The following is a 57,671-nucleotide window of genomic DNA, read 5'->3' as shown; positions in this document are numbered from 1 at the left end:
CAGGCGCTAAGTTTTGCAATCCTTGTAAAATTGTCACGCCATCCGTCATATTTTGTGGCGCCGTATAATCGCCGAGTTGATTGTATAATGCATCCGCATTTGGCCCAATGACCGCGATATGTTTCGCGTCACGGAGCGGCAATACGTTCTTTCGATTTTCCAGCAAACAGATTGCCTCACGCGCCGCTTGTAAATTCCAGATACGCCATGACGCCGAACGTTCGGCTACTTTTTCAGTCACATATGGCTTTTCAAATAAACCAAGTTCAAATTTCAATCGCAAAACTCTGCTAACCGCCCGGTCCACGAGCGCTTCACCCACCTCGCCAGCCGTCACGGCCGCCGCCAAGTCAGGATACACAGAATCCCACAAGCTCAAATCAACACCTGCTGTGAGACCAAGAGCTGCTGCCTTTTTCGTGTCTGGCATCAAGTTCAGCAATCGATCCAGCGCACAACCATCAGCCATCACAATACCCTCAAATCCAAGCTCATCCCGCAAAATTCCCGTCAACAAATCCGCATTCGCGTGACACGGCACACCATCAATCTCATTGTAAGCCGCCATCACACCGAGCGCATCCGTCGCAGCAACCATCGGCGGTAGGAAAATCTCGCGTAATTCCCGCATCCCAATCGACACAGGTCCCGAATTATGTCCACCAACAGGCTCACCTTGCGCCGCAAAATGTTTCAGAATCACTGCAATCTCGCCACTCTCCTGAAATCCCGTCGTAATCGACTTCGTAAATTCTGCCGCTAAGTACGGATCCTCACTGAAACACTCCTCAGCACGTCCCCATCTTGGATCCCGCATAATATCAAGCGCCGAGGCTAGCGCCAAATGCACACCCTTGTCACGAATCTCCGTCGCAATCGCAGTCGCAATTTCCCGTTGTAACTCCCGATTAAACGAAGCTCCCCGTGCCAAGTTCACCGGATACGACTCACTGTCCAGCGCCTGATGCCCATGTGGCACCTCCTCCGAAATGAGCATTGGGATTCCCAATCTTGTATTCTCCATCACGTACCGCTGCAACAAGTTCGCCACACGCGCTGAATTTTCCCGACTAATCCCATTTTCGTGATTCATCCCCGACCACGGGTCTGCCCGAAACAACCCGTAAAGCGCACCAATCCCGCCAAACGTCGTGACCTCATCCTTAAAAACAGCCGTCACATCAAAATCCTCACCGTCACGCACAAACGTATCCCAGCCATATAAGCGCTGATTCAACTGGCCGCACTTCTCCACCAACGTCATCCGTCCCAACAAATCAGCCACACGCTCCGTCACATCACACGTCGCATCCAAATAGTTCGCCATCATGTCACCCCTCTCCTAGCAACGCCAAGCCTTGCGCCAGAACCTTTTCGCCATCCATCCGGCCGTAATCCACAATCGCAATCACGCCCACCGGAATCGCCTGACCAACCGATTCGCTCACCTTGCTCTGCATATAACTGACTTGCGGCCCTAACAGAATCGCCTCAGCATTGCGCCAATTTTTCTCGAAATCCGTCTCCGAAATCGCCCAAATTTCGATATCCAAGCCCTTTTCCGCGGCTACTTTTTGCATTTTACGAACGAGTACACTTGTAGACATACCAGCGTTACACATTAACATTAGCCGTCTCATCGCTGTCCCTCCTTACGCTTTAATTCGGTCATTTACCTTCAAAAACGGTAGATATAGCAACACACAAATTCCCACTAAAAACACTTGGAAAACTGCTGCGCGCCAATCCCCACCCGTTGCCAAAAATCCAGAAGCGACAACCGGCGTCGTCCACGGTACCATCACGACAACCTCCGAAATCATATGAATCTTCGTCGCAATATACGCCAAAAGTAAACATAATGGGGTTGAAATAATGAAAGGTATCATCAAACTTAAATTATACACAATCGGCAGTCCAAAAACGACAGGTTCATTAATATTGAAAAGCCCCGGCGCAGAAGACAAAACCGCAATTTCCCGATAATCTTTCCGCTTACTCCAAATAAATATCGCAATAAGTAGCGCAATCGTATTTCCACCGCCACCCATAACACCAAAAATATCACGGAATGTCGTATTAATAATATGTGGAATCGCCGCATTGTTAGCGTAAGCTGTCATATTATCTTGCATGTTCGCGAGCAATACCGGGTCCATAATCGGTCCCAAAATCCCACTTCCCGCAATACCAATCGAATACAGCATCTGCGAAATCGTCATCAACGCCAAGAATCCAGGAACACTTGTCACCAAGAACGTCAACGGTTTTTGAATAATCGTTCCAATTAATGCATAAATATTTAGCGAGAACAACTGCGTCAACAAGAACGACACAAAGGCAAACACAAGCACCGTCAACATCGTCGGAATCAACACATTAAACGATTTAATAACCGCTGGCGGCACACTGTCACCAGAAATCTTGATTTTCAAGCGCTCGCTCTGTGAGAAACGAATAAACAATTCCGTAGACAAAAGCGCTGTCACAATCCCCACGAACATCCCAGCCGAACCAGTCAGCGCCGTTGGAATAACGCCACCAATCTCCACAGCCTTCTGCCCCCCAACCGGAATCACATCATTCGTAAGCGGAATAAAAATAACAATCAAAGCAATCGTTTGTAAAGCCGGCGCAAAAGGATTCTCAAATTGACGATTCTGCGCTAGAAAATACGAAACCGAAGCCCCGATCAAAATCGTAATAATCCCCAACGTCCCATTCACAATACTATTTCCCAGCTGCTGCCAATTAGCAAGCGTCTCCGAACTAATAACATTCGACATAAAGCCATCCGGTTTAATAATAACGTTATTAATCAACACCATAAAACCAGCTAACATGATAAATGGCAAAATCGTCGCAAACGCATCACGCATCGATTTCAAATGAATTTGATTCCCTAACTTCTGCGAAAGCCAACCCAGTTTTTCAACAAATTTCTTCATGTTGTAACCCTCCTCTTTATTATACCTCAAGTGTAGCGCTTTCTTTTTAAGAAATAAAGCTAGACTTTTTCCGCAAGAAGTCTTACCTAAAGGAAATCCACGAAAAGAAAGAAGGCCACCGCTATAAGCTGAGCCTCCTTAAAATTCGTATTAATCCCTCAAAATCGCGAACTTCTTTCAGTTGGCTCATTGTTTTAGGATCCTCTACAATATCGCTAATCAATTCATACGTTGTAGCAAGTTGCGATTGTTCCTTGTTTTTCACCGCTAACATAAACACGACTTGCGCCTTTTCCTCCTCATTCCAAAGCACTGGCGACTCACAAACACAAACCGCAATCGCTGTTCGCGCAACATCTGCTTGAATCGGATGCGGCGTTGCCAAGCCATTCCCCAAATACGTCGGCACCACTTGTTCCCGCTCAAAAATCGACGGCAAATAATCCTCGCCAACATATCCTTTTTGCATCAATAACGACGCCAATTCTTGCAAAATCTCATTTTTCGTCTGACCGACCCGTGAAACTAAAAATAAGTCCTTCGAAAACACGTTTTCCAGCTCTAATATTACTTTTCCATCCTCTGATTCTATCATCCCTTCAATAGCCCTCACATCCGCACGCGTCAAAAACGGCGATACTTGAACATACGGATGATTTTTCTGATGCAAGGGCACTGTCGCAATGACGAAATCGCAAGCTAGCGGCTCATTCTCATACGCATAAAAAGACTGCACACCAACAATGTCCAACTGCTCAGCAAAGGCGCGTCTCACCTTCGACTCCAAAAGTTGCGACGTTCCTAATCCCGACGCACACACAATAAGTACCCGTTTTTTCGCTCCAGCTTCCGCCTTATCCATCGCGTAAAGCAAATGAATCGCCAAATAACCAGCCTCCGCCTCATTCACTTCCGCGCCAAGTTCTTCCGACAAAACATCTTTCGCCGTAAGCCCCAGCTCAAAAGCTAGCGGATAATTTTGTTTCAAATTCGGCAAATACGGATTTTGAATGTTCATATGAAATTTGATCCGGTTAATCGCAGGTTTTAAATGCAAAACAAGATTGGAAACTAGCTCTTTGTCTTGCATTAACGCGTAACCGTAACGTTTTTGAATTCGTTCTAGCATTTTGCTGACCAACATATATTCACGATCATCATCCTCATCCGTTGTGATATGTTTCGCACTCAAATGTAGTAGCAAATACGATAACTCCGTCTCCGGAAACGTAACCCCTTCCTGCTCCTCAATCCCGCGAATCATCGTCTGCGCCGCCCGCAATTCCTGCATATTAAATTCAACGTTCAGCAACTCATCGGCTGCCACATAACAATCATCACGAATCCGGCAAACCGCAATGGCAATATGAATAATCAAATTCTTCAGCGCAATATCTGTCATATGAATCGCATATGTCGACACACTATCCACCACCACTTGCTGAATCCGCTCCAAATCCACATCATCAAAAAACGCCTGCTCCGTCTCACTAATTAACAAACTTGGCGACTTCCCTAATAAAAAATGTGAAAAACAAAATCGAATATTTAACTCCGTTCCCGAAATTTTAACCCCATATCCCGCTTTTTTATCCAAAGTAAGCTGAAATTCGCCCAGCTTTTTCTTCACTTCTGGAATGATAAGATTGATCGTCGATTTGCTGACATAAAGCTCATCCGCGATATCTTCCAATTTCACAAACCTGTTTTCCAGTAACAAATAGCGAATAATATAATCGACCCGATCCTCCGCAAGCATCGGCGTAATATGAAGGTTCGAGCGCTCACGAACATCAGCGAGCAACAAGTTCCGCAAAGCCATCTCATCCCGAACCACAAGCTTATAACCAACACCACGCACAGACGTAATCTCATTATTCGAGGCACTCAAAATCGGATGAAGCGCTTTAATATCATTTCGAATCGTCCTCGGATCCACCTGCAACTGATCGCCAAGCTCTTTTCCGCTAACAAAATCCATTTTTACATACAAAATCTGAATTAAATCCCGCCACCTAGGCATAGGAATCACTGCCTCACCCATCTTGAATACCTCCTTTCATCACTCGCTAATTTCCAAACCAAAATAATAACTCACTTCATAATCCCCGTTCTGATACCGTTCCTCCAGCACATACATATACTTTCCAGACTTTTGCGGCACCGTAAATTCCCAACGCCCATCGTCTCGCTCTGTTAAAGCTACTTGCTCAAACTCCCCCGAATCAAGAACCAGCAACAAATGGTCTGCTTCATTTCTTTTTCCGCATCAGAAAATAAGCTACATCCCGAGAGAACCATCAAGCTTAGAATCGCAATCACTATTTTCCTCATTTCCCAACGCCCTGCTTCCAGCTACCAAACACCAACACCTGGTACTCTTTCCGAAACATAATAACCAAAAACAGCCCAATGTTCGCAACTAAAGCAATTATCGTGAATAAGGGGATAAAAATGATTGCAGTGACTGAAATCCAAATTCCCCAAATCATCATTGCAATAATGAAAATAATCGAGAACTTGTTGTTTTTCAAAATCAGTGTCGCCGCAACTATCCTAATAATACTAAACAGCAAAAATATTTCCGTCGTAAACACAAACGAATCCATTATCCAATTTACCGTCCATGAACTGGCGAATTTCGATACTTGTTCATGAAAAGTAAAATCGACATAATTGCCCGCTAAATGGTCGATGTATCCGCTTAAATATTTCTTTGCGATTTTGCTCACAATAAAGAAAATAAGATAAATCACGATTTCAACGATCGAATAAATAATGAGTAGCCAACTGCTGATTTTTATGATAGGGTCCCTTGTTTTCATGTTTTTACTCCTTCATTTCATCTTGTACATCATTCCGATAGAAGCTGGAGCCGATTCCTCAAAACCGAATTGCTTGTAAAGTTGATCTGCTGGGGTATCTGCGAGTAAGGTGACGCACGCTGTTTTGTCAATTGCTGTATCAATATGATTCTGAATATGCGTCATGATAACTTTGCCCAGACCTTGCCCTTGCTGAGTTGGATGCACCGCGACATCAGAAACGATAAACATAATACCATCGCCGACAATTCGTCCCATTCCGATTAGTCCGTTCGTGTCATTGTGCCGCAATCCGATGAAATAGTCACTTTTTTGCAATGCTTTTGCCGATATTTCTACATCTCGAAAACTAAGTCCACAGTCCACTCGAAGTTGCACAAATTCGGATGCCGTCGGTAATTCATTCGTTATGCGATACATAATCGTCCCCCCATCTTTTACTCTGCTTCATATGTCGCTTCTATTGCCACAGTAAGGTAGTATTCTGAATTCCATATTACTTTGATTTTCATAGATTGTATCTCCATAAAACTTGCTATTAACTTTCATTATAGCATAGAATATACAGAAAAAAGCGCCAATCTATCATAATTAATGCTTCTCAAATTCATGCCGATGCACAGAGAAAAACTGCTCAAATAACTTAATATTGTCGAGTTCCGTCCATTTACAAGTCCGCAATCCATCCAAATCTAAATTATAGACCGTCCCCGCAAGCGACCCGAGTAAAAATGGAGAATGTGTTGCGATAACGAATTGACATCCTAATAACCGCGCGGCTTGATTAATCATTTCAGCTAACTTCAGCTGGTTCTCAGGAGACAATGAACTCTCTGGCTCATCCAATAAATACAGACCATCTGGCAAAATATAATCCTCATAAATCTGCATCGCCGTCTCACCATTGGAATACTTCTCTTGCGCAAATTGCCGTTTCTCAATTTGCTTTTTCATAAGATACGAACCGTTGTGATTCGCAATCGCTTCTTTCGTCATTCCTAACTTACCGCGTTCATATAAATAACCTTCGTGAAGTACCGCTTCCTGCTGAATTTTCTTAATTTCATATAGCACATCTTCACTTTTGAGATATCGGCTGTTGTCTGGAATTACAATATCGCCAGTACCATTCTCCGCGCTTTCATAGCTTATCTTGCTTTCTGCAACATACTTCATATAATAATCAACAATGCCCCACGCCTTGTTCGTTTCGGCGCCTTTCATCTCCAATTTCGTCGCTAGTAGATTGAGCAATGTCGATTTCCCCGAGCCATTGTTTCCATACAAAATCGTTACTGCATCAAGGATTAGCACCTCGCCAGACTTTCCTTTTAACACATTATACGGATAAATGTTCGGATTCCTAACTTCGTGATTAGACAACTCAAAACATCGAACATATTGCATGCTTATCACTCCTGCCTTCGAACAAAATAAAAACACATATCCAGCATAACATACGAACATGTGTTTTCATATTATTTTAATCACTTTTTATTTTATACTTCCTAATTGTTCAAAAACCTGTGCCAATTTCTCCATCGGAACTTCCGCAATCGCATCTCCAATTGATAATTCAAACGCACATCTGCCATCCGACTTCACCTGCAGATGCCCTGAACATCCGACACCAGTCTCCGTATGAATTTTCGCTAATATAGGTTCAATAACTTCTGCTGACTGATCGAAATAAACGTGAAACATGTTGGAAACAGGCACTTCCGGCAAAGTACTCACACCACTGCAAGCATTGAACCGTCCCGCCAACTCCTTCGCCGCCTCATAATACTGCCCCATTTTGCCGATTCGCTTATCAAAATAATAATCCGCCGATAAAATATAAGGATACAAGCTAATCAAGTCCCCGCCATAACGACGTTTCCAAACCTTCGCTTCCTGCACAAAATCCTCATCCCCTGCCAAAATCGCGCCAGCAATCCCGCCTAGACCTTTATAAAAAGAAACATACACACTATCGAAAAGCGCGCTGATTTCTTTGGTTGATTTTTGATAGTAAGGGGTTATTTCCCACAAACGCGCACCGTCTAAGTGTAATTGAATACCATTTTCACGGCAATATTGCGAAATTTCCTCCAGCTCTTCGAAACTTGGTAATTGTCCGCCAATTTCGCGCTGAGGTAGTTCTAGTAAAACGCAAGATACAGATGCATCTAACGCTTGAATATCTGCCAAAGTGATGATTTTATCTGCATCGCATAGCAAAATTGGCTCGATGTGTTGCAATTCTCTTAAGCCATCTTGTTCATGAATTTCCAAATGAGACAACGGATGATAGCCGATTTTCGGATTTTGCTTCCTATCTGCCCAGATTCGTAACGCGATTTGTTGCGCCATCGTGCCACTTGGGAAAAACACCGCGCCTTCTTTGCCTAATATTTTCGCTATTTTAGTTTGGAAATCCTCAATGATTGCACCAGTGCCATAAATATCGCTTTCCAAGTTTGCATCGACATTTTCAAAAGCTTCTTTTAGAACAGCAATGTTTCGCGGACTATGATTTCCTAGTTTATATGCTGTATTTTGGTATGATTTTTTTAAGTCTTGCATGCATTCATCACTCCTAGCCAATTTCTTACTTCTTAGTTTAACACAGGTTCATGTTAAAAAAACTAAATTTAGCATCATTTCAAACTTAGTAGTCTTCGCTACACATTATTACTCAGCAATAGTAATGCTTGTATCACCTGATATTTATGTTATTTTTAACTATTTCTCCACTTTCCTACCTTTGATTTGGCTTGTAGCAAATCCTACTATCGGTAAATAATTCAAGAAGAAGCTAATACGCTGACAAAAGCCGATTTTGTTTAGAATTGGTAATTCATTAATTGCTGGGATTCGAGCTAAGCCGTATACTCCTGCTGATAGAAGACTGATGATGAATAATAGTAAGTAGATGTTACTTTGCCTTGCTTTTCCTTGTTTACGGTAGAGTATGACTAGAAAGAGTGGGAATATTAGAAATCCTGCGTATCCTAGGCCTGATCCAATATTGTGAACCCATGTGGAAATAGTCCAGTTTGATTGCTCCGTATCAATGCTGAATAGCCCTGTAAATATGCAGTCTCCCACGCCATATAAACCGATAGCCAAAGCGAGCAGACTAGCCAGTATTCGAGATGTTGCTCGAAATGTTTCGTATATCGCTGGTAACGCCAAGACAAATAACACACCAGAAATCACAGACCACACTAAGAAAGCTCCACGAACAGGACTCGCCACATCGCCAAAAACACTCATTACCATAGTCATTTGATTCATTTCTGGGTAAAATAAGCCGAGAATGTACGGTGTTAGAAAATCACTTAGAACCCCTAATAGTAGAAAATAGAAACCATATTTTTTTAAAAAAAGCATTTTTAGTCCTCCAAATTTGAATTTTTGCGTAGTGAGATTTAGTTTTATTCATTGACTTTTATTGTACATGATTCTAAATAAAATTAGCTAGTATGAGTCAGTGAAATAGCGACTCATACTAGCTAAATTGATATTATTTATTTTCTACTGTTACTTTGCCGTCTTTATCTGTAGTAACGACTTTACCATTTCCATCATCAACAGTTACGCTACCATCTGGATTTACTACCCGTTTTGCGCCGTCAGACGATTCTGCCTTACCGTCGTTATCCACGCTATTTCCTTTTCCGTCATCAACAGTTACAGTACCATCTTTCTTAGCTTTAGCCTCTGCGCCGTCTGATGTTTCAGCTGAAACACCATTCTCATCAACAGTTACTTTATTACCATTTCCATCATCAACTGTTGTGCTTTCTTTTTTTGTACCAGATGTATTTTCTTTTTTTGTTTCAGTTTTTTTTAGATGAATTCGAATCATCTGTATTGTCTACATTGTTTTGCGTAGATGAACAACCTGCCAAACTCCCTATACTCAGCACGACACTTAAAAATACAATCATCCATTTTCCTTTTTTCATTTTGCGCCCTCTCCTCCGCTTTGATTATGATTTTGCTAAAAATAGTACACTGAATTCTTACATTGTTAGTAATAAATATTAATTATTTTAGCAAATTTATATAGATATCATGGCATATATCCTAATATTTGTCAAATTATGTGGTTATTACTTTTTTTTTTCATTTTTTGTTATATCGTTAGAAATCAGATTATATATAATAATAATTTCGTAGGCGTATCTTTTGTATGCGTTGGAAGTCGTTCGTAGACACGAATCCCTTCACGCGACCAAAGCGCGGAGATACAAGAACACCTGTCAGCTTGGTGCAATCGTTACCACCATTGCCACAGGTTTCTTTTTATCCCATTCACGCAATTGGCTATATCGATGCAAACCATTCAAAAAAGAGACAACACAATACGATGGCTGCCTCTTTTTATATGTTGATCATATGTTTACTATTTCTTTAGGTCATCGATATTTTTGGTTTCGATGAATTTGGATATCGTTTTCCGATTCAACGAAAGCTGGTATTTGTTTATCACCCACATCACGACTAACCCTAGATTCGCGAGTAAAATCAACCAAAATCCAATTCCTGATTTCAAATAATACTCATTCGCACCATAGTTCACGCTAAATTCCAGCACACTTTTCATCTGACTTCGTACAATAAAAAGCATGACTAATTCTCCTACTGGTACCGCCAATTGCAAAAATGCATGATACTTTTTCATCGGTTCCCAGTAGCTAGCCACTAACAATAAGATAGGTAGCAAAAACAGAGCTAATCCTAAGGTAACACCATCTGTATTCGCATTTCCAAAGACGACCTCTATCCCCGAAAAACTAGTATGTGATGAACTCGCTCCCAATTCTTTACTTAATTGATCTCGTAATATATCCCCTGAAATAAACATCGTGAAAAATAAAGCAAGAATAGAAACACTTGCCCCTACTGTTGTTCCATATTTTTGAATCCGCTGTATCCATTGTTCTGTCATCTGTTATACACCCTTCCTTTTATAAATAACTGCCTATCTCTCTTGTATACTTTGTTGCCTTTTTCTATAATGACGCCATTCCCAGATAAGGTTGCCCGCGGATAGCATGAGATACAACCATCCCGACAAACCTAGTCGAAAAGAAATAGATACCCATTCTTCATCTAGTGACCCGCTGTAATGCCGCATAAAGAGAAGTAGACATATAAGCGTACCTATATTCCCAATCAAATAGCCGATTCGAACACGCTCGACTTGCTTGATTCTCCCCTGATACAGCGGTAACGCGAGGAGCAATAGCGGAAATAGCAGCAACAAAAAGCCTATCCCATCTGCAGTGGTATACCCCTTCACACCTTCTACTTTCACGAAACCGTCGATATCTGCCTGTACTTTATAAAAATTGCCTACGAATAAGCTTAGTAGTAGCAACGCATAACTTACCATTCGTATATTTTTCTCTGTCATGTTCTTATTTCCTCCCATCATCCATCAAACTACCCCTTCTAAATTCCCTCGCCTCCTCTAATTCTTGATGCTCTTTAATCATTTTCTGTACCCAACGTGAACTGTAACCGTATTCTCGCGACAGGACATGCACATTCTTTCCATTGTATTCTTGACTGATTTTCATGCTGACTTTGTCTTTGGCGTATAAGCGGACTGGAAAATTGATTTGTTGTCCACGCAAAAGTGGGTACAGTTTCAACATGCTTTCAATTCCTACAGCCTCCACCATCTCCTTATAGACCTCCGCCAAACAGTCCTGGTGAATGCGTTGTTGTGGATACATCGTTCGTTTCACCCCTCCCTTTTGTCACCTACTTCCTTAGCTTACCAATTTTCGAATACCATTCCAAAGGCGTATTACACGAAATTTGCGTGTACTTTGACATCCTATGAAAAATCATCGCTTTTAGAGGTCTAATAATCGGACGGGAACAGCATCATGCCATAGTCTGCTTCTTCGATAATCCAGATGGTGCGATGCATCGGTTTGGTCGTCGTCAATGTGACATGAACGGTTTTCTTATACTTTGGCACCTCTTGGCGATGATGAATCGTTTGCCTTTGTGTTGTTGGCTCGATACTTAGTTCAAATACGTAGAGATAGTCGATTGGTTTTTGACTTTGTTTCAGAATCGTGAAAAGTTGCCAGAGGACGTCTTGAATTTCAAATGGAATTTCCGCATCAATAGCTCTGGTTCTATATTTCGGTGGCATTCTGTGACTCTCCCTTCGCTTTCCATGGCATAATAGCCTCGACTTTGCCATTTATTTGCCAAATCACGAGGTCATTTTCATGCGTTTCTGGATGTTGACTGATACTAGCGGTATACTCCTTATCCTCTTGTAAATATTGCATCGTTAGAAAGCTGATTTCGTGTGCGGTCATTTGTAGCTCTTGGAAGCTTTTCGCTATCTCAGGTGCCGTTTCTTCCAGAGCTAGCGTGACGGTTTCATAACCAATCTCTTCTATAGAAATAGTTAGCTGATAGCGTTGTTTCATTTGTTGTTGAAACCAACATAGATTTTCTTGCATGTTTTCACCTCTTTTTATGTTCCTTTTGGATTGGATGACACCTTTAGTTTTCTTCCAAGTCTGTGAAGCGATATAGTTTTTGATGTTGAAATAGCAAGGAATAGAGCGGACTATCCGTGTCTCCATCTGAAATGACGACCATTTTCCATGCTTCATACTGACACGTTCGGACAAAGAGTAGGTCTGGTAGCTTTTTCTGAGGAAGGTGTTGGCTATAGCTTTTGTCCAACCCTTGGCGATGTAGCAACTGCAGACGTTCTTGTATCGCTTCTTCTGAAATAATGCCTACACCCTCCAACCACAGTGTTTCTTGAAAACGTTCCTTATTGAAAATACACATGTTTTTCTCCTTTCTGCATAAAAATAGAGCCAATGCCCGTGTGAGACATTGACTCTTGAATATAATATTTATTTATAATACAGTTTGTTTCAGATAAGAGGCCACTATCCACAGTCACAGCAAAGTTCAAGACAATTTTCTTTCACAGTATTCCTTAATGTACACATAGATATCTTGGTCATTGTTTTGATACCCACCCCTGTGTCCATTTTCTATCTCCTTTTTGCTGAGTTTCAAAGCCTCAGATATGTCCCCATTTTGTATATAAGCTAGCATTTTTATTAACTCTTTATCTGGATAGTTTTCTTTTCCCAGTATTTCACTATTAAATTTGACAACGCTATACTCTATTGAGTCTAAATATTCTTTATAGCGCTCCACAATATACTTCACTATCTGTTGAGAAACATTATTAGTATCCTCCGCTTTTGCTAATACGAACGTCTCCTTCTCAATCCTGATAGATGGAGCCGTAAAAGCACCATTGGCTCTTATACTATCTTTAGAATGAATATTATCACTCATATCAAAAATTGTCCAAAATAAATTATCATACTCATAAGGTTTAATATCCATCCAAATAGTTACAGAAAGGCCATCTTTCGTTTCCTTAGTAAAAAATAGAGTACTGAGAAAAAAACCTGCTTCCACCTTATAAACATAGGACGCAATAGATTTAAATCCTTGTTTTTTTGCTATTTTTTTTAATTTCTGTTTCCTAAATTTTTTTTTACTAATTTTAATTCTGCCTTTTCCATTCTTTTGTATCACCTCTCTATACTAATTCTAGTTTGATTTCAATATTAAGTACCTTTACTTGTTCGGAAACCGTATTAAGGAAGCTCATACACTTATCAGTAACACCATGTTTAAAATGAATTTCTATGATATATTTATCAAATAAGTGCTCTTCGTACTCCGCTTTGTATTGTTCTGACTCGATAAATCCAATGTATGCATTTATTTTATCCTGTAAAGTAATTAAATGCCCATACTCATCTTCCCACTCCAGATGATCTGTAATAAGAAATAGTAAAGCATTTTCCTCCAAGCTTTTTCCCATACCATCAATCTTATCCTTTTCACTTACCGACATGGACTTTCAACTCACTTTCATTTCGGTGGTCTAACAATATCCACCTTTGTTCCAGCTGGTATCTCAAAACCACCAGTGAATATCCCTTTACCTTTACCAACTACAACCCCTCCACTATCTTGCAACTGACCAAATCCAACTTTCTGATTTGGTGTAAGCGGGGCAGTATCCGAAGACTTGAATTCGCTAATAGCTATACTTCCATCTTGTTTATCTAAACCTATTGCATCTACCCTTACCTTCGTGCCCTCTGTTGTTTTAATTGTAATCTGTTCAACCGCCTCTGTTGTTTTTGCTGCAAACTTCGGAAACTCTTGTTCTTCAAATAACTTACCTTGTGCAGCATTTTTTCTAATTTGTGGAATTTCATCGGCTGAACCAGCTACCTCACTAATAGTGGGTACTTTTCTACTAGTCAAACCTTTCATAGTAAATCCACCCGCCGCTGTCGCTGCAACAATACTACTAACTCTAGTAACATTTCGCCCAATATCTTCTCCAAATAAATCAGTCGCTATTGGTGCTACGAAATGTTCCGTTGCGAAGAACGCCCCACTACCAACGGCAACCGATGTGGCTTCTTTCCCAAGTGTCACGACAGTCGCCCTTACAACCGATGTTCCGCCTGCTTTAGCCGCCGCTATCGCTGGTCCCATTGGAATACAAGCGCCTGCCACCGTGGTTGCTACCATACCAAAGGCATCATAAGCGCCTTGATTCCCCATAAAGACAGTGTCTCTTAATGGATTAAATGCGGCTGTTGTGGCATCTCCATGTAGTCCAAAATAAATATCTTGAGAGGACTCTACTAGATTAGACGCGCCATATGCGATGGAAGCTGAGCCCGCTATTGCTGCGGTAACCACAAGCGGTGTTGCGGCTCCTGCAGTCAACACAATCGCAGCTCCTCCAATGATAACTGCCCCAACAGCGAATACAGCATTCCAAATACCATCTTCTGCTCTTTTATCAGCGGCTTCTTGTTCCAGCACTTCCCACCGCTTACCTTCATTCGTGATCGCTTGGTCTAGCGCTGTTTGATTCGCTGCCAAACTTTCTTGGGATGCTACCACTGCACCATTCAAAGCGACCGAATCTTTGTATTGTAAAAGATCCCTTGGTTGATAATGCGTCACAACAGCGCTATCTTTTGCTTGTGCTTCTGCTATGAGTCCTTTTAACGACGTCAGCATCGCATCAAAAACTGTAAAATCCTTGGTCGCGTGATCGTTCTCATATTGCCCAACCAATTGCTTTAGTTCGGATACTTGTTTAGTGGTATGTTGGTAATCATCTTGCACAGCATAGGCAGAAATATTGCTCACATTTATTATATCATAAACGCTTTGAATGACTTCTTCCAATTTCCCATGCTCGATATCAAAATTATTGGTAGACTGGCGAAAAAAGGTGAGCGTACTTTCCAATATATTCTCGTCTAGTTTCGCATGATTATCCGCATCTATCGTATTATAATAGCCATCTTTGTACAGTAGGAACTTACTCTGAATTTCTTGCACAAGCTGGCTAATACTTTGTATGATAAAGCCGTGTACTTCCCCTACATACGCCTTCATACTATCTGCCGCCTGCCCTTTTAAAGACGGAATGCCTACGATATTCGTAAAACTCTGCGATATTTCTTGTAATTGCCCACCATACGTTTGACAATTCCCATTCACATACGCGCCAACAGAGGTTACATCATCATATTTGACTAAGTAACTCATAGTCCAGCACCTGTCAGCAAGCTATTATCCAAATCAACCATGGATTGCCCCGTATCTTGTATGGTCTTAATATCTTTTTGTAATAGTGTTTTATATGTTTCTAACACTTTCTGAAAATCTTGCATTCTTTGGATATAGCCATCGAGCACCACGGAATGCGATGTTATGTCAGGTGGACTACTTTTTCCATCCAAAAAGTGATTAATCTGTCCTTTCGTGGAAGCAACCGTAGAAAAAAACACAACGGCATTAATTTGTACCATATTGGAGAACATCGTATCTAACTCCTCTCTTGTTCGTTTAGTTGTGTAGCAATTTATCTATTTCATTTCCAAGGCTATTGAGTTTGCTTCCTAGCCAGCCCATTAACCCATCATTCTCGCTTGCCTGATTTTCTAATCGAGTAATCTCATCACAGAGATGGTCATACAACTGGTCGATTTGTTGATAGTAATTTTTATAATCACTATGAAAGCCATTGCTTACAAACTGATTATACGTGGTATACTTCTTGCCTCGCCATGTATCCTCCTGTTCTCTTTCCCGATTGACTGCCTTTTGCAATTCGTCTACCGATTGTTGAATCTCATCCACTTTTTTCTTGGCGACTTTCAATCGCTCTATTTTGGCTTGGATGTTGGATTGATCACTTTGAACTTGGCATAGTTCCGCTTGTTTTCGATTCCTATCTGCTTGTAAACTAGATACATCTGCGCTCATTGTGTCACGCTCCTAATCTATGTGGTCTTTTGGTTTTGTTTATTTAATGCATAGACATCCCCTTTTGGTAGATTTGCTTGTTCTACCCACATGTTTAAATTATCTAGCATGAGTTCATTATCTTCATCTTCAAAACCATTGTGAACTACTTTGGCAATATCTTCTTTATTGAAATACAGCAGACTATCTCCCATCATCCCTTCTGGGTATAAACAGGCACCATAATCAAAATAGACTGTTTCTTGTTGAATAACAGTTGCCAAGCCGCGCGCAATAATCATGACTTTCTTTGTATTTCCTTTTACAATACAGATACTCCCTAATGGCAAAAACGCTATTTTTTCGGTTGTCATTTTTACATCTCCTAGTATTCTATTTTAATACGATTAAGTACAGCGAAAAACCATGTAGCAAACTACATGGCTCCGTTTGGCTACTATTTAAATGGAACGTATACCTTAATTTAAGCCAAAGTTACGTGATAGGTTCGCATCGTTTTCTTCCACTGCAGTGGCTGTTTTGCTTAATTGTTGTTCGATTTGATGCATCAAGTTAGAGAAATCTGTTACTTTCGGCTTCAGTTGCTGGAACTGATCATCAAACTTACGGAAAGCTTCCCCTTCCCACTCTCCACGTAGTTGTTCTTGTAGCTGTTCTAACTCTCTTAAAATTTGTTCAATATCTTGTCCTTTGCGACCATACGTTTTCGAGCGATCTCGTAATTCTGCTGGACTCATTCTAATTTGACCTGACATGTATTTCATCTCCTCTGCTTCTAATATGTAACATACATATTGTACCACACCTAATATTTCACTGTAAACGTTTTACTGGTAGTAATTGCATCCTTTTCAAATTTTCGTCCTAACAGCCTCTCATAATCCGAAACACAAAAAACAAGGCGTACCAGTCACTCCCGATACAGCCTCACTTAACCCCGAAAAAACGAATCTAAATACCTACTCCCACAAACCGCCCCACAAAGCCATTCCCATCAAAAAAATAGCATCATTTGTGATACGGTTCTCCTCGATTAATCCGAAATGCTCGATAAATTTGCTCCACTAAAACTAGCCGCATTAATTGGTGTGGTAATGTCAGCTTTCCAAAAGATAGTTTCTCGTTACTTCGCTTCAAAACAGCTTCACTAAGCCCTAGCGATCCTCCAATAACAAAAGCAACTTTACTTTTTCCATATGTCGCTAAACGATCTAAACCTTCCGCAAACTGCTCACTGCTTTTCTGTTGGCCATCTATCGCTAAAGCAATCATATGCACATCATCCGCTACTTTCGCCAAAATCCGTTCTCCTTCTTTTTGCTTCACTTGAACCATTTCAGCTTCACTCAAAATTTCAGGAGCCTTTTCATCTGGCACTTCAACTATTGTTATCTTCGCATATGCACTTAATCGTTTCGTATATTCCGCTATTCCCTGAATAAGATATTTTTCTTTGAGCTTCCCAACCGTTATAATTTGGATATTCACAATTTATTCACTCCTTACTAACAAGTTATCCACAAACTTATACACATATCCACAATTATTTTCTATATTTTGTGTCTGAACATTCGTTCCCTACCATATATATCGCTCGGCTTTTACAATATCCACACGTTATACACATGTTAGTTACATTCTCTAGTTTTTCAAATTCAGGAAAAGTTTCTTCTCCATAGATCCAATCATCTAATGCCTCTTCCACGTGCTCCTCACAACTATATGTAACACTTCTCAAAAAAATCCCTCATTTCATACTAACTGTAGTATACGCTAATAATAATTAAATTCAAGATATTTTTTATGCACAGATTTTTATTTAGTTATCCACACTTTATCCCCTAAACATAGGTAGTTATCCACAGGGATATCTTTTATTTTGTGGCAGAATATATGTTCTACACCATATAATGATACTTCTCAATTTAATTATCCACATGTTATTCACAATGGAATAAAGTTCATATTTGCAGAATTACCCCGGTAAACCTTTACTAGAGGCCATTTGTTAATTTTCTTTTTAAACTTTGTTATAAGTTTATCCACAGATTATATTTTTTGTGGATAAGTCATGCAAACAAATAGTATGCTCTAATCTTACTTAAATGATTCGGACATAACCTGCCTTCTCGATTACCATATATTGCTTACAGAATTGGCTGGGTGACATATTAAAACATGTTGACTCTTACGGATGATGTGACGTTTCAAGTTTTTAAGCTAAAAAAGCCGAGTAATGAAAGAATTCTTTCCTTCACTACTCGGCTTCTCATTATTTATTCCGCGTCGTCAGCGCCATGTATAGCTTCTGGTTCTGCGGCTTCTGTTGTTTCTGGTTCATCGGCTACGCGTGGTGCTGCTACGGTTGCGATAACTTCTTCTGCATCGGTAATCACTTCGTAATCACCGTTTTTCGGGATATCCGATATAGCGATTGTGTCGCCAATATCAAGATCTGTAATATCTAAATCAATGGTTTCTGGTAATTTGTCTGGCGTTGCTGTTACTGTAACTTCGTATAGTACTTGTTGTAAGACACCGCCAAGTTTCACGCCTTTGGATTCGCCGACTAAGTTCACGCTAACGTTGGCTTCTACTTCTTCGGACATGTTTACCGCAAGCAAATCAATATGTTCGATGTCGCCTTTTAACGGGTCAATTTGGTAATCATGTAGTAGTACATTTAGTTTTGCTCCGTCGATCGATACAGAAAATACCGAATTTCGGCCATTATCACGAACTGCTTTAATAAATGTTAAAGAGTCTACGGATATGGAGACATTGTCTGCCTTGTAACCGTAAATAACACCTGGAATTCTACCTGCATCACGGATAGACGTTATGTTCGAATGCGGTTTTGTTTCTCTTTTTTGGACCTCTAATGTTGTTGCCATAAAAAAATCACTCCACTCATTCAATTTATGTTCTACGACTCTATCATATACCCTTTGGCCAAAAAAATGAAACAAAAAGGGTTTACAATTCATGGATAAAGGTAAAGATAGGAGAAGTCTTCTTCTATGAAAAATCACCAGATGACGCTTTCAGACGTCCAAAATCTGTATCATAGCGTTTTCATAAATTTAATATAACACTTTTTTATTTTTAAGTCGTTCAAGGTTTCACAAATGAAAGTATCGTGTTATACTGTACTAGTAGATTGTATTTTTTGAAGGAGGAGTTATAAATGAAAGATCATCAAAAAATCATTTTAGTTGGGGACGGAGCGGTTGGTTCTAGTTACGCCTTTGCTTGTGTGAATTTAAACATTGGGCAAGAATTTGGGATTATTGATATAGATAAGGATAGAACGATTGGGGATGCGATTGATTTAAGTCATGCGGTACCATTCTCAGCGCCTAAAAAGATTTATTCCGCGAACTATAGCGATTGTCATGACGCGGACCTTGTTGTTGTAACAGCGGGTACTGCGCAAAAGCCTGGTGAAACGAGATTGGATCTTGTCAGCCGTAATATACGTATTATGAAAGCCATCGTGGATGAAGTTATGGCAAGTGGTTTTGACGGCATTTTCTTGATTGCGTCGAATCCGGTTGATATTTTGACATATGCGACTTGGAAATTCTCTGGTTTGCCTAAGGAACGTGTTATTGGTTCTGGTACAAGCCTTGATACTGCACGTTTCCGTATGTCGATTGCCGATTATTTGAAAGTGGATGCGCGTAATGTCCATGGTTACATTCTTGGGGAACATGGTGATACGGAATTCCCTGCTTGGAGCCATACAACTGTCGGTGGTTTGCCAATTACAGAATGGATCGAAGAAAACGAACAAGGCGCGATGGACACGATTTTCGTAAGTGTTCGTGATGCCGCTTATGAAATTATTAATAAAAAAGGCGCTACGTTCTATGGGATTGCCGCTGCACTGGCACGTATTACGAGAGCGATTCTTAATAATGAAAATGCTATTTTACCGTTATCGGTATACATGGACGGTCACTACGGTCTAAATGACGTATATATCGGTGCACCAGCCGTTGTAAACCGTAAAGGCGTTCGCCACGTCGTTGAAATGAAACTAAACGACCTTGAAAAACAACAAATGGCCGCGTCTGCTTCTACTTTAAAAAAAGTATTAGACGATGCGATGAAGGAAGTTCAATAATTCGATTTTGATGAAGCGCCGAGCTTGGATTCGGCGCTTTCTTTGTGTTTTAGGGCAGATTATGATATTTTATGGATAACGACGAAATTTTTGGAGGTAATAGAATGATTTCTACGACAACGCCGAGTATTAATGGCAAAGAGATTGTGGAGTATAAGCAAATCGTGTTTGGTGAAGTAATTACCGGGGTTAACTTTGTGAAGGACATTGGTGCGGGATTGCGGAACTTCTTTGGCGGACGCTCGGAAGGCTATGAGCAGGAGCTGATTAGCGCTCGTGAGGAAGCGATTCGAGAAATGGAAGCTCGCGCAGAACAGATTGGCGCTAACGCGGTTGTTGGCGTGGACATTGATTATGAAGTGCTCGGCGCAGACAACGGCATGTTGATGGTTACTGCTTCTGGAACTGCTGTTGTTATTTCCTAATATACAAAAATGAAGATTGTCTACGCCCCAATGTGAGGTGTAAACAATCTTCTTTTTTTATTTGTCTTTTAAGTGATGGCCTTCGATGTCAAGGGATGGCAGGATTTTGTCGAGCCATTTTGGCATGTACCATGAGCCTTTGCCGAATAGTTTCGTTAAGGCTGGAATGATGGTTAGGCGGACGACGAATGCGTCGAATAGCACGCCGAAACCGAGTGCGATGCCGATGGATTTAATCATGGCGTCTGGTGCGAAAACAAAGCTGATGAAGACGGAGAACATGATTAGGGCGGCAGCGACAATGACTGGGCCACTTTCTCTTAGGCCGGTTTTGATGGAATGCGTGTTGTCTTTGGTTAGTGTGTATTCTTCGTGAACGCGTGACATCAGGAACACTTCATAATCCATGGCGAGTCCGAACAGGATGCCGATCGTGATGACTGGCAGGAAGGCTAGAACTGGGCCGGTGGTGCTAATGCCAAATAGTTCTTTGAAAACTCCTTCTTGCGTGATAAGCGTCGTAAATCCGAGTGTTGCTGTTAGCGATAGTACGAAACCTAGTACGGCGATCAATGGAATGAGTAGCGAACGGAATACGACGGTTAGCAAAATGAATGCTAGTACGACGATAACTCCGGCAAAAACAGGAATGGCATCATTTAGTTTTTGTGACATGTCGATGTTGATGGCGCTTTGTCCTGTGACTTCCATATTGATATTGTATTTGCTGTCTGTTGTTTTGGCGTAGCTTCTTAGGTCGTGAACGAGTTGCGATGTCTTGCTATCTGTTGGACCTGTTTTTGGAATGACGGAAATGAGTGCGTAGTCGCCTGCTTTGTTTGGCATTGGTGGTGTGACGATAGCTACGTTTTTCATTTCAGAAATATGTTTGGTGACATCGGTTAGTTTCGCTGCATCCTGTTTGTCTTTGACGTTTGCCAAAATGACTAGTGGACCGTTGAAGCCTTCACCGAATTTGTCGGATAGAATATCATATGCTTTTTTTTCGGTGAAATCGTTTGGTTTGGCGCCGTTATCTGGAATTCCTAGTTCCATTGATGCGAACGGAATACTTAGACCGCCTAGAATAAGAACGGAAAGTAGGAACGCGATGAATGGCTTGCCAACAACGAATTTCGTCCAAATGTTGTCGTTTGGTTTACCAGCTTTTGTTTTTTGTGGTTTGATTTTTTTGTGTAGTAGGCCAATGAATGCTGGGATTAAGACGAGTGCGGAAAGGACCGCGAATAGGACGCTGACCGCGGAGGCTAGTCCCATGATAGTTAGGAATTCAATGCCGACTAATGATAGACCGCAAACAGCGATAATGACTGTAATCCCTGCAAAAATGACCGCGCTACCTGCTGTTCCTGTTGCTAGACCGATTGCTTTTAGATGGTCCTGCTCAGTGCGGATAATTTGGCGGTATTTAAATAGGATAAATAAGGCGTAATCGATTGCTACGGCTAGACCAATCATGACTGCTAAGGTCAATGTCACGTTTGGCATGTCGACGTAGCTTGAGACAATGGCAATGATGCCGATACTTGTTCCTAGGCTTAGTAATGCGGTGATGATTGGTAGTCCTGCTGCGATTACGGAACCGAAAGCAATGATTAGGATGACAAGTGCTACAACGATACCGATTGCTTCTGATGAGCCGCCGATTTCCATTGGAGAAATCATGACGTTCCCTGTCAACTCGGTTTGAAGATGTTTGTTGTCCATGTCTTTTAGCGCAGTTTTGACTTTATTAATCGATTTTTCGTTTACTGACATTGCGCTAACGTTGTAGTTGATGTCTGCGAAAGCCGTTGTCATGTCTGGGCTGATTGTTTTTGCTTCGTATGGATTGGCAATGCTTTCGATTTTCGTGTCTTTTTCCTTTATTTCTGCTAAAACTTTAGTGATAGACGCTTGGGCTTCTGGTGTTACAATCCCTTTATCTTGATCGCTTTTGAAAACAACGCGGATGCTCCCCTTCTGGCTATCCTGATTGAATTCTTGTTCGATTTTATCGGATGTATCTAATGATTTTAAGCCACTCATTTTGATGTCATCGGAAAAATTGATCCCTTTTATGGCTAGTACAGCCACAATAATTCCTAGTACGACGAACCATGAAATGATGGTTTTCCATTTGTGTTTAGCAAATGTTTGTCCTAATTTGTAAAGTAAATTTGCCACTTAATTTGTTTCCTCCTTCGTTTCACGGTATAATTATAAGCATACAGTGTATATTACAGGATTTTGGAGCAAAATGTAAGAATCATAATGCTAACTTTGTATAGTTAGACTACAGAAAAGAGGAAATGTCGATGAACGATAATGACTTAAGAGTGTTAAAAACGAAGAAAGCGTTATCACAAACCTTGTCTCAGATGTTGGAAAAGCAAGAGCTCTCGACGATTACGGTAAATAGTATTTGCGAGAATGCAATGGTTCATCGGACAACTTTTTATAAGCATTTTTATGATAAGTATGATTTGTTAGTGTATGTGTTGCGCGAACAGTTTCAAGGGTATTTTTCATTGGATATTAAGGAGCGAATTAACCACCCGTTTCAGTCAGCATTTTCGATTGTTTTTATTGATTTGCAGACGATATTGGATAAACAGGAGAAGGATGAAGCATTTTCGAAGACAATTGCGGATTATTTTTTAGCGGAGTTTCAGCGAGATATTGAGAGTAACATTGATAAATTAACGCTTTCGGAAGATTTTCCACCAGATTTATTGACATATATTTATGCAGCGAATATCGGCGCGATTTTGCATTGGGCACGAAATACCGATGAACCTTATGATTGGGCGCATTTGGACAAGCTATTTACAGCTGTTTTGCCCGTGAAAATTAATATTTAATCGGATATTTATAACAAATCGAAAAAAGTTAGATACGCGTGAGGGGCATCTAACTTTTTTTCGATTCATATTAAGGTAATTCATTTCCTGCTGCTAAATAAATTTCATACCATTCTTGTCTCGTTAATGTGATATCGGATGCTGCGCTGATATCTTGCAAACGTTGTGGGTTCATCGTACCAACGATTGTCTGAATCTTCGCTGGATGGCGTAAAATCCATGCTGTTGCAATGGCAGTGTTTTTAACACCTTTATCCGCGGCAATACGATCGATGACTTTGTTTAGTTCTGGGAATTTCGGATTATCTAGGAAAACACCCTCGAAAAAGCCGAATTGGAACGGTGACCAAGCTTGGATAGTGATGTCTTTTAGACGGCAATAATCTAGGATGCTACCATCGCGGTCTACGGAGCGGTCAATCGTCATGTTCACGTTAAGCCCCGCATCAATCATCCCTGTGTTAGTAATGCTTAACTGCAATTGATTCGCAACTAACTTCTGTTCTACATATTTGCTTAATAGTTCGATTTGCATCGGATTTTGGTTACTCACACCGAATTCACGCACTTTACCACTTTTCTTAAGCGACGTAAAGGCTTCTGCAACCTCTTCTGGCTCCACTAATGTATCAGGACGGTGAAGCAGTAAAATATCGATATAGTCGGTGTTTAGACGTTTTAAGATGCCATCTACCGATTCTAAAATATGCTCTTTTGAAAAATCAAACATACCTGGACGAATACCACATTTAGATTGTAAAATCATTTTTTCGCGAACCGCTGGGTTCATTCCAACCGCTTTTGCAAAAACCTCTTCTGATTTCCCGCCGCCATAAATGTCTGCATGATCGAAGAAATTAATTCCTGCATCCATCGCTGTTTGGATTACTTTTTGGGCATCGTCGTTTGACAAATCTGCCATGCGCATGCAACCTAGCGCGATTTCAGGTACTTCTAAGCCACTGTTACCAAGATTAATTTTGTTCAATGGAAAACACCTCTTTATCTTATTTGGGTGACGCTTACTTTCTTATTTTCACACGCGCTCACGCTTAAGTCAATTAATAACTCAAGAGCCACTCCCAGCCGCTGTTGCTGCACTTGCTGCCGCTGCTGCACTCGCCGCTGCCGCACGCTCAATCGCAATAAGTACATGAATCGACACCATCAAACTCTCTACTTGTTCTTTCGTCATATTTCTAGCTTGATCTTCCGTATACAAACTCAAAGCCATCGCCGTCGAAAACTCACGATTCCAGCGCAAACCAGCATCTTCTCGCATTGCTTCAATCAAATCAAAGAAAGATGCATCCAGTGTCATACTATCACGCACATACGCCAAAATGCCAAGTGTCGCGTAATGAATCGGCCGTACTTTCACACTCGCGCGGTCCAATTCCTCTGCTAATACAGTCACTTTTTTCACATGTTCCGCATCTCTATCCATGTAAATCATTGTTGATGTCGCAGCCAAAAATTGGAGGCTATCGCTCCGCCGGAACCCAGCACGATTAAATTCAGTAAAATAATACTCATTAATCTCCGTAAGCTTCTCTGGTGATAGCGGCGTATCTAATTGTGCCAGCAAAACAGCTGACGTCACATCCTCTGCACCAGTTAAAAACGGGTGCTGCTTGCGTAGACAAACATAAATTGCCTTCGCCCGCTCTGCTACACGTCGCGGATTGTCCACTCTTAGCAACAAATACGCACCAAAATACGTAAAGTTTGTTCGCTTAAATCCACTATCTATCAGTAATTCATAGTGATCAATCAAACGTTTCACTGTCGCTGCATCATTTTGCCCATTAACTTGCAAAAGTCCAGCTAGCGAAGCTCGGGTATTGCCATCTAGCGTATTGAAAAAACCGAGTTGCTTTTTAAACAAAGTTACCGTTTCTTTAAAAGCACCCGCATCAATTTCAATATTTTCACTTGTAAATAACTGCGCGATAAGAAACCGAATTCGCTTATCAACCGCCATGACACCCGATGTTTTCACAAGTTGATAATTCGACAACAAACCGCTTACAATTTTACCACTTTCAAAAGACATTTCTGACATTTTTCCACGCTCCTTAACAAGTTTAAACGCCTACTAATCAATATCGTTTTCGAATTACTTCTTCTCAATCAATAGCCATTTTATGATGCACCAAAATCAAATCTACCGTTTCATTCATTGATTCACATGCTATTATCTCTATTTCGCTACAATTATCATCGAATTCTTCTTCCAAATTAAATAATCTTTTTCGAGCATCTGCAAAACCTCACTTTGTATGTTAATTTCAGACCAAGTATAACATAAAAAACCGCAAACAACATACTGTCCGCGGTTCCATTCTCTCTTATTTATTCAGCAAACTATGCTTTCGTCCGTACGCAAAATACAAAATCAAACCGATTACAAACCAAATGCCACATGCTACCCATGTTTCTACGGATAATCGTGTAATCAAGAATATGCACATCGCAAAAGATATAATTGGCAGTACTGGATAAAATGGTGTTTTAAACCCATGATTCGTAATCGTTTTATTGCGCCGTAAAAAGATAATTCCGATTGATACCATCATGAATGCGAATAAAGTACCCATGTTCACCAATTCTGCCAGTTTGTTTAGCGGTACAACGCCCGCGAAAAACATAATAACAATCGAATAGGCCCACGTGCTTTTAATCGGAACATTCGTTTTTTCATCGATTTTTGCCATGCTTCTTGGCAACAAACCATCACGACCCATTGCATAAATCAGACGAGTTCCACCGTACAGCATAACAAGGATAACTGTAATCATACCAACGACTGCACCAAGCGAAACGATTCCTGCAATCCAATCTTGATGAATAATTTGTAATGCAAAAGCTACCGGATCAGCCACGTTCAAGTCCTGATAAGAGACTATTCCTGTTAGTACAATCGAAACGGCGATATACAAAATCGTGCATACAAGCAGTGAACCAATAATCCCAATCGGCATATTTTTCTGTGGATTTTTTACCTCTTCAGCGGCTGATGACACTGCATCAAAACCTAAATAAGCGAAGAAAACTAACGCAGCACCATTCAATACACCGCTAAACCCGAATGGCATAAAAGGCTGCCAGTTGTCTGGTTTCACATAGAACGCACCGACAAGAATGAATAACAAGATAACACTAATTTTCAAAATAACCATAAAGGCGTTTACTCGTGTCGATTCGCGAATGCCTCGTGTCAACAAGTAGGCGATAATCGCGACAATCGCAATCGCCGGAATGTTAACGTATGTGCCTGCCTCTGGATTAAACGCACCTGAAATTGCCGTCGGAATATGAATATTAAAACCTGACAGTAACGATTGGAAGTAGGAAGACCAACCACTAGCCACAGATGCCACAGCAAGACCATATTCGAGTAACAGCGCCCAACCTAATAGCCAAGCAATCAATTCCCCAAAAATAACGTAGCCGTAAGTATATGCACTCCCAGCCACAGGTACGGATGAAGAAAATTCCGAATAGCAAAGTGCTGCAAAAGCGCAAACTATGGCTGCAATAACAAACGAAATAACAATCGCTGGACCAGAATGAAGTGCCGCAATAGTTCCTGGTAAAATAAAAATTCCCGTTCCAACGATAGCCCCAACACCTAGGAAAATCAAATCCATCGCGCCAAGCGTTTTCTTTAAATGAATACTTTCACTCTTATTATGAATAAGCGATTCTAATGGTTTCTTTCTCAAAAGTGATTTTAAAAACATAATTTTAATTTAGCTCCTTAATATGTGAAATGTTAATTTTAATTCTATATACATCATACCTTTAAAGCGAATTCGCGTCAATGTGTTAAAATAAAATAATAAAAAAAAGCCAAACCTTTTATTTTCAAAGATTTGGCCTAAATTACCCCTAAAATGACCCAAATTCAGCTGCTCCACCCTGCTTCAAATAACCAGTTACTAAACCATCTCGCAGACGTCTTTCGATTTCCCTCAGCAACAAAATATAGTCAAATAATACCTCGTCTGGAATCATCAATTCACCTGACTTAATTTGCTTAAATAAATATTCTAAAATAGCGGTACATAGCGTTTGCGGAAGTTCAACAAGCTCAGAAAATGGTGTTTGAATATCAAATCGGTCTTCGCCAATCGCTTCATAAATCGTATAATCAATCTGTCCATTTTGAATTTGCTCGTGAGCTTTTAGAAAAAGGGCCAACGTTTCTTGTTCCTTCGCCTCTAAAAATCCAGGCACACGCTTGCGACGCTGATATTCCGACGTCTTCACATAATAAGTATCTCTCCAATAGGCGATAATTGATGTTCCATGCTCCTCTACAAAACGTAAAACTGCTGTAACCATATTTCTCTCTCCTCCTGTATGGTGCCATTTTCTCTATAGCTTTACCTTCCCCATCCCGTTGTTCAAACCTCTTGCGTAAGGTCCACGATGCAAGGCTTCCCGTCCGCATCCAATAGAGGTGTTAGACCACCCGCGTATCCAGCAATATGGAATAAATATTGAACGCCTGTTTCTTGGTCCACCCAAATTTCAGTAACATTCAGTTTTCCTTGTGTATAGGTTTTCTTAAATCGCTCTTCATCCATCATTTGTCCCCCCCTCATATCGGATTATCTTAAATAGACTAGTCCCCATCTACTCTATTTAACATCCCTTTTTATGTAATCCTTACCATCATTATACAATAAAAAAAGATGTTACACATTAAATTTCAAAAATTAATTTGCCATCAAAAAGGCCCCCATCTCTGGGGGCCCTAACTTTAGATGTTATTTTTCTTCCGCAACAAATGGTAATAGTGCCATTTGGCGTGAGCGTTTAATAGCAATCGTTAATTTACGTTGGTATTTAGCGCTAGTTCCAGTTACACGACGAGGAAGAATTTTTCCACGTTCGGAAACGAATTTCTTCAATAATTCTACATCTTTATAATCGATATGCGTGATACCGTTCGCAGTAAAGTAACATACCTTTTTACGACGGCGTCCGCCTCTACGTCCTCCAGCCATTAGGTTTCCCTCCTATTCAAATTAAAAATCCAATCACGTTACTTGTCTCATTTTACTTATTAGAACGGTAAATCGTCATCTGAAATGTCGATTGGCTTACCATCACTAGCAAATGGATCAGTGTTACGCGCTTGGTAACTCTGAGATTGAGGTTGTTGTTGCGTTTGTTGTCCGTAGCTATTATCGCTTTGTTGGTTGAAGCCGCCGCCATTGTTATATGACGATTGCTGTCCACCACCGTTACTGTTATTGCTGTAGCCACCGCCACCATTTGCTCCGCCGTTTGCACTACGAGGCTCTAGGAATTGGACGCTTTCAGCAAGGATTTCTGTTACATAGACACGTTTGCCATCTTGACCTTCATAATTACGTGTTTGAACTTTACCGTCAACGCCTGCTAAGCTACCTTTTTTAAGGAAGTTCGCAACGTTTTCGGCTGGTTTTCTCCAAACAACACAATTGATGAAATCTGCTTCACGTTCGCCAGCTTGGTTAGTAAAGTTACGGTTTACAGCAAGTGTAAATGTCGCAACAGCAACACCAGCAGGCGTATAACGCAATTCAGGATCTTTTGTCAGACGACCAACTAATACAACACGGTTCATCATTGTAGAACCAACCTCCTCTCGTTTTTTGTAAAAAATCCGGTCATTTCCCGGGAAATATTAAGCTTCTTCTTTGATAACGATGTGACGAATGATATCATCCGAAATTTTTGCTAAACGGTCAAATTCGTTGATAGAATCCGCAGTTGTCGCAGAAATACGAGTGATTTGGTACAAACCGTCTTTATGGTCTTCGATTTCATAAGCCAAACGACGTTTACCCCAATCCTTCGATTCGATGATTTCCGCACCATTGTCAGTTAAAATGCCGTCGAAGCGCTCAACTACAGCTTTCTTCGCCTCATCTTCAATGTTTGGACGGATAATATACATAATTTCATATGTTCTTGCCATCTCTTTACACCTCCTTGTGGTCTTAGCGGCTCTGATAAAACGCTAAAATAACGCCTTATCCCCAGCATTTTCATAGCATTTCGCGTACTTCCAAACTGGAAACGAGCAAGGAATAATTTTTAATTACTCACGATTAAATATTATATCATAGCTAATTAGCGTTCGCAACTATCTACTATAAATAAGTGCAGACTATTTCAGTCTTATTTTCTTAGTATTTTTTCCATCGCTTTACCTTTTGCTAGTTCATCGATTAATTTGTCTAAGTAGCGAATCTGTTGCATTAATTTGTCTTCGATTTCTTCGACACGATAGCCGCAAATCATACCTGTAATCAATGATGTATTAGGATTCATCGCTGGTGCTTGTGCAAAAAATGTAGCAAAATCGGTTGCCTGATCTAAAACTTGCTGTAAGGATACTTCATCATAACCTGTGAGCCAAAATATAATTTCATCTACTTCAGCTTTGGTTCGACCTTTCTTCTCAACTTTTTGTATGTACAACGGATATACATTGGCAAATGGCATCGTATAAATTTTGGGCTGTTTCATTCTGATTTCCTCCCTTTTAATTCGCATGATTGTTCTATTTTATTATGTATTTGGCGACGATGCAAAAAGCTTCAACAGATTTAATATCCATTGAGGCTTATCAAGTCGCGCCTAGTTCTTTTTTTTTCTTGCTAAATATGGCCTTAAATGAGCGCTTCATAACGTCAAAGAAACTAACCGAACTTACCATGTTGGCTGGATCGACATAGACCCTTATTGCACGCAGGACGTCTTTTGGTCTTTTTGAAGCAAATGTATAGGTGCCGTTGCGCTTTGTTTTAATGGCATAGCGAGGAATCCACTTGCCTTTTAGCATAACGGAAACGATGACTTGATCTACTTCTTCCCAAGGGATTTGGATGAACTTACGGACATCGCGCGAATTGAAAAACTCAAACCCTTTATCACCAATCAAAATTTTGCCGTAATCTGTGAGTCCTGTATACGCGGTGGCATCTATTGTTAAGTCTACCTTTGTATTAATTGATTGAACCAACTGTACTCGCTCCATTTCTTTCGCTTGTTTTGCTTATTATACCATATCTAAAACAAAAAGAGGCCAGTGTTTCATTGCACCAGCCTCTTTTTAAATCAGCTTATTTTACAGAAGTCCGATTAGGTGACCAACGATACCCACTACGAACAGTCCTAGAATGATAATGATTGGGCTGATTTTCTTCTTAAGCAACCACATACATAGGAATGTGAGTGCAACTGCTGCAAGACCTGGGATTAAGTTATCCAAGTTGTTTTGCAGAGTTGTTACTTTAATTTCGGATAATGCTAAGCCTGCTTGTTGTTGCTCTAATGCTGTTTTGATTCCTTGAGCGCCTTGTGGAAGGTGATTCCAATCAATATACGCGCCGTCATCTAGTTTAACTTTCGAGATTATAGGGGCAAACTGAATATTTACCCACCTCTGAACCAAGGCGGCGAGCACGAACATCCCGAGTATCGAGGCACCTTTTGTAATATCTTGTAGTAAGCCACCAGAAAGGTCATCAGTGATTTTAGAACCAGCTTTGTAGCCAAATTCTTGTGTATACCACATGAAGCCCCAACGAATAACGTTCCAAGCAACGAAGAATAAAATTGGTCCAAGAATATTTCCGCTTAAGGCAATAGAAGCACCTAGCGCTCCTAGCATTGGACGGATTGTAAACCAGAATACTGGGTCACCAACACCGGCTAGTGGACCCATCATACCAACTTTAACCCCTTGGATTGCCACATCATCCACTTCTGCGCCGTTTGCACGTTCTTCTTCTAGTGCAAGTGTTACACCAAGAATCGGTGACGCAATGTATGGGTGTGTATTAAAGAATTCTAAGTGACGTTTTAACGCAGATGAACGTTCTTCTTTTGATTTATATAATTTTTTAATTGCGGGAATCATGGAGAAAGCCCAGCCACCATTTTGCATACGTTCATAGTTCCAAGAACCTTGAATGAACGTAGAGCGCCATGCTACGCGTAAGCGATCTCCTTTTGTCAATTCGATTTTTTCTGCCATTCTCTTCTCCTCCTTTTTTATTAATAGTCGTTTAATATATCGCCCAGTGGATCGCGCGAGTTTCCGCCGCCACCGCCGCCATTTGAATTACCGCCACCCATTTTAGAAAGGTTAAGGTAAATAAGAGCTAGTGCAACACCTAGAGCACCAATTGCGATAAGTGTTAGTTGAGAAATTGCGGCTACAACGAAACCGATAACGAAGAACGGCCATACTTCTTTCGTTGCCATCATGTTAATAACAAGTGCATAACCTACTGCTACTACCATTCCTCCACCAATAGCCATGCCATCCGTTAACCATGCCGGCATTGCTTCTAGGAACGATTGAACGCTGTCTGCTGGAATGAATAAAAGTGCTGCTGCTGGAATTGCAATACGAATACCTTGCATACAGATTGCTCCGATATGAAGCCATTCGACGGTTCGTATATTCCCTTTTTCTGCGGCTCTGTCCATCAAGTGAACAATTGGAACTGCCAATGTACGAACGATCATAGTTAAGAAAAGTCCTGCTACTGCAAGTGGAATTGCAATTGCGATTGCGGAAGGAATACCAGAGACTCCTTGCCCACCTAAAACTAATATAATTGCTGAAGCTACTGAGGCAAGCGCGGCATCTGGTGCTACGGCTGCTCCGATATTTGCCCATCCAAGCGCGATCATTTGAAGTGTTCCGCCAAGGATGATACATGCTGTTAAGTTACCTGTTACTAATCCAATCAATGTACATGCTACAAGCGGTTGGTGAAACTGGAATTCATCTAGGATTCCTTCAATACCCGCTAGAAATGCGACAAGTACGACTAAAACTATTGATATGACAGACATAATAAACCTCCTATTTTACTTTTTTATTTTGCCTTTAGTTCTGCTTTTGCTTTTTTAAGTATGTCTTCCATGTTTGCGCTTGAGTCATTCGGAACTTTACGTACGTCAAATTTAACGCCTTTTTCTTTTAGTTTTTCGAAGGCTTCGACATCGTCTTGTCCCATTGAAAGTACTTTACTTACAACGACTTTACCGACTGAGTGAGCCATAGAACCAACGTTTACTTGTTCGATTTCTACGCCGCCTTCAATAGCGCGTAAAACATCTTGAGGATTTTCGAATAATAAAAGTGCTTTTGTGTTGCCAAAACGCGGGTCTTTGGAAATCTCAATCATTTTGCTAACTGGAATAACGTTTGCTTTAACCCCTGGTGGTGCTGCTTGCTCGATTAATTTCTTACGTAAATCATCTTTGGAAACCGCATCTGACACAACAATGATTCTTGTTGGATGCGTTGATTTTGTCCATGCTGTAGCTACTTGACCATGTAGCAATCGAGAATCGACGCGCGCTAGTACAAATTCGATTTTACCGTCACCAACTGCCGTAAGTTCTTCTGGGCCTTGTTCAGTGACTGCTTCTTCTGATTGTAACTCTTCTGGTTTGACGCGAACGCCTTCTTTAGCGGGTACTTGGATAGCTGCTGCAATTTCATGCGCAGATTCCATTGTGAAACGAGATGAGAAAGCTTCAATCAACATCGGCAAGTTCAAGCCAGCTACGATTGCCCACTTGTCTTTATGTTGTTCGTAAAGACCATTTGCCTGATTGAAAGGTGTTCCTCCCCAAAGATCGACTAAGAATAGTACTTCATCTTGGTTATCGAAGGATGCGATTGCTGCTTCCATCTTAGCTTTCAGATCTTCTGGGCCTTCGCTTGGCATCAAAGTGATTGCTTTAACGTTCTCTTGTTCTCCGAAAATCATCGTTCCGGATTGCAAAATGCCTTCAGCAAATTCACCGTGAGTTGCGAGGATAATTCCTACCATCTTTTTCCCTCCTAATATGATTCATTTATTTTTGCTGCCCGTTTTATGATATTGCAAGTTTTGTGCCAAGTTTAGTGTATTGCCGGATAGTTGATTGTGGGACAATGGTTTAGAGATGGTTATTGATGATGCGTCATTTAGTGTATTATGGATTGATACAGATAGCATAGAGTGTATATTTAGTGTATTGTTGGACAAATAAAACAGTCGTAATTATCTAACAAATTAAACGAAGACACTGCTTGGCTGCTTGTTTCGTCCTTTTTCACAGGATATTTTATCTATTCAATTTCCATTATTTTAGTGGTATTATTAAGATGTTATCATAAAATAATGAAAGCGGGAGGGAAATGTAGTATTTTAGATGTTTTTATATTAGTCGGGTAAATGGGTTAGTTTTTGTTGTCTATTGCATAGTCGCTTGATTTTGCAATAGAAGTAGCTACTGGCAGTGGTTTAATAAATGGTAGTGCTTATCCAGACTTCTTTGAAACGGATTTGACGCTATTCCGATAACCTTTTTTGTATTAGTTTTGTGTTTTTGATGATTTATATAAAGATTGGAAAATTAAATAATACTACTACTGAAATGCTCCCTACTTTAAAAGTTAAAAATGATGCTAGTCAAATCAACATTTTGTTATACTTTATAGGAACTAATTATAAAATTGTAAGGACGTGACATTTTAATGAAAAGAATACTCATTAGGTCAGGCATGCGCCCTACAGATATTTATACAGCAGAAGATATTTATTTAAAAGATAGAACGGGCTTTAACAACGGGAATTTAGCTTATCAATACAGTATTTATCGTACATTATGGAATGAAAATGTGGAAATAGATGCCGATGGATTATCATCAAATCCAAATTTAGCTGAGAGCATCAATGAGAATTATGATTTATACGTTGTTCCGTTAGCTGATGCTTTTCGGGACGATTTCCGCCAAACATTGCGTAACTATACAGAATTAATTCGTCGTTTGAAAATTCCAGTTATCGTTACTGGAGTCGGTTTGCGCGCTAATTATGAGCCACAGTTAGAGGAAGGTTTTTCATTTGATGAGGACGTGATTAATTTCGTAAAAGCGGTGCTCGAGAAATCTTCACAAATTGGTGTACGTGGCCAAATCACGGCTGATTATTTGAAGAAACTAGGTTTTAAGGAAGGTGTGGACTATCGTGTTATTGGTTGCCCTTCTCTCTATACTTTTGGTAGAGAGCTGAAAATACGGGATCTAAAATTGACGGAACAATCTTCTATCGCAATCAATGCCTCCCCAGTCTCTTCCGACATTGCGATACAGTTCTTGAATAATATGATTGAGACACATAAAGATTATCATTTCATTCCGCAGCATTTAGATGAATTTTATTTGATGTTTGCTGGTGGGCCTAGTATTACCAGTGATGCAAATGACTACCCCACTTCTACTGAGCATAAATTCTATCAAGAAGGTCGAGTTAAATATTTTACTAACATGCCCAGTTGGTATGCTTTTGCTAAAGAAATCGACTTTAGCATTGGTTCTCGTCTACATGGCAATATTATTCCAACCATCGTCGGAACACCAAATATTTCTTTTGTACAAGACGCTCGTATGCGAGAGTTAGCGGCTTATCATGGCCTCACACATATAACTATTGATGAACTAAAAAATACAAGAAGTATAGAGGAGGTTCTTAACAAAGTTGATTTGAAGTCTGCCGAAAAAGTGCAGGCTCGTAACTTTGATAGTTACCTTGACTTTCTCGATATAAATGGGCTAGAACATATTTATAAAGCGAATCGAAACAGAAAAACAGCACCATTAGATACTCTAGTTCAAACAATAGACTTCCCACAAAGCCCCAAACCCATCAACGACACTAGATTCAAAAAAAAATGCTGGCACGTATACAAGTTTCTACTAATTTATTAGAAGAACGTCAAGATTTCAAACTCAGGTACCATGTCAATCGCGTTAACTCACAGCTTGTAAACTTGAAAACATTGTACACTAACGAACGAGTAGAATTTAAGAAACAAATGGATTCACATCGAGAAATAAACAAAAAAAATAGAAACTGAGCTAACCAAAACTGAGAAGCGCTTACAACTTAGCATAGATGAAAATCGCAAAGTAAACACCCGAGTTAAGTATTACAAAGGAACCTTAAATAGAAAATCTGTAAAAGCAACACTAAAAATCGCTGATGCCTTAGCAAGTCTAAAAAACAAAGTTATAAAAGGATAAATTATACCAATAAAACACTAAAATAAAACTACATTTTCAAACCGAAAAAGCTATCAACCTCTCTCCTGATTACTAGTAGTGAGAAGAGAGATTGATAGCTTATCAATATTGCTCAGAAGTTTATAAAACGATAAGCTCCCGCATAAAAAGATACGAATTATATTCCAATTTTATTTTGATGTCTATGATCTGTCCTTGTGTTTTTGCACTAGGAAAACCCCAATACCAGTTTTCACCAGCTTGGTATGTGTTATCTCCAATGACAGGTTGTGTAAAATCGATTTGGGCGAGACTCGGCTGTTTAGCGGTTGCATATATGTGTCCATCCACTTCATATTGAATCGATGCAGGGATACGAATAGATGCGTTTCTATCTTGTAGAAAGGACATGCCTATTGCTTGGATGCTTTGAGGCTTCCCTAAGTCTAAACGAAGATGAGCAAATCCTTGAGCATCTGTATAAATTTGTTGTTGGATGGTGTAGTCGTCCCGTTTCTCTGTCCATGGAACATACGCGCGATGTTGCGTTAATCGTGTAGCAACAACGCGATCTCCCTCGTATGAGAAGCCTTCCGATTGATCTGCGAAAGTGAGTGTTTCTACTGGAAGGCCAGTCGATAGCGCGCGCATATTAATACTTGGGGTGTTTATTTTGTAGTCAGAAACACCGTCTGCAATGGTTGGCGGTAAAGTTAAGGCGCACGTATACGGAGTGCTCCGATTGCCAAATGCATCAAACGCCATGATCTCATACTGAATGCTTGCACCAGGTATAACTTGATTATCCGTAAAGGAAGTAGTTACTTTTCCTTCTTCCGCATACACATCTTTAATTTTAATACGTTTGCCATCAATTGTTCGATAAATAGCGTAACCAGTTTCTTCTCCTGTGCGCGTGATATCAAACACAATATTATTATGGTTCACTATCGTATAGTTTACAGCAGGTTTTGTTACGATTTTTTTAGGTATATAGCCTAGTTGCTGGCTTTCTACATAGGCACGATAGTATGCCTCATTATTCGTTTGACCAGCCAAAAAAGTTTCACTCATCGGCATTAAGCTATGCGCACTAAATGAAATTTGTCGCTTCACGTAAGGATCCACAACCTCCATATTTTTCATCAGTCGTGTCATATCCATTGATTTCGAACCTGACATGCTGTATGATTCTGGGTTATTCCAAAGTTCAACATTAGTAGCGCGCCCCTGCAACTTACGATCACTATTACTTACCGCAATCATGTCAGACATAGATCGATACCACGTCCCTAACTGATCAGCGGATGAACTTTCCCACCCGGCGCCATCCTGAGGCATCAGCGTGTCTAATTCCGTCTGGTCAAACACACTACGCCACATCGAGTTCCATTGAGCAACATCATTCCGCGTCGGTTGTACAAGATTAGTGTATAATAACGGGCTAGTTACAATACGCCCTTTTGGCAGTAATTCTCTCAAATGAGCTGTTACTGGCTGCAAGTAGTATTTAATCCAACGCTCCAGCGCTTCTCCTTCATATAAGTTAGCATTGTCCACTTCAAAAGGTAGATAAAAACCTTTGATTTGCGCTGCATAAGATGGACCATACAACTGTATCATTTCATCTGCAATCTGAATAGAAAAGGAGGCACTTTGTTTTAAGAACGCTTGGCTTTCTGGTGATTCAAAGTGATCGTATAGCGCTTGAAACCACGATGACTCGCTTAATTGCAACGGTAAGTAAACATCGATATTATTGTCTTTTGCGCTCTGCAATGCGTAACTTAGCTGTGATCGTTCTGTAACAGAAGACTGGTCTGTCGCTTGAAAACGTCTTGTTGGATAGTAAAATATTTGCCTCTGCGCGTCGATATAGCTGACGGAGATTTGTGGGATAAGGACGGACATATTTGCCTGAGCTAAGCTAGCCGAAATGCTTTGATATTGCGTTTTTCCCCAAGGTTGTCTGCGCTGTTTCTGTGCATCTTCTGGTGAAGCAACTAAATCTGTTCGAATAAACATTCCTGATAAGCGTGGTAGCGACTGTCCTTGTACATCCATATCTCGCATGAAAATCCCTCCTATAATTATCATTAATAACATAAAACATTTTTTCTTGGCCACTCCCGCCTACCCCCTCTTACACCAGAGCTATTAAAAAAGCGTATCCTAATAAAACATAAGATACGTGCCACCATTTCACATAGCTCCATAAAACACTTATTAGGCTGATAAAAATCACTCACATCTGTTACCATTCATCATAACATAGAGCTATACTTGCTTGCTACTAGCAAACATTTTTAATTATATAAATAATTACGTTTTTTCTCAATATATCGTTAAAGATATATTTGTTTCATTTTTTAAAAACAGATTCGAATTTTTTTTACATCATTTTATTACATTTATACCTAAGAAGCCTCGACAGGCATGGCAACTGTCGAGGCTCCAAACATAATCATAATAATGCGTCTTGTATATTGTGCATCTATTTATTGAAATCCGTTAAATTACTGCAAATCGATTTGGTAGCTGGGTAAACTTGTGTATATACATCGTATAATTGTTCGTATTTCTGTACATTTTCTTCTCGCGGTGTGAATGTCGCGTCCTTGTACTGTACGAAAATATTGCGGCATACTTCGAAATCTTCAAACCAACCATTGCCGACAGCTGCAATCATACATGCACCAACGCCTGGACCTTGTTCTACTTCTAAACGGATAATTTCTGCGTTGAAAATATCTGCCTGCATTTGCATCCAATCGGCATTTTTTGCTCCGCCGCCAACGCTGATGATTTGCTTGAATTTCTTGTTTTTTGCTTCTTCCATCAAAACTTGAGCGTCTTTCAAGCTGAAAGTAATGCCTTCTAGTACGGCGCGCGCAAAATGTTTCAATTCATGTCGTGTATCGATGCCGATGAAGCTGCCGCGAATTTTTGAATCGATGTGAGGTGTTCGCTCGCCAACGATGTACGGTGTGAAAAGCAACCCTTCACTCCCTGGTGCCACGGTATACACATCAGCCAATAATTCTGCAAAACTCAGGCCTTTGCCGAATGTATTTTTAAACCAGTTCAAGGAATTTCCCGCGGCAAGTGTTACGCCCATCGAGTAATTGGCGTTTGGAATGACGTGATTGAAGAAATGCAGTTTGCCTTTATAGTTCGATATTTCTGCTTCAAATGAGCTGAAAACACCGCTCGTACCAAGGGAAACTAGCGCATAGTCTTCGTTCACGACGCCTGCGCCAAGTGCAGCACACGCATTATCCGCACCACCGGCAAACACTTTGACTTCCCGTTGCAAGCCGAAACGTTTGGCGTAGCTAGCATTCACCACGCCAACTTGCTCTACAGACGAAACAACTGGCGGTAAAATCGACATATCGATGGCGAACTTCTCGCAAATCGCTACAGACCAGTCGCGCTTTTCGATGTCAAAAAGAGATGTTCCTGCGGCATCTGAGTACTCGCAGTGCATATTTCCAGTCAGGATGAACGCCAAATAGTCTTTTGGCAACATAATTTTGCGAACTTTTGCCCAAACTTCTGGTTTATTTTGCTGTAGCCATAGGATTTTTGGTAAGGTGAAGCCTTCTAGTACGATATTTTTCGTAATTTCGATGATTGTTTCGCCGAATGTGTCCATGATTTCTTGGCACTGTTTCGTCGTTCGCACATCATTCCATAAAATCGCCGGATACACCAATGTATCCTCGTCGCCAAGCGTCACTAACGAATGCATTTGCCCTGAAAAACTGATAGCCTCAAGCTCTGCGCCAAAATCTGTGACTTCAATGCTCAGTCTTGTCAGCACTTCTTCGCAAGCAACCACCCAATATTCAGGATGCTGCTCGGAAAAACCTGGCGCCGGTGAATCAATGTCATATTCTGCTGAAGCTTCCGCAATCACTTGCCCCGCCTTATTCATGAGAATACCTTTGAGGGAGCTCGTTCCAAGATCAATGCCTAATACATAACTCATCAGCTAAAACTCCTTCACTTAAAATAAGTAGTCGTTCAAAACAGATTTAACATATTCAATATGGCTTGATTCTAACTTAATCGTGTCACCATGTTTGTATGCATAATTAGAAAGTGACTCTAAGTCCTCTTTCCCTTCCAAAATAGCTTTACCGATGTCTGTACTTGACCATTTGCCATAACGTTCTGCAATGACATTCTCAATGAACTTGTCCTCGATTAACTTCGCAGCAACTTTCAAGCCACGAGCAAACGTATCCATTCCCGCGATGTGTGCTAGCAACAAATCTTCCATCGCAAAAGAAGAACGACGAACTTTCGCATCAAAATTAATACCACCTGGCGCAATACCACCATTTTGCAAAATTTCATACATCGCAAGCGTCACATCAAGCACATTCGTTGGGAACTCATCTGTATCCCAGCCAAGTAACATATCGCCTTGGTTAGCATCAATCGAGCCGAGCGCGCCATATTCACGTGCCACACGCAATTCATGTTCGAAAGTATGACCAGCCAAAGTCGCATGATTCGCTTCTAAGTTTAACTTAAAGTCGCCTTCTAAGCCATAGTTTTGGATAAATGCCATCGTAGTTGCTGCGTCGAAATCATATTGGTGTTTGGATGGCTCTTTTGGTTTTGGCTCAATTAAGAACTGTGGTTTATGACCGATTTTTTCTGCATAAGCAATTACCATTTTGAATAGACGCGCGATGTTGTCTTGTTCGAATTTCATGTCTGTATTTAGAAGCGTTTCGTAACCTTCACGTCCGCCCCAGAATACGTAGTTTGCGCCGCCTAGTTTCTTAGAAATGTCTAAGCCTTTCTTTACTTGTGCCGCTGCATATGCGAACACTTCCGGATCATTTGTCGAACCTGCACCATTATTAAAACGAGGGTGTGAAAACATATTTGCTGTGTTCCAAAGTAATTTGATACCAGTTTGGTCCATTTTCACTTTAATTAAATCTGTAATTTCGTCCAAATTGTTCATGAATTCTTCAATCGAATCGCCTGCTGGAGCTACGTCGATATCATGGAAACAGAAATATTCTGCGCCTAGTTTTTCAAGAATTTCAAAGAATGCTTCGACACGGTTTTTAGCCGTTTCCATCTCCGTTGCGCCAATCCAAGTACGTTCATTTGTAGGCATACCGAACGGGTCACTGCCATCTTGTGTCATTGTGTGCCAATACGCTACAGCAAAACGTAAATGTTCCTTCATTGGCTTCCCTAAAACAATCTCATCAGCGTTATAGTGACGGAATGCAAATTTGTTCTTCGTTTCTTTACCTTCAAATTGGATTTTTTCTACTTGTGGAAAATAGCTCATAATATAGCCTCCTCATAAAATTGTCGCGTTCGTTTTAATTAGTTGGTCTGTCGAACTAACTATATAAATATCATACCTCGTCTCTTCCTTTTTGTAAAGCGTTTTCACCAAAATCTCCAAATAAAAACCACGAACATACATGTCCGTAGTTTTATCGATACTTATTTTTTAAAAATGAGGTCTTGCGATTCCAACCCTAGAACTTGCCGTGCAATAAGTGCGACACCGCCAAGTAATGAAGATTCGTAAATATCGTGTTGTGTGAACTCGATTCGTGTTTCCCCTAGCGGATTTAATGCTTTATATTCCTCGAAAATTCGATTTAGCAATTCCGGAAATTGCGATAAAGAACGCGAAGATAGGAAAACTGCTTCTGGCGCGCCGTATTGTACTAAGTTATACGTTATTTGCGCAATCGCCGTAACCCATTCATCAACAACCGCTAAAACAAAACTGTCTTTACTTTTGATTAAAGCGACGAATTCTTCTACCGTTAGTTCTTGCTTGTCATTTTGCTGCGCTATTTTTTCCATGACCGCTTTTTCAGAATACAGTTCTTCTAACCGATACACTTGGCCATCCTTGAAAATGACCGAACGCCCGATTTCCCCAGCCAGTCCTTGCATACCGTGATACAGTTGCTCATTAATAATGGTGCCTACACCAATCCCGTTATGAATATTCAAAGCTAACAAGCTATTAAGCGGCTCCTCGCCCGAATAATACCAAAAATCACGAATCGAAATCGCCGTCAAATTAGCCTCATTCTCAAAACAAATCGGAACGTCCACAATTCCCTGCAACGCCTCCAATAACGAAAACGAATCAAGTTCCAAAAACGGACTATATCGAATCTCATTTTCGTGAACAGGGGCGTGCGCCGAAACAGCAATTCCTAGCAACCCGTTCATCGTATCAAAAGCAGGCAACCCAGAAATGACCTGCTGCATCATCTGAAAAACGTCTTTGATACTGCGACCAGTTAGACGCAGCGACTCTTTTTGAATAACTTCGCCGTTCATATAGTTAACCGAATACCGCAAATGCCTAGCACCCATATCAAAAGCCAGGACATAGCCGTATCGATAATTAAATTGAATCAAATTTGGTCTCCGTCCACCCGCGTTCGAAGCCTCTCCAATGCCAAGCTCCTCAATAAGCCCGTCCTCATGCAGTTCAAGAATAATAGAAGACACCGTAGATTTCTGCAAATGAACCGCGCTTGCAATCGAGCTCCTTGACGTCTGACCAGCATTAAATAGAGTTTTTAATACTAATTTTTTTATTTGTTTTCTCTCATAACATCCTGATCAGTTTTTTTAGTCATACCATACGTCCCTTTCCTACTGCCTTTTTCTAAAAGTATAACATATCGTCATGTTAAAAGTTAAAGAGAACCACCGCCTATTTCTAGTGCAGTGGTTCACATTTTTTATTTTTCCTTATAAGCAAAATAATCAAAATCAGCCGGCAAATCGTAGCCAGAGTAATCGACACTCGCCATTCCGACAAAAGCACCTGTGAAAAAACCGCCATATGACTGCACGACATAGTCATCAGATAAAATTTTGGCATCTAGTTTTGGCTTAATATCTTGCCAATTCTCGCCATCAAATGAGTAGGCGTACACATAATGGCTCTTCTCCACGCGAACTTTGAAATACACATACTCCGCACTGTCCGGAACGCTTATCGCCTCTTCTTTCAAAAAACTCGTCAAATTGCCACAATCGTTCTGAGTGACTTCAATGACCCGGCCGTTTATCTCATTCCAAGTCACGTGAATCATCGACCAGTGTTGCGAATTGTAATAATTGACCAATCCAGCCATCTGTTGGAACGTCGTTGGCTCATATTTAACCGCCGTTTCCGCTTCAAAATGAAACGCTTGCCAACGTCTTGCAACGAGCGACAACTCATGTTCATTCGCTAAAGACCCTTTCCCAATCAGCCTTAAATGACCCGGATTAGCAGAAAGCGAGCCCATTTTTTCATCAAAAGGTACACGTAACGTATTGAAATTAATATTCAACGAAGCCACATCAAAATCATCTTTTTCATCGTACGTAAGCGGGTAAACTTGCGACACCGCGTCTTTTGGCGCATCAACAAAACGACTGCCTTGTTTCCCGCCAACAATATGAGGCCAGTTATCCTTATCCCATGTCACTTTTTGAATTGCGGTTTCCCGTCCAAGCGTGCACCAGCCTCGCGGATCATGGCTCGACTCCGTATCATGATGCCAAGGACGACCCGTTAAATGCGCAAAATACCAATCACCAGCAGGCGTCTCAACTAGCGCGCCATGCCCATTTTTTTGCAAATAGTTCTCTGGTGCATCAAAAGCAGTCAAGAACACCTCACCCGGCTGCGTTTCATAAGGTCCAAACAACGTCTTCGAACGCGCCACGACTTCCTGATGTGAAAACAGCGTCCCGCCCTCCGCGCAGAAAAGGTAATAGTACCCAAATAATTTATAAATATGCGGACCTTCAACTAACTTCACATCTGTTCCGTGATAAATAATCCGTCCCGTTTCCGGCAATAAACGCGCTTCTTCCGCCGAGTATTCCGTCAGCTTAATACCGTTGAACGGATGGCGGTACTCTCGGTGATCCCACTCCATCTGAACCAAGTATTTTTTGCCATCGTCATCATGAAAAAGCGAAGCGTCAAAGCCAACACCATTTAGTTTAATCGGGTCCGTCCAAGGTCCGCGAATGTCCTTTGCCGTCGTTAAATAATTCGTAGCGTCTTTAAAAGCGCCTTCCGTTATTTTAACATCCGTATATACAAGCCAAAACTTCCCGTCCGCATACGATAAATCCGGCGCCCAAATCCCACCTGAATCCTTGTTTCCCTTCATATCAAGCAATGTTGTTGTAGATAGCGGATGCCCGATAAGCTGCCAATGAACTAAATCGGTAGACTCGTGAATCTGCACGCCTGGAAACCACTCAAACGTTGAGTTTGCGATATAATATGTGTCCTCCACTCGAATAATAGACGGATCAGCATTAAAACCTGTTAAAACTGGATTTTCAATTTGCATACCCTTTTACCTCCTATTTTTAATTATCTTTACGACTTTCGATTTCACGGCTAATTTCGAGATAACGCTCGTCAGTAATATCATATTTAGAAATAATAATCATCGCCACAATCAGCAAAATCGCTGGCAATACAGCTACAAGCCACAGAATCCCTTCCTGCGTGAATGCCGACTGCGCCTCACTGTTCGCATTGTAACCAGTAATACTAAGGACAAAACCAGGAATTACGCCACCTAAAGCCATACCAAATTTGAAAAAGAATCCGGTTAAAGCGTTTACAATACCAGAAATACGGCGTCCCGATTGAAGCTCTCCGTAAGAAATAACCTCCGGAACAAGCGCCCACATATAGCCCGTAGCAACGATAACCCCAGTCGATTTAATGAACTGCGCAATCAAAACTAGCGTCACATGATCTTGAGGATTCGGAATAAAGTATAGCGCCATCATCCCAATAACCGCAATTCCGAGAAAGACCATGAATAATTGCTTTTTACCAATCGCTTTTTTGATGGATGGAACTAAAGGTAGGAAAATAAACGCCGGAATCGAGCCTAGCGCGTTGAACCACTGCACCGAGTCAGAAGCTTTTACAACATATTGCATATAATAAGCACCGCCAGCATTCCCAATCGACATCATTGCAAAAGCAGTAATAAAGAAGAAAGCCAAGACACGTAGCGGTTTGTTTCGCTTAAATTCCGTCAGCAAATCAGAAACCTTCACCTCATCTTGTTTTTCCACTTCCATAACAACGCGTTCTTTCGTCTGCGTAAAACAGAAAATTAAAATAGCAAAGCCTACAACAGCATAAATCGTCATCGTGATGAGCCAACCACTGGCCGATGCTTTCGTATCCCATGATCCGTCAGCAGAAAACAGTTTAACCAAAACAGGCACACCGTAAGCCACAGCAAGTCCACCAAGATTCGCCAAGAACATACGCGTAGACGTCAATTTCGTAATTTCATCATTATCACGAGTCAGCGAAGCATTCAGCGCACCGTAAGGAACATTAATCCACGTATAAAGCATCGACAACCCAACATACGTAATGTAAGCATACAACAAACTTCCCGAAAAACCATTCCAAAACACAAGTATCGCGAAAATCGACAATGGCAATCCAACCAAAATTAAATAGCCCCGATACTTCCCAAACCGCGTCGTGTGCTTATCCACAATCGTCCCAACAATTGGATCCCACACCGCATCGATAATACGAACAACTAGAAACATTGTCGCCGCAGAACCAGGATTTAACCCAAAAACATTCGTGTAGAAAAATAACAAATACGTTGACACCGTGTTGTAAATTAAGTTTTGCGCCATATCCCCAGAACCAAAACCAATCCGCTGCAACCAAGACAATTTGTAAAAACCCTTTTCGCCACCTGTTTCTTCCCTTAGCATACTGTTTTCCATTAAAATTCCTCCTGAATTTAGAATGAAGTAAACGCTTTCGAAAATATTATATCATGGTTCGTTCGATGGAGCAACTTATTATTGATGATTTTTGTAAAATGGATTATTGAGTGAGAATTATCTTTTTTTTATCAGTGCTTTACAGTTAAAGAATGTTGCTAGGAAGATTACTTGAAGCTATACTAATATTAGAGGTTTTAGCTTTTTGTAGTGTGGTAAAGAGAAAGAAGGCAAAGTTTGAGGAGGTTTACATATGGTAAGTATTCTTTGGACCATTATTGTAGTTCTATTTGCGCTATGGGTAATTGGCTTAATACTACGTATCGGCGGGAAGTTGATACATCTATTGTTAGTTTTAGCTTTAGCATTGTTGGTGTGGAATTTGATCACTGGGAATGGGTGATGGAAGAGAGACCGAGAAAAATACGTATCAAAAATCTGAATCAAGATTTTTGATACGTATTTTTTATACAGGTATACAAAATATTTCAGTTTCACAAACAAAAAGTGCATATATAAGTAGCAAAAGTTATTGAGGCTCTGGAATAGGTTGTAATGCGAAAGCCAGCCTCGCTAATTAAGAATTGCACACTGCCTAAGCTATACTTAGTATGTGAAAAACATCCATGTCTACATCTTTTACAATCAAGGCACATTCTTATCTCTTCTTTTAATAGCAAAGTATCTCGCTATAACCATTATCAGAAAGAAAAATATTAACCATATTTTATTTCCAGTATTTATAGAATCTATGTGAAAAAAGAGAGTATACCAGTAATATCAAAAACATACCATTGATTCTAAAAATCTGCCTGAAAAACTGTCTTACTAAATATCATTGCCAACCCCATTTGGTAATAAGAGTTGTATAGATGCTAGGTGTTTTAGTAGCTTTCAATGGCTTAGCTATTAAAACAACTTAATAATCGTTACAAGTTGATACGCTCTACCCACGGAAAACGGGGCAAAATAAAGACGCAGACTGTGCTAGCTAGGTGTCTTTCATTCAGTTAAATCCTGTACTCTATCTAGGAGTTGACTTCTTTTTAGGATTCACAAACCACAAAACTATCAAAAATACATTAATAAGTATAACTATTTTTTGTTCTTCACTAAGTTATAGGCATTATATACGATTCGCTTTCATAAACAACATCAAAAGGTGCTTCTAATGTTTGGTTTTCGATTTCACTCTCGACTTCTTTGCTATTTCTACTGATTGCTATAATTTATTTACACTTATCATTTGATAGTTGTAATAATTTAGGATATCCTTTAGCTATAGAATGATGGTACATATTTAGTTATTGTATAAACTGAAATTATAACGGGGGAGAACAGTCATGAATAATTTTATCGAATCTCTATTTAAAAAGACAAAATCTACATTTCCATTTGATCATGAAGACATTGATGTTTTTGTAAATCCACCTAGAACAAGAGATAAAGCAAAAAATGATAGATTTACAGAGATAATAGCACGCCTTTATGAATATCAAAATTACAACACTGAAATTATTGATGGTTACAACGATAGCGGAGCAGACATACTTATCACGAAAAAGAATATTACAACAGCAATACAAATTAAGCACTCACACCCACTTAGTAAAACTAAAAACATCGGCGAAGATGTCTTGAATAAGCTGCTACAGGCAAAGCATATTCACAAAGCAGAGCATCTACAATTAATTACTACAACTTATTTTATTCAAAGTACTATAAAAAAAGCCGACTCTTTAAAAATAGAATTAATCGGGCGAGATAAATTATTTAATTTCATATCCAATGTATCGCCAGAATTTATAGCGGCCTTATCATATAACTATTCTATTGAAAACTTTAAAACTTGCCCGCATTGCAACAGTGGCAAAATGATTGTTGAAAATTCTTCGAAAACTAAAAGTTATTATTATCGTTGTCTAAACTGCAAAAGAACAGCTTCTATGAATTAAATACCTCACCATAAAAATTCAAGAGCGATCAAGCGTCAAGTATTGTTTGGAAGGCACTAGTGACTACAACTACACTCGACACCGATTTTCAAATTCACGCAAAAAAAAGCCCCAACAGACACGAAATCCATTGAGGCTCTAAGATGGGGTGTGAGGGTTTCGAATCCCCAATCCGCCGATTAAGAGCTATGTTTGTGGATAGGTGTTAATGTGTTTTAGTAGCTTTCAATGGCTGTCTTATGCCGTTTCCGAGAACGGCATAGCTGTTTAAAAAGCTTAATAATCGTTAAGAGTTGTTACTCTCTGCCCACGAAAAACGGGAAAAATAAAAGAGTCTGAGACAAAAGGTTCTCTGACCTAGAAAAATACGTATCAAAAATCTAAATTCAGATTTTTGATACGTATTTTTTCTTTTTTGGGCACGCGAGGCGTGCCAGTTTCCGCATATTATTAGCCATGAAGTAGAGATTGGCTTCGGTTGCTACTTTTGGAAGCCCTCGTAAACGAAAACGAGTGAACCCCAAAAGAGCCTTCACATGTCCAAAAACTGGTTCTACATCTATCTTTCGTTGCCGATAGATGGCAGAAGTAATTTCGGATGTTAGGCTTCGTCTTGCTCGATTTTTTAGTTCTTCCCAAACTGGATTATAGTAAATTTTTCGATTCTTTCCTGATTTAGCGGTTGTGCATGCTGCACGCAAAGGACAATCGGAACAGTCTTCGCATTCATAGACTTTAAAATCACGCACATACCCATAGCGATCTGTCCGATAAGCATACCGCTGAAAGTGGACCTTTCGCTGATTCGGACAAATGAAAAAATCATCCGCTGCGCGATATTCCCAGTGATCTCGATGCATCAGGTCTTTCTTATACGAGCGTTTTTGTTCTTTTCGATACATGGTATAGGGCATGATAGGCAGGCTATCGGTTTCCTCTAATAGATATTTATAATTCTCTTCTCCACCATAACCAGCGTCTGCGACGATGTAATCTGGAAGGCCTCCTATTTGCTTTTCATATGAAGATAAAAAGGGAAGGAAGCAACGTGTATCTGTGGGGCGTTGAAAAATGGCACAATGCAAGGTAAATTGATTCTCCGTGGCAATTTGAACATTATACCCTGCTTTTAATTGTCCATTTCGCATGTGATCTTCTTTCATTCGCATGAAGGTCGCATCTCTATCTGTTTTAGAAAAGCTATTTCGATCACCAAATTGTTGAAAATGCGTCTGATACTTTTGTAGCCTTGGTAAATAATCGCGTTGTAATTGTTTTTGTTGTTTGGTCCACATCCGTTTCTCTTGTTTTAAGGCTTTTTGTTCTACACTATCAGCCTCACAGAGGCTGGTATCAATGGCTTCAATCGTTTCAGAAAGCACTTGATCTAATTGCTCCAATTGCACGATTGAAAAATCTTCTTTCTCATCTTTCTCCATATCTAATGCGACTTGGCGCTTCATATCTTCGTAAAGGGTGCCGATTTTTTCTTGTAGACTTGCATGGAACCGTTCCGATGATTTTCGCCAAACAAAGCTATATTTGTTGGCGTTTGCTTCTATCTTTGTACCATCTACATATATTTTTTCACCTGAAATAAGTTGTTGTTTTAGCGCAAAGGTATGAAAAGAAATAAACATATTTTTTAACAGAGTATCAAAATGTGGAGAAATTCGGGCACGATTAATCGTGCGATAACTTGGTGCTTGTTGTCCTGCTAGCCACATCATCGGAATATTTTCTTGCGTCATAGCCGCTATTTTTCGACCAGAGGTCACGCCTTGGGAATACTCATAAAGAATGACTTTTAGCATCATTTTTGGATGATAACTTGGACGGCCTTCTGCCGTTTGCCAATTTTGAATAGTTACTTCTGGAATCTCCTCTACTTGTTGATGAATCGTTCGTGACACATGATTTTCAGGAATCATTGTTTCTAAATCCATTGGAAGAATTAATTGGTCCATGTTATAATTGATATACATAAATAGCACTCCTTTGTTGGGTTTTGGTTGGTACTTTAATTTTAACAAAGAGTGCTATTTTTGTGTACTTATTTCTATATAAAAAAAAGGAATGGAACATCCGTTGATACTAATCAACTTTTGTCCCATCCTCTTTTATTCTGTCAGTCTTTACGCTCTATTTAACAGTTGACTTCTTTTTCTTCTTTGTTTTCGTTACAATAAAAAAAATATTTCCGAGCACAACAACAACGAAAAACACCCCTAAAGAGAACCATTTCATTTTCCAGGTCAAACTGTCATATCCAAATACGTCTAATAGTATATAACAAAGTAAAAGTGTTGCAAAAGCAGTGATAGAACCCTTCCATCTGATGTATTTCATTGCCATCCCCACTTCGATATATGACTAGTAAATAAATTTACATCCCACCACGTACCGTTTTTTATGCCACTTGCCTTATAGCCCAATATTGATGCCGCAGCTGGAACAAACAAGCCGGCTACAATCGCATCTGTTGCTAGACTTATTACCCCAGCTGCAACACTTATAGACCCTATAGCCACCATTCTCGTATTTTCAACATTTAGGAGTATTTTTGCATAATTCCAATGCATTTCAACACCATTACGCCCTTTTCCACCTAACAACTGCCCTGCTATTTTAGTATTGGGATTAATGATAAGCCCATTTTCTTTGACGCTTTTGTTAGATGCGACCAAGTACTTTTGCACTACATTTTGCTGGTCCACTGTGAGCTCTTCCTTGCCCTCCTCGGAAATCACATATTGATTGTCAATAACCACAATATATTTATCAAATTCATCCATTTCCTCTGGTGTAAGCTCATCTTGTCCTATATCTGAACTAAGCAAATCTCCTCTATTTGTTGCACTTACTACTGCATCATCTTTATTAATTTCTTCCGCATGAACATCAATAGCTGGCGCCAATGACGCAACTACTAATGACACGGTCACAATAGGTATAACCAATTTCTCAGTTTTTTTATTCATCACTATTACCCCTTTTCTCTATCTTGAATTGGAATCACTATATTCTGTATATTTAGTGAATCCCTTGTGCCAATTATATCTATATATTTTAAAATACGTCTAACCATAGGGTACTTTTTTCCATGTTTTTTTCTGAAAAACAACCCCAAAGACACTAACATGACATATAATTGTATTTTTGTTGTTTTTTTACCAAGAAAAATATGTATAGCCTATTAATAGGACATTGTTATCATATAAATATTCAAAACCTTGGACAGCAACAAAACCAACCGCAGCTCCTCCTAAAACAGCCCAACCTACTGAATTACTTACCCCAAGAGCTACTAAAACTGTCGTTGTTAACGCTGATCCAGCCATAGCTCCACCAACACCAACAAGCGTAGATGTACCGCTATGCGTAGTCGCTTGGCCTAAAGTCTTACCATCATTCATTAATTATGTGTATACACAACTTTACAAATACTAAAAACCCACAGATACCTCTTTCCTAATCAGCAAAAGAGCACATCTGACAACATTGACAAACTTTTTTTAAAACAACTTGCACTTTTTTTGCACTTTCACAAACAAATTCAGACATAAAAACAGCCTCAATAGACACGAAATCCATTGAGGCTCTAAGATGGGTTGTGAGGGTTTCGAACCCCCGACCCGCTGATTAAGAGTTGAATTTGAGAATTATTATAGATGTAAATGTTGCTGTGGCTGGATTTTATTTGTGAGAATCGGTAAATTTTGTACGTCGTTTTATAAGTTTAGGATTTTTTGAGTATCCTTAAGCCAACAATTTTTCATCATAAAAAATATAGCCATCAACCTATAATTTCTTGGAAAGATTAATTTCTGTGTCTATTTTCTATTGATATATATATCTATTGCCTACCACATTCTATTTACAAATATCATGATTATCAAACTCATAAATAGTAAAAGTAAAAACCGCCTACATTTCACAGTCTAAACGGCTTTAGATTTCCAATGTCTTGCGGCTTCATAAAGATACTCTATAAAAAAGCTCCCATAACCAAATTTTTATCATCAGCATCTAACGAATCAAATAGTGCGCTATGACCTAATTCTTTTAAAGTTGCTATAGCTATAATCCTCATTGTTGTTGCGCCTAAGCCTTTCCCAGAGATTTCTCTTTCACCCATTGCAATAGCCTTCACTTCATTTAGTATATTTTCTTCCTGCAATGACCTTTCCGCAATCTCCTTTAATGTTTGATAAACTACTGATATACTAGCGGAATTTAAATATTTACAAATATCCTCGGATGTATACTGTTGTTCACTTATTTCTTTTGCTATTTTAAATGCTGATTCCATAATACCAACTCCTTGAATTGGTCCTGCCAAAGCAGAAATCAGAAGAATATGCTCCCTCAATTTTACTTTTTGCAAATTCTCCACTTTCTCGGCACCCCCAAGTGCTAATAATGGAACGTAGCCAAAACATTCGTCGTAGCTGGCTCTCCCCATTGCTCAACAGCTTCCTGATACTGCGCCAAATCAAAATACTTTTCTTTAAAATAATCACTTGCCAAATCATCGAGAAAAAATTCAAACCCTGCCGCTATTCCTTCAAAGGTTCCCATCCGATAATTTAATTTTCTCACGTATCTGTTATCTTCCCAAGTAATTATATCCCCCATACTCGTTGCAAATATAGGTATAGATACCTCACTTCTAAAATAACCTTCTTCTAAAATGTCGTGGAAATCATCAGGGTTAATGAGTTTAAGATATCCGCCTAAAAAGGTACCCATTCCAAACTCTCGCCAAATGTTCAATAATTCATCAGGGACACTTCCACTATATTTCGTACACATATCTTCTGTTACTCGATCTATCGAAATAAAGTCACTCATCACTATATGTTCCATACTATTACCTCTACCTCCCAGCTTTAAAAAACTTGCTACATTTAACTTTGTAATAGATGTCGTGGAAGCTCTAATTCCTACAGTACATTTAAAAAAGAGCCTCCACACAGCAGAAAGCTCTCTTTACTAAAATCAGGCATAACAATATTGAACTAACGCTCACTGATAAAAACTGAATTTTAGATTTCCTTATAGATATCCCCTTTTTTAACATCCCTTAAATCAAGATACACCTTAATTATTCAACTGGTCCTGCCAAAGCCGATATTAATAAGATATGTTCTTTTAATTTCACCTTTTTTAGGTTATCTACCTTTTCAGCTCCCCCAAGTGCTAATAATGGAACATAGCCAAAACATTCTTCATAGGCAGGGGTTCCGTTTTTTTCCTTAGCCTCTTGATATGGATACCATTCTAAGGCTCTATCTCTAAATTCATCTTCTTCTAAAAAACGCAGAAAATAATCAAAATTAGATGCTAAGACTTTAGTTTTCCCCCATCTATAATTAACCATTACCACATAAGTATCTCCATCAGCTTCCGTCTCTAATAAAATTAAATCTCCCATGCTCGTTGCAAATAAAGCTATTGTATTCTCGCTTCGAAGATATGACTCTGTCAGTATTTCTTTATATTCCTCAGGATTTACTATTTTTAAATATCCACCCATACAAGAACCGAAACCAAGCTCATTCCATAGTTTCATCATAGCGTTTGGAATCTTGTCAGCATACTGTGTTTTCAAGCTTTCTTCAACAGCAAGGACTGTTTTAAAGTCATCAAAAATATTTGTTTGATTCATTTTATGTCATCTCCTTTATTGCCTTAACCTCACGTTAAGTAAAGTATTATTTAGTTCCTCTTTTGTCATTGAACCTGCGACTAATCTTATTTTTTCATCAACTACATCAATCCTATATTTCCATTGAGCTCCAATGGAGGAGTTTACCCGTTTGTCACCTATCCCATCTACTTTTAATGGATTACCCCCTGCAATTTGATCAGGATTATGGAGAGCAGCCTGAGTTTCCATCCATTTTTTAGCCTGCTTTTCTGATTCATTCCAAGATAAGCCGCTACCATACAGCTCCTCAGTTTTCTTAGCAAGATTTTTTTCTCGAACGGCTTGTTGAGCCGCATCTCCTTCCAAAGCTCTTCCCTGTGCCAAATATTTTTCCCGATTCGCTAAGTACTCGCTGACCGTTAATTCATTCATTCCTTTTTCTTGGTCTGCTAACTGCCTCGCAAATTCGGCTGGGTCATGTTTTGGATTACGCTTAAAGGTAACCTCAATTTTATCAAGTCTAGCTAGCTTTGTAAATTTGGCACCTTTCCCCGCTTCTTCTGCTTTTTTTATTTCATCGACACCTTCAAAAATAAATTTGAATTCATCTGTACGTGTAGATGCTTTGATTGCTTTTGCCACTTTTCCTAGCTTTCCAAATGGGATGAAAGCCAACGCCGTGTATGCGATTGCTTCATTTTGCTCAAATGGACTAAGCTTCTCTTGCGTGGTCGGGTCAAGTCCTGTTTTCCAACGGTACATATCAAATACTGGGGTGACCATATCAATTAAGAACATAGCATTTCGCATACCTGCAAGATAGTGCGCTTGTTGCCATTTGGCGTTTTCATAGGTTGCCTGCCCATCTAATCGCCCATCCTTCGTAACGAAACCTGCCGTATTCCCTTCTGGTATGAAAGGAAGAGGTCCATCTTCGGCGGCTTTAATAAGCCTTGCGGTTTCTGCATCTTTGACTTGTTTTGCCCTAGCTTCTTCACGGGTTGTCCATTGCTTTTGTAACGCAGAACGCCATGTCATATTCAATCCCATCGTATTGAATGTGCCTGTGGCGGTTTGAAATGCTTTGTCACTGTTTATTTCGGCAAGCCCTTGGGTAATATTCGCCATCATATCCATTGCCGCATCAAAGGATGTAGCACTTGTCCTATCAAATTGGTACAATGCCTCTAATTTTTCTTGGAGTTTCTGCTTCATATCTGCAAAAATCGGAGTAATAAGTGCCATACCCACGACGTTATTGCTTAGTTTCTCGATGTCTTGTATTTGCTGGTCTAACTGCCTGATTTGTTGCTTGATTTGCTCCTCTATGACGTCTGTTGTGGCAACTTCCGATTGAAACTCGCGCGGAAAAGCTTGGTTTTGTCGAATTAATTCTTCACAAAGACAAATCATGCCTTGGGCGAGTGGGCGATAAGTCGCTACGAAATATTGTTTCGCACTGTCATAGGTCTGTCCTTGAAGTTCATGGTCTAACGCAAAGGCATCGACTGCGCGCATCAATGCTTCCATCGCTTCTATCATATCACGATATCCTGCAACCATACCATCGGACTGTGCTTCTATCTCTCCTAAAAACACTTGCAAGCTCATGATTGCTCACCACCTACCGTTAACTTTCGGCGAGCCTCATAATAGTCCGCTTCCTTGTCTAACAAAGCTTTTCGCTCTGCATTTAACTGACTTTGACGGTCTTCCATTTCCTCCATCACACGGAAATGCTGTCGCTGGTAAACATGGCGCTGGTCTTCTAAGAATACCGCCATTTTTCGGTCACGGTGCCACGCGCTCCCAATGTCTTGAAACAACCGATGATTCTGGTTATGTATATTGTCAATTTCATCTTGTAACTGCCTATGCCTTCGCAACTAACGTTCCTTAGCATATTGATTGTCTGATAGATTTCGCAAACGTTGGTTCCAACGATCGATTTCCTTCTCTTTTTCATTCATCTGCTGTCCTCACTTTCCAAAGCGTTGTAAATCCAAATCAAAACCACTACTAAGCGCTCGGTCTGCCCGCTCAAATTCTTTTGCCACAGAACGAATATGTCCCACATCCCGCGAGAAATTTTGTCCAAGTTGGCTCATTAATTGCTTGGCTTGATTAGAACTTTGCTTTGCTGCCTGATTTACTTGTAGCGTTGTTCGGCTTGCTTGGGGTACCTGTTTCTTACTCGTTCGTTGCATTGCATCTGTCACATGCCCCATCGAGGTCGCTATTTGATTAGCTCGACTATGATTACTTTTTACCTGTTTCATGTAAGCCCTCCCATTTTGTATGCTTTTATTATATCGAATAATGAAGATATTGTCAGGTAAAATTTAAGAAATACTAGAAAAACATTAATTCTGTGCATAAACAACTTTAAAAATACAAAAGCCCACATTCTCAATCGAATATAGGCACTTGTGGATATCTGCCGACACCTCTTTCCTAATAAGCAAAAGAGCATACCAGATAACATCGACAACATTTTTATATCATGCTTGCAATTTTTTGCAATTTCACAAACAAGAAAGAGCCTCCGCATATAGCGAAAACTCCTCGTACTCTAAGATGGGTTGTGAGGGTTTCGAACCCCCGACCCGCTGATTAAGAGAAACCTGTATCTTCAATGGCACCACCCTAAAGTACGTTTGGAACCAGTGTATTCCATCCTATCAATTTAACCATACCTTTTTTGGATTCTGCAATTTCCTAAGCCCAAAATATTTTTATAATATAACTAAATTTTCCACCCGAATCAAAACCATATGATGTGGGTGTCCTTATCAATTGACCACTACATATTGTACATGCTATGATATTAATGAATAAAAACAATAGGTCAGCTTCTATTGTATAGAGTCAGAACTTAGTATTAGGTATCTTTCAAATTCAACGTATTGAAAACGCTGACAATTAAAATGCAGCTTATCAAGAACATTGTCTAACTGCCTAAAAAGCTGCCTCTAATTCTAATAAAAAATGGAGATGATTATTATAGTAGAATTTATGGCAACCACAAGTTTTAATTCGCACCAAGATGGGATGAAGCATGCATCAAAAGAACAAGTTCTATCTTTACTGGGTAGTGATACGGAGTCTGAAAATATACAGAACTTATTAAGTAACATCATTGAAGCAAAATGCAATATCGCTGGGTCGGCTGAAGTAATCAAGCGATTTAATCAAATTGGAAATCAAAAAAAAGACATGAAAATCCCAATAGAAGATATATCGCTTATTGGATTCGATGAAAAGCAATTAATTCTATCTTTTAATGAGGAAGGCACCGATGATTTAGCCTTTACTGCTACAGGTATCTATTCGTTTAGTACCGACTTTTTAGATATATTATTCCATATGTCCAAATTTTCAGGGTATTGTTTTAAAATGAATGAAACTGATCTTTTACGAGAAAACCTAGAGTACCTTTTAGACAATACAACAGGGAGGACAAAGCAGTATCGCTTTATCAATGGTATTGGTAAAAATGAAGATGACATGTACCTTAGAGCAATTACCTCTGAGCAATACAGAAACTATGATAACAACATAGTTCTTTATCTAGCCTTAGTTTCGATGCACAATTATTCCAAATCAATGGCTACAAAGGTTTATATCGAAAAAGCTTATATTACAGATTCTAGCCTAGATCTAACTTTGAAGCTAGATGAGAAAATCAAATTAAATAGTGACTTTTCTATTGAGGTCGGCATTAACATTACCAATAGTGAAATTAGAGAAGGTGCCGTTTTATTCGAGTTTATTTATACTATCAATGACAATAATGGTATGAAGTCTACCGCAATCGGAGATAATGTTGTAAAGATACAACATAATAACAGATCTGAAACCGTGCATTCGAAAATGGCGAAATTGCTTGATTTAAAAATTTACACAGATGGGATAATAGATGGAATCAATGTAGCAAATTTAGCTACAAAGTTAGATGAGAATGTATTATTTTCTATTTTTAATAAGTTCTCGCGTTCAAAAGCTCTCGAAAAAGCCACTAAATCTAAACTGGAACAGCTTCATAAAGATGAGATAGCTAGCAATACTTTAAACATCATAGAACTCTTTGATAAATTAGAGAAGCTAAATACATCTGTTGACGATAAAACCTATCTACAAAAAAAGTTTAATGATTTTATAACTAAAGGTTTTAAATAAGCCCCTCTCATTGTATTAGGAAAGCATCCCCAGACTTGATTAAATGTCTTGGGATGCTTTCAGTTAAGTCGTGCTTCTCATTCTCTCCCGAACTCCACTTTTCTTTCGCACACTTTTTCTCTTTTGCAACCGACATGCAAGCGAATTTTTTTTGCTCCGACATGCTTCTTATTCTCTCCCGAGCTTCGCTTTTCTTTCGCACACTTTTTCTCTTTTGCAACCGACATGCAAGCGAATTTTTTTTGCTCCGACATGCTTCTTATTCTCTCCTGAGCTTCGCTTTTCTTTCGCATACTTTTTTCTCTTTTGCAACCGACATGCAAGCGAATTTTTTTTGCTCCGACATGCTTCTTATTCTCTCCTGAGCTTCGCTTTTCTTTCGCATACTTTTTCTCTTTTGCAACCGACATGCAAGCGAATTTTTTTGCTCCGACATGCT

General features: G+C 39.9%; 64 protein-coding genes and 1 pseudogene (1 of these 65 running past the window's edge). 7 read left to right on the top strand and 58 right to left on the bottom strand.

Annotation, left to right across the window (positions count from 1 at the left end; genetic code table 11):
* From PRIP_RS08205 to PRIP_RS08075, 28 genes are all read right to left on the bottom strand, one after another.
* Nucleotides 1–1,327: the 5' portion of a glycoside hydrolase family 3 C-terminal domain-containing protein gene (locus PRIP_RS08205; RefSeq protein WP_036100763.1), read on the bottom strand. 941 nt of this gene lie to the left of the window's left edge; the window shows 1,327 of its 2,268 coding nt (coding positions 1–1,327); the start codon lies at nt 1,325–1,327; its stop codon lies beyond the left edge, outside the window.
* Nucleotides 1,328–1,331: 4 nt separating this feature from the next.
* Nucleotides 1,332–1,640, bottom strand: a complete 309-nt coding sequence (locus tag PRIP_RS08200; RefSeq protein ID WP_036084369.1) for a PTS sugar transporter subunit IIB — start codon at nt 1,638–1,640, stop codon at nt 1,332–1,334.
* A gap of 12 nt (nt 1,641–1,652) precedes the next feature.
* The gene (locus PRIP_RS08195) at nt 1,653–2,948 is read right to left on the bottom strand and encodes a PTS sugar transporter subunit IIC (protein ID WP_036100755.1); all 1,296 of its coding nucleotides are present in this window, start codon (nt 2,946–2,948) and stop codon (nt 1,653–1,655) included.
* A gap of 121 nt (nt 2,949–3,069) precedes the next feature.
* Entirely contained in the window at nt 3,070–4,992 is a 1,923-nt protein-coding gene (locus PRIP_RS08190) for a BglG family transcription antiterminator (RefSeq protein ID WP_036100754.1), read from the bottom strand.
* Between the two features lie 18 nt (nt 4,993–5,010).
* Nucleotides 5,011–5,187, bottom strand: coding sequence for a hypothetical protein (locus tag PRIP_RS17160; RefSeq protein WP_159101529.1), 177 nt, complete (start codon nt 5,185–5,187; stop codon nt 5,011–5,013).
* The gene (locus PRIP_RS18235; RefSeq protein ID WP_159101528.1) at nt 5,151–5,282 is read right to left on the bottom strand and encodes a lipoprotein; all 132 of its coding nucleotides are present in this window, start codon (nt 5,280–5,282) and stop codon (nt 5,151–5,153) included. Before PRIP_RS18235 ends, PRIP_RS17160 begins: the two co-directional genes overlap by 37 nt.
* Nucleotides 5,279–5,773: a hypothetical protein gene (locus PRIP_RS08180; protein WP_036100752.1), complete on the bottom strand. Its 495-nt coding sequence runs from the start codon at nt 5,771–5,773 to the stop codon at nt 5,279–5,281. The genes PRIP_RS18235 and PRIP_RS08180 overlap by 4 nt, the downstream gene beginning before the upstream one ends.
* Nucleotides 5,774–5,785: 12 nt before the next feature.
* A complete protein-coding gene (locus PRIP_RS08175; protein ID WP_036100751.1) occupies nt 5,786–6,196 on the bottom strand; it encodes a GNAT family N-acetyltransferase in 411 nt (136 codons plus the stop codon).
* Between the two features lie 168 nt (nt 6,197–6,364).
* Complete coding sequence (locus tag PRIP_RS08170; RefSeq protein WP_036100750.1) at nt 6,365–7,180, bottom strand: AAA family ATPase; 816 nt, start codon at nt 7,178–7,180, stop codon at nt 6,365–6,367.
* A gap of 87 nt (nt 7,181–7,267) precedes the next feature.
* A complete protein-coding gene (locus PRIP_RS08165; protein WP_036100749.1) occupies nt 7,268–8,341 on the bottom strand; it encodes a threonine aldolase family protein in 1,074 nt (357 codons plus the stop codon).
* Between the two features lie 159 nt (nt 8,342–8,500).
* Nucleotides 8,501–9,151: a DUF998 domain-containing protein gene (locus PRIP_RS08160; protein WP_036100748.1), complete on the bottom strand. Its 651-nt coding sequence runs from the start codon at nt 9,149–9,151 to the stop codon at nt 8,501–8,503.
* 133 nt (nt 9,152–9,284) lie between these two features.
* Nucleotides 9,285–9,629 (bottom strand): hypothetical protein, encoded by a 345-nt coding sequence (locus PRIP_RS08155; RefSeq protein ID WP_036100747.1) that lies wholly within the window; start codon nt 9,627–9,629, stop codon nt 9,285–9,287.
* A 540-nt stretch (nt 9,630–10,169) separates the two neighbouring features.
* Complete coding sequence (locus PRIP_RS08150) at nt 10,170–10,715, bottom strand: hypothetical protein (RefSeq protein ID WP_036100746.1); 546 nt, start codon at nt 10,713–10,715, stop codon at nt 10,170–10,172.
* A 33-nt stretch (nt 10,716–10,748) separates the two neighbouring features.
* Nucleotides 10,749–11,183 (bottom strand): hypothetical protein, encoded by a 435-nt coding sequence (locus tag PRIP_RS08145; RefSeq protein WP_149023791.1) that lies wholly within the window; start codon nt 11,181–11,183, stop codon nt 10,749–10,751.
* Nucleotides 11,184–11,187: 4 nt separating this feature from the next.
* The gene (locus PRIP_RS08140; RefSeq protein ID WP_241434127.1) at nt 11,188–11,520 is read right to left on the bottom strand and encodes a Mor transcription activator family protein; all 333 of its coding nucleotides are present in this window, start codon (nt 11,518–11,520) and stop codon (nt 11,188–11,190) included.
* 119 nt (nt 11,521–11,639) lie between these two features.
* A complete protein-coding gene (locus tag PRIP_RS08135; RefSeq protein WP_036100744.1) occupies nt 11,640–11,939 on the bottom strand; it encodes a DUF960 family protein in 300 nt (99 codons plus the stop codon).
* Nucleotides 11,923–12,258, bottom strand: coding sequence for a hypothetical protein (locus PRIP_RS08130; RefSeq protein WP_036100743.1), 336 nt, complete (start codon nt 12,256–12,258; stop codon nt 11,923–11,925). The genes PRIP_RS08135 and PRIP_RS08130 overlap by 17 nt, the downstream gene beginning before the upstream one ends.
* A 43-nt stretch (nt 12,259–12,301) precedes the next feature.
* Nucleotides 12,302–12,598: a hypothetical protein gene (locus tag PRIP_RS08125; RefSeq protein WP_036100742.1), complete on the bottom strand. Its 297-nt coding sequence runs from the start codon at nt 12,596–12,598 to the stop codon at nt 12,302–12,304.
* A 126-nt stretch (nt 12,599–12,724) separates the two neighbouring features.
* Nucleotides 12,725–13,369: a hypothetical protein gene (locus PRIP_RS08120; protein ID WP_036100741.1), complete on the bottom strand. Its 645-nt coding sequence runs from the start codon at nt 13,367–13,369 to the stop codon at nt 12,725–12,727.
* Between the two features lie 4 nt (nt 13,370–13,373).
* Nucleotides 13,374–13,694: a DUF6572 domain-containing protein gene (locus PRIP_RS08115; RefSeq protein WP_036100740.1), complete on the bottom strand. Its 321-nt coding sequence runs from the start codon at nt 13,692–13,694 to the stop codon at nt 13,374–13,376.
* 17 nt (nt 13,695–13,711) lie between these two features.
* The gene (locus PRIP_RS08110) at nt 13,712–15,424 is read right to left on the bottom strand and encodes a T7SS effector LXG polymorphic toxin (protein ID WP_052008812.1); all 1,713 of its coding nucleotides are present in this window, start codon (nt 15,422–15,424) and stop codon (nt 13,712–13,714) included.
* Nucleotides 15,421–15,699, bottom strand: a complete 279-nt coding sequence (locus PRIP_RS08105; RefSeq protein WP_036100739.1) for a DUF5344 family protein — start codon at nt 15,697–15,699, stop codon at nt 15,421–15,423. Before PRIP_RS08105 ends, PRIP_RS08110 begins: the two co-directional genes overlap by 4 nt.
* A gap of 25 nt (nt 15,700–15,724) precedes the next feature.
* Nucleotides 15,725–16,144, bottom strand: coding sequence for a YwqH-like family protein (locus tag PRIP_RS08100; RefSeq protein ID WP_052008811.1), 420 nt, complete (start codon nt 16,142–16,144; stop codon nt 15,725–15,727).
* A gap of 17 nt (nt 16,145–16,161) precedes the next feature.
* A complete protein-coding gene (locus tag PRIP_RS08095; protein ID WP_036100738.1) occupies nt 16,162–16,497 on the bottom strand; it encodes a DUF4176 domain-containing protein in 336 nt (111 codons plus the stop codon).
* A gap of 105 nt (nt 16,498–16,602) precedes the next feature.
* On the bottom strand, nt 16,603–16,899 hold the full coding sequence (locus PRIP_RS08090) for a WXG100 family type VII secretion target (protein ID WP_036100737.1): 297 nt from the start codon (nt 16,897–16,899) through the stop codon (nt 16,603–16,605).
* Nucleotides 16,900–17,152: 253 nt separating this feature from the next.
* The gene (gene rlmH / locus PRIP_RS08085) at nt 17,153–17,632 is read right to left on the bottom strand and encodes a 23S rRNA (pseudouridine(1915)-N(3))-methyltransferase RlmH (protein WP_036100736.1); all 480 of its coding nucleotides are present in this window, start codon (nt 17,630–17,632) and stop codon (nt 17,153–17,155) included.
* A 55-nt stretch (nt 17,633–17,687) separates the two neighbouring features.
* A complete protein-coding gene (locus PRIP_RS18230) occupies nt 17,688–17,882 on the bottom strand; it encodes a CxxH/CxxC protein (RefSeq protein ID WP_036100735.1) in 195 nt (64 codons plus the stop codon).
* Nucleotides 17,883–18,420: 538 nt separating this feature from the next.
* Nucleotides 18,421–19,038 carry a 50S ribosomal protein L25/general stress protein Ctc gene (locus PRIP_RS08075; RefSeq protein ID WP_036100734.1) on the bottom strand — a complete coding sequence of 206 codons (618 nt, stop codon included), beginning with the start codon at nt 19,036–19,038 and terminating at the stop codon, nt 18,421–18,423.
* Between the two features lie 293 nt (nt 19,039–19,331).
* Here PRIP_RS08075 and PRIP_RS08070 point away from each other — a divergent pair, with 293 nt between their 5' ends.
* The gene (locus PRIP_RS08070) at nt 19,332–20,273 is read left to right on the top strand and encodes an L-lactate dehydrogenase (protein WP_036084426.1); all 942 of its coding nucleotides are present in this window, start codon (nt 19,332–19,334) and stop codon (nt 20,271–20,273) included.
* 104 nt (nt 20,274–20,377) lie between these two features.
* Nucleotides 20,378–20,698, top strand: coding sequence for a putative heavy metal-binding protein (locus PRIP_RS08065; protein WP_036084427.1), 321 nt, complete (start codon nt 20,378–20,380; stop codon nt 20,696–20,698).
* 57 nt (nt 20,699–20,755) lie between these two features.
* On the opposite strand, the gene PRIP_RS08060 is transcribed toward PRIP_RS08065, so the two are convergent.
* A complete protein-coding gene (locus PRIP_RS08060) occupies nt 20,756–22,885 on the bottom strand; it encodes an MMPL family transporter (protein WP_036100733.1) in 2,130 nt (709 codons plus the stop codon).
* 131 nt (nt 22,886–23,016) lie between these two features.
* On the opposite strand from PRIP_RS08060, the gene PRIP_RS08055 reads away from it, so the two are divergent.
* Nucleotides 23,017–23,562, top strand: a complete 546-nt coding sequence (locus tag PRIP_RS08055; protein ID WP_036100732.1) for a TetR/AcrR family transcriptional regulator — start codon at nt 23,017–23,019, stop codon at nt 23,560–23,562.
* Nucleotides 23,563–23,632: 70 nt separating this feature from the next.
* On the opposite strand, the gene PRIP_RS08050 is transcribed toward PRIP_RS08055, so the two are convergent.
* From PRIP_RS08050 to PRIP_RS07990, 13 genes are all read right to left on the bottom strand, one after another.
* Nucleotides 23,633–24,550 carry an aldo/keto reductase gene (locus tag PRIP_RS08050; protein WP_036100731.1) on the bottom strand — a complete coding sequence of 306 codons (918 nt, stop codon included), beginning with the start codon at nt 24,548–24,550 and terminating at the stop codon, nt 23,633–23,635.
* A gap of 81 nt (nt 24,551–24,631) precedes the next feature.
* Nucleotides 24,632–25,627 carry a DUF4003 family protein gene (locus PRIP_RS08045; RefSeq protein ID WP_036100730.1) on the bottom strand — a complete coding sequence of 332 codons (996 nt, stop codon included), beginning with the start codon at nt 25,625–25,627 and terminating at the stop codon, nt 24,632–24,634.
* A gap of 286 nt (nt 25,628–25,913) precedes the next feature.
* Nucleotides 25,914–27,308 (bottom strand): branched-chain amino acid transporter BcaP, encoded by a 1,395-nt coding sequence (locus tag PRIP_RS08040; protein WP_036100729.1) that lies wholly within the window; start codon nt 27,306–27,308, stop codon nt 25,914–25,916.
* Between the two features lie 148 nt (nt 27,309–27,456).
* A complete protein-coding gene (locus PRIP_RS08035; protein ID WP_036100728.1) occupies nt 27,457–27,912 on the bottom strand; it encodes a hypothetical protein in 456 nt (151 codons plus the stop codon).
* A 62-nt stretch (nt 27,913–27,974) separates the two neighbouring features.
* Entirely contained in the window at nt 27,975–28,157 is a 183-nt protein-coding gene (locus tag PRIP_RS08030) for a DUF6440 family protein (RefSeq protein WP_036100727.1), read from the bottom strand.
* Between the two features lie 183 nt (nt 28,158–28,340).
* Complete coding sequence (gene rpsR, locus PRIP_RS08025) at nt 28,341–28,580, bottom strand: 30S ribosomal protein S18 (RefSeq protein WP_036084446.1); 240 nt, start codon at nt 28,578–28,580, stop codon at nt 28,341–28,343.
* Between the two features lie 59 nt (nt 28,581–28,639).
* Entirely contained in the window at nt 28,640–29,188 is a 549-nt protein-coding gene (ssb, locus tag PRIP_RS08020) for a single-stranded DNA-binding protein (protein ID WP_036100726.1), read from the bottom strand.
* 57 nt (nt 29,189–29,245) lie between these two features.
* Nucleotides 29,246–29,539, bottom strand: coding sequence for a 30S ribosomal protein S6 (rpsF, locus tag PRIP_RS08015; protein ID WP_036084450.1), 294 nt, complete (start codon nt 29,537–29,539; stop codon nt 29,246–29,248).
* Nucleotides 29,540–29,742: 203 nt separating this feature from the next.
* Complete coding sequence (locus tag PRIP_RS08010; RefSeq protein WP_036100725.1) at nt 29,743–30,093, bottom strand: DUF2200 domain-containing protein; 351 nt, start codon at nt 30,091–30,093, stop codon at nt 29,743–29,745.
* Nucleotides 30,094–30,193: 100 nt separating this feature from the next.
* Nucleotides 30,194–30,589, bottom strand: a complete 396-nt coding sequence (locus PRIP_RS08005) for a DUF956 family protein (protein ID WP_036100724.1) — start codon at nt 30,587–30,589, stop codon at nt 30,194–30,196.
* Nucleotides 30,590–30,694: 105 nt separating this feature from the next.
* Nucleotides 30,695–31,606, bottom strand: a complete 912-nt coding sequence (locus PRIP_RS08000; RefSeq protein ID WP_036100723.1) for a PTS system mannose/fructose/sorbose family transporter subunit IID — start codon at nt 31,604–31,606, stop codon at nt 30,695–30,697.
* A 20-nt stretch (nt 31,607–31,626) separates the two neighbouring features.
* Nucleotides 31,627–32,436 carry a PTS mannose/fructose/sorbose transporter subunit IIC gene (locus tag PRIP_RS07995; RefSeq protein WP_036100722.1) on the bottom strand — a complete coding sequence of 270 codons (810 nt, stop codon included), beginning with the start codon at nt 32,434–32,436 and terminating at the stop codon, nt 31,627–31,629.
* 23 nt (nt 32,437–32,459) lie between these two features.
* Entirely contained in the window at nt 32,460–33,425 is a 966-nt protein-coding gene (locus PRIP_RS07990; protein ID WP_036100721.1) for a mannose/fructose/sorbose PTS transporter subunit IIA, read from the bottom strand.
* A 689-nt stretch (nt 33,426–34,114) separates the two neighbouring features.
* Between PRIP_RS07990 and PRIP_RS07985 the strand changes: the two are divergent.
* Nucleotides 34,115–35,416, top strand: a pseudogene (locus PRIP_RS07985) (polysaccharide pyruvyl transferase family protein); the annotation flags it as partial.
* Nucleotides 35,417–35,782: 366 nt separating this feature from the next.
* On the opposite strand, the gene PRIP_RS07980 reads toward PRIP_RS07985, so the two are convergent.
* From PRIP_RS07980 to PRIP_RS07955, 6 genes are all read right to left on the bottom strand, one after another.
* Nucleotides 35,783–37,714 carry a DUF4434 domain-containing protein gene (locus PRIP_RS07980; RefSeq protein WP_036100720.1) on the bottom strand — a complete coding sequence of 644 codons (1,932 nt, stop codon included), beginning with the start codon at nt 37,712–37,714 and terminating at the stop codon, nt 35,783–35,785.
* 421 nt (nt 37,715–38,135) lie between these two features.
* The gene (gene xylB / locus PRIP_RS07975; RefSeq protein WP_036100719.1) at nt 38,136–39,635 is read right to left on the bottom strand and encodes a xylulokinase; all 1,500 of its coding nucleotides are present in this window, start codon (nt 39,633–39,635) and stop codon (nt 38,136–38,138) included.
* A gap of 18 nt (nt 39,636–39,653) precedes the next feature.
* Nucleotides 39,654–40,967 (bottom strand): xylose isomerase, encoded by a 1,314-nt coding sequence (xylA, locus tag PRIP_RS07970; RefSeq protein ID WP_036100718.1) that lies wholly within the window; start codon nt 40,965–40,967, stop codon nt 39,654–39,656.
* Between the two features lie 161 nt (nt 40,968–41,128).
* Nucleotides 41,129–42,163, bottom strand: a complete 1,035-nt coding sequence (locus tag PRIP_RS07965) for an ROK family protein (protein ID WP_241434124.1) — start codon at nt 42,161–42,163, stop codon at nt 41,129–41,131.
* 236 nt (nt 42,164–42,399) lie between these two features.
* Nucleotides 42,400–44,019, bottom strand: a complete 1,620-nt coding sequence (locus tag PRIP_RS07960; RefSeq protein WP_036100717.1) for a glycoside hydrolase family 43 protein — start codon at nt 44,017–44,019, stop codon at nt 42,400–42,402.
* A 19-nt stretch (nt 44,020–44,038) separates the two neighbouring features.
* The gene (locus PRIP_RS07955) at nt 44,039–45,445 is read right to left on the bottom strand and encodes a glycoside-pentoside-hexuronide (GPH):cation symporter (RefSeq protein ID WP_036100716.1); all 1,407 of its coding nucleotides are present in this window, start codon (nt 45,443–45,445) and stop codon (nt 44,039–44,041) included.
* Nucleotides 45,446–45,698: 253 nt separating this feature from the next.
* Here PRIP_RS07955 and PRIP_RS16970 point away from each other — a divergent pair, with 253 nt between their 5' ends.
* The gene (locus tag PRIP_RS16970) at nt 45,699–45,848 is read left to right on the top strand and encodes a lmo0937 family membrane protein (RefSeq protein WP_149023790.1); all 150 of its coding nucleotides are present in this window, start codon (nt 45,699–45,701) and stop codon (nt 45,846–45,848) included.
* A 940-nt stretch (nt 45,849–46,788) separates the two neighbouring features.
* Nucleotides 46,789–47,400 (top strand): restriction endonuclease, encoded by a 612-nt coding sequence (locus tag PRIP_RS07950; RefSeq protein WP_036100715.1) that lies wholly within the window; start codon nt 46,789–46,791, stop codon nt 47,398–47,400.
* Between the two features lie 386 nt (nt 47,401–47,786).
* Here PRIP_RS07950 and PRIP_RS07945 read toward each other — a convergent pair whose 3' ends face one another.
* From PRIP_RS07945 to PRIP_RS07905, 9 genes are all read right to left on the bottom strand, one after another.
* Nucleotides 47,787–49,385: an IS1182 family transposase gene (locus PRIP_RS07945; protein WP_036100714.1), complete on the bottom strand. Its 1,599-nt coding sequence runs from the start codon at nt 49,383–49,385 to the stop codon at nt 47,787–47,789.
* 360 nt (nt 49,386–49,745) lie between these two features.
* Nucleotides 49,746–50,381 carry a hypothetical protein gene (locus tag PRIP_RS07935; RefSeq protein WP_036100712.1) on the bottom strand — a complete coding sequence of 212 codons (636 nt, stop codon included), beginning with the start codon at nt 50,379–50,381 and terminating at the stop codon, nt 49,746–49,748.
* A 189-nt stretch (nt 50,382–50,570) separates the two neighbouring features.
* Nucleotides 50,571–50,816: a hypothetical protein gene (locus tag PRIP_RS07930; protein WP_036100711.1), complete on the bottom strand. Its 246-nt coding sequence runs from the start codon at nt 50,814–50,816 to the stop codon at nt 50,571–50,573.
* 572 nt (nt 50,817–51,388) lie between these two features.
* A complete protein-coding gene (locus tag PRIP_RS17635) occupies nt 51,389–51,796 on the bottom strand; it encodes a hypothetical protein (protein ID WP_241434128.1) in 408 nt (135 codons plus the stop codon).
* A 20-nt stretch (nt 51,797–51,816) separates the two neighbouring features.
* Complete coding sequence (locus PRIP_RS17625) at nt 51,817–52,269, bottom strand: GAD-like domain-containing protein (RefSeq protein ID WP_241434121.1); 453 nt, start codon at nt 52,267–52,269, stop codon at nt 51,817–51,819.
* Between the two features lie 238 nt (nt 52,270–52,507).
* Entirely contained in the window at nt 52,508–53,071 is a 564-nt protein-coding gene (locus tag PRIP_RS07920) for a T6SS immunity protein Tdi1 domain-containing protein (protein ID WP_036100710.1), read from the bottom strand.
* A gap of 15 nt (nt 53,072–53,086) precedes the next feature.
* Nucleotides 53,087–54,664, bottom strand: a complete 1,578-nt coding sequence (locus PRIP_RS16730; protein ID WP_077912949.1) for a polymorphic toxin type 15 domain-containing protein — start codon at nt 54,662–54,664, stop codon at nt 53,087–53,089.
* The gene (locus PRIP_RS16965) at nt 54,661–54,939 is read right to left on the bottom strand and encodes a DUF3958 family protein (protein ID WP_149023789.1); all 279 of its coding nucleotides are present in this window, start codon (nt 54,937–54,939) and stop codon (nt 54,661–54,663) included. Before PRIP_RS16965 ends, PRIP_RS16730 begins: the two co-directional genes overlap by 4 nt.
* A 93-nt stretch (nt 54,940–55,032) precedes the next feature.
* Nucleotides 55,033–55,332, bottom strand: a complete 300-nt coding sequence (locus PRIP_RS07905) for a TIGR04197 family type VII secretion effector (RefSeq protein WP_036100709.1) — start codon at nt 55,330–55,332, stop codon at nt 55,033–55,035.
* Between the two features lie 736 nt (nt 55,333–56,068).
* On the opposite strand from PRIP_RS07905, the gene PRIP_RS07895 reads away from it, so the two are divergent.
* Nucleotides 56,069–57,232 carry a hypothetical protein gene (locus PRIP_RS07895; RefSeq protein ID WP_052008810.1) on the top strand — a complete coding sequence of 388 codons (1,164 nt, stop codon included), beginning with the start codon at nt 56,069–56,071 and terminating at the stop codon, nt 57,230–57,232.
* A 77-nt stretch (nt 57,233–57,309) separates the two neighbouring features.
* Here PRIP_RS07895 and PRIP_RS17150 read toward each other — a convergent pair.
* Nucleotides 57,310–57,671: hypothetical protein (locus PRIP_RS17150; RefSeq protein ID WP_036100707.1), on the bottom strand; the 362-nt coding region annotated here is incomplete at its 5' end.

Source organism: Paenilisteria riparia FSL S10-1204 (genome assembly GCF_000525995.1).
GTDB lineage: Bacteria > Bacillota > Bacilli > Lactobacillales > Listeriaceae > Listeria_A > Listeria_A riparia.
This window is presented reverse-complemented; position numbering and strand designations above follow the sequence as displayed.

Excerpts from the sequence above, each read along its gene's own strand:
- PRIP_RS08200 (WP_036084369.1), bottom strand. The coding sequence starts at position 1,640 with ATGAGACGGCTAATGTTAATGTGTAACGCTGGTATGTCTACAAGTGTA.
- PRIP_RS08195 (WP_036100755.1), bottom strand. The coding sequence starts at position 2,948 with ATGAAGAAATTTGTTGAAAAACTGGGTTGGCTTTCGCAGAAGTTAGGG.
- PRIP_RS08190 (WP_036100754.1), bottom strand. The coding sequence starts at position 4,992 with ATGGGTGAGGCAGTGATTCCTATGCCTAGGTGGCGGGATTTAATTCAG.
- PRIP_RS18235 (WP_159101528.1), bottom strand. The coding sequence starts at position 5,282 with ATGAGGAAAATAGTGATTGCGATTCTAAGCTTGATGGTTCTCTCGGGA.
- PRIP_RS08180 (WP_036100752.1), bottom strand. The coding sequence starts at position 5,773 with ATGAAAACAAGGGACCCTATCATAAAAATCAGCAGTTGGCTACTCATT.
- PRIP_RS08170 (WP_036100750.1), bottom strand. The coding sequence starts at position 7,180 with ATGCAATATGTTCGATGTTTTGAGTTGTCTAATCACGAAGTTAGGAAT.
- PRIP_RS08165 (WP_036100749.1), bottom strand. The coding sequence starts at position 8,341 with ATGCAAGACTTAAAAAAATCATACCAAAATACAGCATATAAACTAGGA.
- PRIP_RS08160 (WP_036100748.1), bottom strand. The coding sequence starts at position 9,151 with ATGCTTTTTTTAAAAAAATATGGTTTCTATTTTCTACTATTAGGGGTT.
- PRIP_RS08155 (WP_036100747.1), bottom strand. The coding sequence starts at position 9,629 with ATGATTCGAATTCATCTAAAAAAAACTGAAACAAAAAAAGAAAATACA.
- PRIP_RS08150 (WP_036100746.1), bottom strand. The coding sequence starts at position 10,715 with ATGACAGAACAATGGATACAGCGGATTCAAAAATATGGAACAACAGTA.
- PRIP_RS08145 (WP_149023791.1), bottom strand. The coding sequence starts at position 11,183 with ATGACAGAGAAAAATATACGAATGGTAAGTTATGCGTTGCTACTACTA.
- PRIP_RS08135 (WP_036100744.1), bottom strand. The coding sequence starts at position 11,939 with ATGCCACCGAAATATAGAACCAGAGCTATTGATGCGGAAATTCCATTT.
- PRIP_RS08130 (WP_036100743.1), bottom strand. The coding sequence starts at position 12,258 with ATGCAAGAAAATCTATGTTGGTTTCAACAACAAATGAAACAACGCTAT.
- PRIP_RS08125 (WP_036100742.1), bottom strand. The coding sequence starts at position 12,598 with ATGTGTATTTTCAATAAGGAACGTTTTCAAGAAACACTGTGGTTGGAG.
- PRIP_RS08115 (WP_036100740.1), bottom strand. The coding sequence starts at position 13,694 with ATGTCGGTAAGTGAAAAGGATAAGATTGATGGTATGGGAAAAAGCTTG.
- PRIP_RS08110 (WP_052008812.1), bottom strand. The coding sequence starts at position 15,424 with ATGAGTTACTTAGTCAAATATGATGATGTAACCTCTGTTGGCGCGTAT.
- PRIP_RS08105 (WP_036100739.1), bottom strand. The coding sequence starts at position 15,699 with ATGTTCTCCAATATGGTACAAATTAATGCCGTTGTGTTTTTTTCTACG.
- PRIP_RS08100 (WP_052008811.1), bottom strand. The coding sequence starts at position 16,144 with ATGAGCGCAGATGTATCTAGTTTACAAGCAGATAGGAATCGAAAACAA.
- PRIP_RS08095 (WP_036100738.1), bottom strand. The coding sequence starts at position 16,497 with ATGACAACCGAAAAAATAGCGTTTTTGCCATTAGGGAGTATCTGTATT.
- PRIP_RS08090 (WP_036100737.1), bottom strand. The coding sequence starts at position 16,899 with ATGTCAGGTCAAATTAGAATGAGTCCAGCAGAATTACGAGATCGCTCG.
- PRIP_RS08075 (WP_036100734.1), bottom strand. The coding sequence starts at position 19,038 with ATGGCAACAACATTAGAGGTCCAAAAAAGAGAAACAAAACCGCATTCG.
- PRIP_RS08070 (WP_036084426.1), top strand. The coding sequence starts at position 19,332 with ATGAAAGATCATCAAAAAATCATTTTAGTTGGGGACGGAGCGGTTGGT.
- PRIP_RS08065 (WP_036084427.1), top strand. The coding sequence starts at position 20,378 with ATGATTTCTACGACAACGCCGAGTATTAATGGCAAAGAGATTGTGGAG.
- PRIP_RS08055 (WP_036100732.1), top strand. The coding sequence starts at position 23,017 with ATGAACGATAATGACTTAAGAGTGTTAAAAACGAAGAAAGCGTTATCA.
- PRIP_RS08045 (WP_036100730.1), bottom strand. The coding sequence starts at position 25,627 with ATGTCAGAAATGTCTTTTGAAAGTGGTAAAATTGTAAGCGGTTTGTTG.
- PRIP_RS08040 (WP_036100729.1), bottom strand. The coding sequence starts at position 27,308 with ATGTTTTTAAAATCACTTTTGAGAAAGAAACCATTAGAATCGCTTATT.
- PRIP_RS08035 (WP_036100728.1), bottom strand. The coding sequence starts at position 27,912 with ATGGTTACAGCAGTTTTACGTTTTGTAGAGGAGCATGGAACATCAATT.
- PRIP_RS08030 (WP_036100727.1), bottom strand. The coding sequence starts at position 28,157 with ATGGATGAAGAGCGATTTAAGAAAACCTATACACAAGGAAAACTGAAT.
- rpsR (WP_036084446.1), bottom strand. The coding sequence starts at position 28,580 with ATGGCTGGAGGACGTAGAGGCGGACGCCGTCGTAAAAAGGTATGTTAC.
- ssb (WP_036100726.1), bottom strand. The coding sequence starts at position 29,188 with ATGATGAACCGTGTTGTATTAGTTGGTCGTCTGACAAAAGATCCTGAA.
- rpsF (WP_036084450.1), bottom strand. The coding sequence starts at position 29,539 with ATGGCAAGAACATATGAAATTATGTATATTATCCGTCCAAACATTGAA.
- PRIP_RS08010 (WP_036100725.1), bottom strand. The coding sequence starts at position 30,093 with ATGAAACAGCCCAAAATTTATACGATGCCATTTGCCAATGTATATCCG.
- PRIP_RS08000 (WP_036100723.1), bottom strand. The coding sequence starts at position 31,606 with ATGGCAGAAAAAATCGAATTGACAAAAGGAGATCGCTTACGCGTAGCA.
- PRIP_RS07995 (WP_036100722.1), bottom strand. The coding sequence starts at position 32,436 with ATGTCTGTCATATCAATAGTTTTAGTCGTACTTGTCGCATTTCTAGCG.
- PRIP_RS07990 (WP_036100721.1), bottom strand. The coding sequence starts at position 33,425 with ATGGTAGGAATTATCCTCGCAACTCACGGTGAATTTGCTGAAGGCATT.
- PRIP_RS07980 (WP_036100720.1), bottom strand. The coding sequence starts at position 37,714 with ATGCGAGATATGGATGTACAAGGACAGTCGCTACCACGCTTATCAGGA.
- xylB (WP_036100719.1), bottom strand. The coding sequence starts at position 39,635 with ATGAGTTATGTATTAGGCATTGATCTTGGAACGAGCTCCCTCAAAGGT.
- xylA (WP_036100718.1), bottom strand. The coding sequence starts at position 40,967 with ATGAGCTATTTTCCACAAGTAGAAAAAATCCAATTTGAAGGTAAAGAA.
- PRIP_RS07960 (WP_036100717.1), bottom strand. The coding sequence starts at position 44,019 with ATGCAAATTGAAAATCCAGTTTTAACAGGTTTTAATGCTGATCCGTCT.
- PRIP_RS07955 (WP_036100716.1), bottom strand. The coding sequence starts at position 45,445 with ATGGAAAACAGTATGCTAAGGGAAGAAACAGGTGGCGAAAAGGGTTTT.
- PRIP_RS16970 (WP_149023790.1), top strand. The coding sequence starts at position 45,699 with ATGGTAAGTATTCTTTGGACCATTATTGTAGTTCTATTTGCGCTATGG.
- PRIP_RS07950 (WP_036100715.1), top strand. The coding sequence starts at position 46,789 with ATGAATAATTTTATCGAATCTCTATTTAAAAAGACAAAATCTACATTT.
- PRIP_RS07945 (WP_036100714.1), bottom strand. The coding sequence starts at position 49,385 with ATGTATATCAATTATAACATGGACCAATTAATTCTTCCAATGGATTTA.
- PRIP_RS07935 (WP_036100712.1), bottom strand. The coding sequence starts at position 50,381 with ATGAATAAAAAAACTGAGAAATTGGTTATACCTATTGTGACCGTGTCA.
- PRIP_RS07930 (WP_036100711.1), bottom strand. The coding sequence starts at position 50,816 with ATGAATGATGGTAAGACTTTAGGCCAAGCGACTACGCATAGCGGTACA.
- PRIP_RS17625 (WP_241434121.1), bottom strand. The coding sequence starts at position 52,269 with ATGGAACATATAGTGATGAGTGACTTTATTTCGATAGATCGAGTAACA.
- PRIP_RS07920 (WP_036100710.1), bottom strand. The coding sequence starts at position 53,071 with ATGAATCAAACAAATATTTTTGATGACTTTAAAACAGTCCTTGCTGTT.
- PRIP_RS16730 (WP_077912949.1), bottom strand. The coding sequence starts at position 54,664 with ATGAGCTTGCAAGTGTTTTTAGGAGAGATAGAAGCACAGTCCGATGGT.
- PRIP_RS07905 (WP_036100709.1), bottom strand. The coding sequence starts at position 55,332 with ATGAAACAGGTAAAAAGTAATCATAGTCGAGCTAATCAAATAGCGACC.
- PRIP_RS07895 (WP_052008810.1), top strand. The coding sequence starts at position 56,069 with ATGGCAACCACAAGTTTTAATTCGCACCAAGATGGGATGAAGCATGCA.